Origin of the sequence: Microtetraspora glauca (genome assembly GCF_040656155.1) — a bacterium.
Taxonomy (GTDB): domain Bacteria; phylum Actinomycetota; class Actinomycetes; order Streptosporangiales; family Streptosporangiaceae; genus Microtetraspora; species Microtetraspora glauca.
This window is the reverse complement of record NZ_JBFALK010000029.1, coordinates 57,672-105,504: the sequence shown is the minus strand read 5'-3', so window position 1 is coordinate 105,504 and position 47,833 is coordinate 57,672. Positions and strand designations below refer to the sequence as shown.

Here is a 47,833-nt window from a genome sequence, read left to right as displayed (position 1 = left end):
TGGGCAATCACCGTGCTGGCCGGGAGAGGTGAGCCGGGCGATCGGACGGCATCGCCGATCGGCGACCAGGTGAATCTTGGTGGACAGTCCACCCCAGGATCGACCCAACGCCTCCCGGCCCGACGTCACTCGCTTGTGATCTTTTCCGGCCCCCTTGAAGGGATATCGACGGCCGGGGCGTGCCGCGCCCCGGCCGCGTGCTGGTGGGCACGCACCACCGTGGAGTCAGCGCTCACCGTCCAATCATCCCCCTCGGCCTCGTCACACCCCGCCCGCAGCTCATCCAGGATCCGTTCCCACGTCCCGTCCAATGACCAGCGGCGATGCCGGTTGTAGACCGTCTTCCAGTTCCCGTAACACGGCGGCAGATCCCGCCACACGGTTCCTGTCCGCGTCCGGTGGAAGATCCCGTTGAGCACAGTCCGGTGGTCGTTCCACCGCGCGCCCCAGCCCGTGCTCACTGGTAGCAACGGCCCCAGCCGCGCCCACTCCTCATCGGTCAGATCGTGACGTTTCAGGCGTTCCTCATCCACACTGATGATCTACACCAAACCGGCACCGAAGATCACGGGACACGCCCTAGAGCGGTGCGCTCGTTCGCTTCTCCGGGATCGCCCATTGCTCGGCTCATGGTGTGTCGTCGAGACCTGCAGCCATGAGCCCCACTGCCGCGACGACCACGACGATGCCGAACAACGCGCCGAAACCGAAGTGCGGCAGAGGATCGCCACGACGAATAGCTCGTTCGGCTCGGGCCCATCGGATCCAGGCCGCCAGCGCAGAGAGCATTCCCAGGGCCGCCAGGAGCATGGCGATCGCGTACTGGACGATGCTCGGGATCGAGAGCTCGACGACGTCGAGGGCGACCCCGGCTGCAAGCAGTGCGAGAGAGGTGCGGACCCAGGCGAGAAAGGTGCGCTCGTTGGCAAAGCTGAACCGGTAGTCGGGCTCCACGCCTTCGTCGTAGACCCAGCCCGGCCACCTGCCGTCCTTGCCTCTCGGCTGCGCAGTCTCGTCCGTCCGCGATTCTGCCGAGGTGCGGCCTGGTCGCTTCATGACCGGTTGAACACCGCCCTTTGCTTGGTGGCGAAGGCGGCCACGGCGGCGATATGGTCGGCCGTGATCCCGCACTCCTTGTGGCGGCGGATCTCGGCGGCCATGGAGTCCTCGAGTGTCTGGTCGGCGGCGTCGATCAGGTTCTGCTTGATCGCGGCGAGTGCTCCCCGCGGCCCGTCGGCGAGCTGCCTGGCGAGGGCAGTGGTGGTGGCCGAGAGGTCCTCCTCGGTGCAGAGCCGGTCGAGCAGGCCGAGGTCGGCTGCCGCCTGGGCGTCCACACGCGGGTTGAGGAACAGCAGCTCGCGCGCCTTCGCCGGGCCGACGAGTCGCTGCAACAGCCAGGCGACGCCGAAGTCGCCGGAGAGGCCGACCGACGCAAAGGCAGTGACCATGAGCGCGCGAGCGCTTCCGACGCGCAGGTCCGCGGCCAGCGCCAGGCCCAGGCCCGCGCCCGCGGCGGCGCCGGGGAGCGAGGCGACGACAGGGGTCCGGGCGCGGTAGAGCGCGCCCGCGGTGAGCTTCTGGTGCTCGAGCTGCTCCGCGGCGGCCGTCGGGTCGATCTCATCCGCCCCGCCGCCCTCGCCGCCACGGTCGTGGAAGTCGAGCACGTCACCGCCGGAGCAGAAGGCGCCACCGGAACCGGTGATCACGAGGCAGCCCACCTCGGGATCCTCGTCCAGCAGAGGGATCACCCGGCCCAGAGCCTCCAGCATCTCTTGGGACAGCGCGTTGCGGCGCTCGGGCCGGTTGAGCGTGAGGGTGCCTACGCCCCCCTCAACGCTGGCCAGGAGGTGGTCCGTGCCGGTCTCGATGGTCGTCATCGGGGTTCCCTTCTCGATCCGTCGCGGCAGCGGATCGAATCCGGATTCAACTTCATTTTGGAGTCCGATCGCAACCCGAAGGCCGGCAGTCGTGTCTAGGTCGACACCTCCTGCCGCAACGGCAAGCTGACGATGATCCTGGAGCGGGCCGCCGCCATCGATCCCAAGTTCCGGGAGGTACGACGACAGTGCTGCGGATGCTCGGCGTCGTAGCCCGAGGTCACGCCACGAGGACCACGCGCACTGCGCCGCAGGTTGGCGCGCGCGGAGTCGAGGGGGCGCGCAGGCATGGGGGGACTCCGGTGAAGTTGAGGGGTATGTGACGCTAGACGCACTTGAGTCCGGATTCAATACGAGTCTCTCGAATCCGAGACAACCGCGAGCAGCCCTTGACGTCCGTACTTGAATATGAGTTCATGTTTGAACCCGGTGACCCACGACACATGATGAGGGCTCGGCATCAGTCTTAGCTGCACCCCACAGGTGCCCCGGAAGGAACCCCATGTTGAGAAATCCCAAGCATCGCCTCGCGCCGCTCGTCGTCGCGGGTTCACTGGCACTCGCCGCATGCGGTGGAGGAGCCGACAGTGCCGACCGGACCCCGAGCGGGGAGGCGCAGCGGGGCGGCGCGCTGACGGTGGCCACCGAGATCGCCTGGACGACTGATCCGAACGATGCCACCACTCTCAGCAGTTGGACCGCGAGTCAGGCGATCTATGACAGGCTCGTGTACGCCCGCCCCGACGGCACTGTTGAGCCCGGGCTCGCGGAGTCCGTCGAGATGTCCGACGACGGCCGGCGCTATACGGTCAAGATGCGTCCTGGCACCACTTTCCACGACGGAACCCCTGTCGACGCGGAGGCTGTCAAGGTCAGTCTCGACCGTGTCCGGGATCCCAAGGCGCCCTCCACCAGCGCGGTCTACTTCGCATCTGTGGACACTGTCGAGGTGGTCGATGGCCGCACCGTCCAGATCAACATGAAGCGCCCGGACGTCGCCTTTCTCCGGCTCGGGCTCGGCGGCGTGGCGTCCGGGATCGTCTCGCCGACCGCTCTGAAGAAGTACGGCGACAAGATCGACCAGAATCCGGTGGGTGCTGGGCCCTTCAAGTTCGTGCGCGAGAACCCGGGCGACGAGCTGCAGCTGGAGCGGTTCGACGACTACTACGACCCCGCGCGGCCCTACCTCGACAAGGTGACCTTGAAGTTCATTCCTGACGCGCAGGCGCGGTACGCAAGCCTCACGTCGGGCGCCGTGGACGTCATCCACAACATCGACCCGAAGAGCATCAAGAGCGCCAAGGCCAACAATTCCGTCGTGATCAGCCATCCGTCGGGCTTCGGCAACAGCCTGATCTCGCTGAACAACACGCGCGCTCCGTTCGACGATGTCCGAGCACGTGAGGCGGTGTGTGCCGCCACTGACGCTGACGCGATCAATCAGGCCGTGTATCTCGGGGTCTACCGGACCGACGTCAGTTCGCCGTTCGGGCCGGAGCATCCCTTCGGCCCTGCGAAGACTCCCGAGGGGCATGTGTCCTACGACCTCGACCGCGCCAAGAAGCTGGTCGAGGAACTTGGAGGACTCGATGTCACGCTGACCGTCGCGTCCGTCTACAAGTCTCTCGGGGACGCCATCATGGCGCAGTGGCAAGCCGCCGGGATCCACGTCACGGGCGAGGCAGTTGAGTCGACGACGGCCATCGAGCGGGCGACGCGTCGGGAGTACGAGGCGATGCCGTATCGCTACCAGGGCGATGTCGAGCCAGATCGCAACGTCGCGAACTTCTTCGTTGAGGGCGCGTTCCTCAACACCACCGGCTATGCGGACCCGGAGGTCGGAAGGCTCGTCGCCGAGGGGCGTCAGGCGACGGACGAGTCTCGACGCAAGGAGATCTATACCCAGATCTCGGACAAGCTGGCGGAGGCGACCCCGATGTGCTGGCTCTTCTCCAACGACCTTCCCCAGGCGTGGCGCTCCTACGTCGGTGGCATCCCGGACGCCCCTGACGGCCGCACCGTGTTGCGCGATGCCTACGTGACCCAGTGACATCCCGAGCTGACCTGGAGGGCACATGGTGCGCTATCTCGTTCTGAGAGCTGGCCAGCTGATCATTGTGGTGTTCGGAGTCACGGTCGTCTCCTTCGTGGTCCTCCACCTCCTCCCCGGAGACGTCACGACGACGGTCCTCGGGGAGGGGGCCAGCCCCGAGGCCAAGGCGGCGTTGCGAGCCGAGCTCGGCCTGGATGCCCCGCTGCTTTCTCGGTATTGGGAGTGGCTCTCGAGCGCTGTGCGAGGCGATCTGGGGGATTCGCTCACGCTGGGCTACCCGGTGACCGAGTTGATCCGGCTCCGCCTGCCGGTCACGTTGGAGTTGGCTGTCGCGACCCTGTCGGCCGCGGTTCTGCTGGCCATCCCGACTGCGTTGGTGGCTGCTCGTTTCCGGAACCGGTGGCAGGACAAGGTCTTGAGCATGGGCGCCTACGCCGGCATCGCGGCGCCGCCGTTCTTGGCAGGAATCGTGCTCATCTACGTCTTCTCCGTGAAGCTGGGCTGGCTGCCGGCGACGGGATGGAACTCATGGTCGGAGGGGCTTGTGGCCCATGTGCAGACGCTGGTCATGCCGGTGGCGTCATTGCTGTTCGTCGAGGCAGCCGTCTTTATGCGAGTCCTCAGGTCGGACCTCGTGGCCCAGTTGAGTGACGAGGAGTACCCCCTCGTGGCTCGGGCCAAGGGGGCGCCCATGCGGTCGGTGATGATCAGGCACGTCCTGCGCAACTCGCTCCTGCCGTTCGTGACGATCGTCGGCCTCCAGTTCGGCGTGCTGCTCGGTGGCGCCGTGATCGTGGAGCACCTGTTCGCTCTGCCAGGACTGGGCGAGTTGCTGGTGACCTCGATCTACCAGCGAGACGCCACGACCGTTCAGGGAATCGTGATGTTCATTGCGGTCTCCTTCGTGCTGATCAATGCGCTGGTCGACCTCCTCTACCGATTCATCGACCCGCGAGTGAGGCAGCATGGGTGACACCACGATGGCGATGCCGGCACGATCCACCGGCGTCTTCGCGATGCTTGCCCAGAACCGTGCGATGCTCGTGCCGTCGGGAGCGCTGGTACTTCTTGTCCTTGCCGTCGTTCTCGGCCCCTTCTTGTTCGATCTCCCGGACCCTGAGCGCCAGACGCTCGCTGAAGCACGCCTCGCTCCGCTGAGCCCGGGTCACCTGCTGGGGACCGACGGTCTGGGGAGGGACGTCCTCTCCCGAGCGCTCGACGGCGGACGGGTCTCACTGCTCGTCGGGTTCTCCGCCGTTGCGATCGGGTTCATCGTCGGGGGCCTGCTCGGAGTGACTGCCGGCTTCCTCGGTGGGAAGGTGGACGCGGTCATCAGCAGGCTCACGGAGATCTTCTCGGCGTTCCCCTCGCTGATCCTGGCACTCGCGATCGCGACATTCCTCGGCCCGAGCGTGCGGAACATCGTGCTGGCGATCTGCTGTCACACCGTTCCCGCCTACGTTCGACTGGCTCGCGCCAACGCCATCAAGATCCGCAACAGTGACTTCGTCGTCGCTGCGTCCTTGGCGGGAGCCAACGTGCGTTACACGCTCAGGCGACACATCGTTCCTCTGGTGCTCCAGTCCCTGTTGGCCTACGGCCTCCTGGCGACAGGCACCGCGATCGTCATCGAGTCGAGCCTGTCGTTCCTGGGTCTGGGTGTGCGTCCTCCGCAGTCGACGTGGGGCAACATGCTCGCGGACGGTAAGACCGAGCTGGGGATGGCCTCCCACGTTGCTTTCGTGCCCGCGATCCTGTTGTTCCTGACCGTTCTCAACCTGAACCTCGTGGGAGAGGGACTGCGCACGCGCGCCGACCGGAAGGTGGGCGCCGCATGAGTGACGTGGTGGTCGCGATCGAGGACCTGCACGTGACCTTCTCGACTCCGCGGGGGGAGGTTCGGGCACTGCGTGGGGTGAGCCTCGAGGTGCGCGCCGGCCGGATGGTGTGCCTCATCGGAGAGTCCGGGTCGGGCAAGTCGGTCACTGGTCGCGCACTGATGGGGCTGCTCCCGGCTCATAGTGCGCGCATCGGTCCGGGATCGATGCGGTTGCACCAGGAGGAGCTTCTGGGCAAGTCCGAGTCGGCCATGCGGAGCATCAGGGGACGGAGGATCGCGATGATCTTCCAGGACCCGAGCAGAGCGCTCAATCCCACGAGACGCATCGGCGACCAGGTCGGTGAGGCCATCAAGATCCACTTTCCCGAGCGCCGTCCTTCAGCCGTGCGGTCCAAGGTGCTGGAACACCTGGACTCGGTCAAGCTGCCTGACGCGGCACGTGTCGCGAAGAAGTATCCGCACGAGCTCTCGGGAGGGATGCGTCAGCGGGTCGCGATCGCCATGGCCCTCTCCGCCGAGCCGGAGGTGCTTGTGGCGGATGAACCGACGACGGCGCTCGACGTGACGACCCAGGTCCAGATCCTCGATCTGCTCCGGAGCCTTCAGCGCTCCCGTGGCATGTCCGTGCTGCTCATCACCCACGACATGGGCGTCGCGGCCCACTACGCCGACGATGTCGCGGTCATGTACGCCGGACGGGTGGTGGAGCGAGCACCGGCAGCCGAGCTGTTCGCAGACGTCGAGATGCCGTACACGCAGGCCCTGCTGGAGTCCTTGCCGTCGGCACGCGCAGGCAGGGGGGCGTTGCAGACGATCCCTGGCGGTCCTCCGGACCTCGCGCTTGGTATCAGCGGATGTGCCTTCGCCCCACGGTGTCGATTCGTCACGAGTCAGTGCAAGCAGCAGCCAGCCACGCGCGAGGTTGCCGGGGGCCACGTCTTCGAGTGCTGGCACCCCGTCGGGAAGGAGTCGAGATGAGCGCCCGGGCGGGCCACCAGGAGCTTGGTGAGGTGGTCCTGCAGGTCAAGGACCTGCGACAGCTCTACGGCCGTGGGAAGCGAGCCTTCCACGCGGTGGACGGGGTCTCGTTCACAGTGTTCCGTGGGGAGACATTGGGGCTCGTGGGAGAGAGCGGGTGCGGCAAGTCAACGACTGCGCGTGCCGTCCTCGGTATCAGGCCTCCGACCGCAGGCAGCGTCGCGTTGAGCGGTGTGGAGCTCACCACCCTCCGCGGCCGTGCGCTGCGAGAAGCACGCTCGTCGATGCAGCTGGTCTTCCAGGACCCCTACAACTCTGTCAATCCTCGGTGGACTGTGCGGCAGGTGGTGGCCGAGCCGCTGCGTCTGGCCCGCTGGACCAGCTCCAAGGCCCGCACGCGGGTGGATGAGCTCTTGGACCTGGTCGGCCTCGACCCGGCACGGTTCGGCGACCGGTCGGCCCGGCAGCTCTCAGGGGGACAGGCTCAGCGCGTCGGGATCGCCCGGGCGCTCACCACGGACCCGGAGCTCCTCGTCTGTGACGAGGCGGTCTCTGCCCTCGATGTGTCGGTGCAGGCCCAGATCCTCAACCTGCTGGACCACCTGAAGCGGGAGCTCTCCCTCACCACGCTGTTCATCTCCCACGACCTCGGTGTCGTCCGTCACGTCAGTGACCGGGTGGCCGTGATGTACAAGGGACGGATCGTCGAGACGGGGGAGTCCGACCAGATCTTCCAGAACCCCCAGCACCACTACACCTCCCTCTTGTTGCACTCGGTCCTGGAGGTTGGTGTGGAGCCCGGCTCGGCGACTCGGCGCCCGATCGAAGTCCAGGCGTCCCAAGGCGACCCTGCTGCTGGGTGCCTGTTCGCGCCGCGTTGCCCGGGCGCGGGCGACATCTGCAGAACCACGGAGCCCGAGCTGACTCCGATTTCCCTCAGCCACGCCGCTGCTTGCCATTTTCCGACAGGCGTCGCCGGCCCGACGAGAAGGAGTACATCCCAGTGACCAAGTTCGACCGCACGGTTCTCCCCATTCCGGACGAGGTGCTGCAACAGCTCCCGGCTCGCTCTGGCGCCTTGAACCTCGAGTCGGTTGCGGCACCGGAGGGCGCTCCCAACGTGGTGATCGTGCTGATCGACGACATGGGTTTCGGTGCCACATCGGCATTCGGTGGACCTTCCCACTCACCGACTGCTGAGGAGCTGGCCGACTCAGGGCTCCGGTACACGCGATTCCACACCACGGCTCTCTGCAGTCCGACCCGTCAGGCTCTGATGACGGGTCGCAACCATCACGCCGTCAACATGGCCTCGATCACCAACCTCGCCACGCCGGTCCCTGGCTACACCTCAGTGCGACCGAGGAGTGCCGCGACCCTGGCCGAGGTCCTCCGCCTGAACGGCTACAACACCGGGGCGTTCGGCAAGATGCACCAAACACCGCCGTGGGAGATCAGCCCGGTCGGACCATTCGACCGCTGGCCCACCGGTGAGGGGTTCGAGCGGTTCTACGGAATCGTCGCGGGGGAGGCCAACCAATATGCCCCGCTGTTGTACGACGGCACCACGCCGGTCTCGCCGCCGAAGGACGCGAGCTACCACTTCAGTGAAGACATCGTGGACAAGTCGATCGAATGGGTCCAGACCCAGAAGGTGTTGGCGCCGCAGAAGCCGTTCTTCCTCTATCTCTCGTTCGGCGCGACACATGCTCCGCATCATGTGCCCCGCGAGTGGATCGAGAAGTACCGCGGTCGGTTCGACGAAGGGTGGGACGCCGAGCGCGAGCGCATCGTCGCGCGCCAGCGGGAGCTCGGAGTCATCCCGCCCGACTGTCCGCTGACCTCACGTCATGACGAGATCCCCGCATGGAAGGACCTGACGGACGACGAGCGGACGGTCGCGGCTCGGCTGATGGAGGCGTTCGCCGGTTTCGCCGAGCACACGGATGCACAGGTCGGGCGGCTGGTCCGGGCGGTGAAGGAGGTGGATGCCTTCGACAACACCTTGTTCATCTACATCATGGGCGACAACGGCGCGTCCGCCGAGGGCGGCATCCACGGCACCCTCAACGAGATCGCCAGCCTCAACGGGATCCACGACTCCCCCGACGCGATGCTCGACATGCTGGACGAGGTCGGAGGGCCACGCGCCTACAATCACTTCTCGGCCGGATGGGCGCACGCCACGAACACGCCGTACCAGTGGACCAAGCAGGTCGCCTCGCACTGGGGCGGCACCAGAGTCGGCACCATCGTCCACTGGCCCCGAGGCATCAAGGAGACAGGCGAGGTGCGCACACAGTGGCACCATGTCATCGACGTGATGCCTACCGTGCTGGAGGCGGCAGGGCTCCCGCTGCCCGAGAGCGTGAACGGCACGACTCAACAGCGGACCGACGGCGTCAGCATGCTCTACTCGTTCAACGACCCTCAGGCCGCGGAGCGGCACACCACGCAGTACTTCGAGATGTTCGGGAACCGTGGGATCTATCATGAGGGCTGGACCGCCTGCACCAAGCACGTGACCCCGTGGGATCACTCTAAGGCGATCCCCCTCGCCGAGGATCGGTGGGAGCTGTACAGCCCCGAGGACTGGAGCCAGGCACACGACCTCGCCGAGGAGATGCCGGAGAAGCTCGCGGAGCTGCAGGCGGTCTTCGAGCGAGAGGCGAAGGCCAACAATGTGCTCCCGCTGGACGACCGCCGGGTGGAGCGGTTCAACTCCGACATCGCGGGTCGCCCCGACCTGCTCAAGGGACGCACAGAGATGGTCCTGCGGCGGGGAATGCGTCGGCTGCACGAAGCGGCCGTGCCCAACGTCAAGAACAAGTCGCATGTCGTCCACGCCTCGATCACTGTCGGTGAGGACGGTGGAGAGGGCGCCATCCTCTCGCAAGGCGGGCGGTTCGGCGGATGGACGCTGTGGCTCAACGAGGGCATTCCGCAGTACTCGTACAACTGGTTCGCCCGCGAACGCTACGACGTGTGCGCCCAGGATCGGCTGGGGCCCGGTGTGCACGAGGTCCGCTACGAGTTCGAGTGCGACGACGCGCCTGGTTTCGGACGGGGGGGAACGGGCCGCCTCATCGTGGACGGCCACGAGGTCGCGAACGGCCGCATCGAGCGGACGGTGCCGTTCCACACCGGATCCAGCGGCAGCACAGACGTCGGTGGCGACCTCGAGGGTTCACCTGTGATCGATGACTACCGGGAGCCGGACGGCTCGTTCTCCGGGGAGATCCATTGGGTGCGGATCTCGATCAGCGGTGACGCCGCACCCACGCCTCCCGCGGTGAACGCGCAGATCGAGGCGGCGCTTCAGTGAGCGGGATCCGCACGGATCCACAGGGAGGCCAGTTCTCGGGGCATGTGCGATGAACGACCGGAACAGCGACTCGGGACGACCCGCCTGCTGTGCCCCAGCGGTCGGCGATGTCGTCGAGCGACGATCGGGCGCCGGTGCTCCCGCTGTACGGCCTGGTCCTCGCTCCCACCGCCGCCAGGTGCTCATCCCCGGTGGACGGTTCTGGATGGGGGACGAGCACGGCGAAGGCTACGTGGCTGACGGTGAGGTTCCTGTGCACGAGGTCGTCCTGGACGACTTCTACCTCGACGAGAGCACTGTCACGGTCAGTCAGTTCGCGACGTTCGTCAAGTCCACCGGCTATGTCACAGACGCCGAGGATCTCGGAGTCTCGGCGGTCTTCCACGCGGCGGTTCGGGCAGATCCGCAGGATGTCCTGCACCGTCTCGCCGAGACCCCCTGGTGGGTCGCTGTGAGGGGGGCCTCATGGAGGCATCCCCAAGGGCGCGGTTCGGTGGCGGTGGCGAACCATCCCGCTGTTCACGTCACGTGGAACGACGCACATGCGTTCGCGATCTGGGCCGGGAAGCGGCTGCCCACCGAGGCGGAGTGGGAGTACGCCGCACGAGGTGGGCTGTCCGCCTCGCGATTCCCATGGGGGGACGTCCTGAAGCCCGGTGCTCGATGGCAGTGCAACATCTTCCAGGGCGACTTCCCGCACGTGAACACGGCGGAGGACGGCTACGAGACAACTGCTCCAGCCAAGTCGTTCCGGCCCAACGGCTACGGGCTCTACAACATGGTCGGGAACGTCTGGGAGTGGTGCGCCGACTGGTTCCAGCCTGACTACTACCAGCGCTCGCCGACCACGGCCCCGCCAGGCCCCTCGGCAGGGGACCGCAAGGTGTTCCGAGGTGGCTCCTACCTGTGCCACGACAGCTACTGCTACCGGTACCGCGTCTCTGCGCGCTCGTCGAACTTCCCGGACTCGACATCCGCGAACGTCGGCTTCAGGTGTGCCAACGACGCCTCGACTGCGGACACGCCGAGGGGTCCACAAAGTCCGCCCTCGCAAGGAGTTCGAACATGAACGCTGCTACTCACATCTGGCGACACGCCATGACCTCACCCGACAGTCTCGCGCTCAGGGAGGCTCAGCGCAGCTGGACTTACGCTCAGTTGCGCGACGACATCGCCGAGACGGCCTACGAGCTCACCGATCGCGGGGTCGGCCGCGGCGACCGCGTCCTCATAGTCGTGCCGACCAGCGCCGAGTTCGTCCACGTCTACTACGCGGTGCTCTCCCTCGGAGCCACCGCGGTCACGGTCAACACCCTCAGCACTTCCCGCGAGCTGGGGTACTTCATCGACGACGCGGGTTGCACGCTGGCCGTCGGCTGGAGCGAGACGGCCGAGCCGATCACGAGCGCCGCAGAGCGCAACGGGATCCCGGTGTGGGTCCTCGCGCCCGGCGACGCCGACCCGCGCGAGCCAGCAGCGGGGGTGCCGGACCCCGCCGAGGTCGAACCCGAGCACGCCGCCGTACTGCTCTACACCTCCGGCACCACCGGCCGGCCCAAGGGTGCGGTGCTGACCCATCACAACCTGCTGGTGACCGGCGAGATGTTCACCGAGGCGCTGCCTCTCACCGGCGACGACCGGATGGGCACCGCGCTTCCGCTCTTCCACGTGTTCGGCCAGGCCGCGGTGATGGCCTCCATCTACAACGCCGGCGGGTCGTTCTCGGTGCTGCGGCCCTTCCACGGGGCCCGGCTGCTGGAGATGGCCGCGAACCACCGCCTCACGGTCTTGGCTGGGGTCCCGACCATGTGGAACGAGATGCTCCACGCCGAGACCGACCTGGGCGTCGAGGACTTCGCGGACCTCCGGGTGGCGTGCTCGGGCGGCGCGGCGATGCCGCTGCAGGTGGCTCGGGCGTTCCGTGAGCGGTTCGGTGCGACCGTGCTCGACGGTTACGGCCTGAGCGAGACCACCGGCGCGGCGACGTTCAACGAGATCGACGGCGCGCGCAAGGAGGGCAGTGTCGGCCGCGGCCTGCCGGGCGTGCTCATCACTATCCTCGATCCCGAGCGCAACCCCGTGGCCGTCGGCGAGGTCGGCGAGGTCGCGATCGACGGCCCGTGCGTGATGCGTGAGTACTGGCAGCGTCCCGACGCCACCGCGGCCGTGATGCACGGCCCGTGGTTCCTCACCGGCGACCTGGGGCGCATGGATGCCGACGGGCACCTATGGATCGTCGACCGCATGAAGGACCTGATCATCCGCGGCGGCTACAACGTCTACCCGCGCGAGGTGGAGGAGGTCCTCTACACCCACTCCGCGATCCTCGAGGCCGCGGTCGTCGGCCTGCCGGACGAGCGCCTCGGAGAGGAGGTCGCCGCCATCGTCGTGCCGCGCGCCGGGCAGGACATCGACCTTGGCGAGCTCCGCACCTGGCTGTCCGAGCAGCTCGCGGCCTACAAGGTGCCGCGGGTCTACCAGGTCGTGCCGGCGCTGCCCAAGGGCGCGACCGGGAAGATCCTCAAGCGCGAGATCAGCCGCGACGACCTGCTCCGCGGCGGAGTCCGCCCGCCCCGCTCGCCGGTGGCCGCCGACGCCACGATCACCACGTCCTGACCAACCTCACGAGACGTCGCATCGAGCTCGGCTACGCAGGCGGGGACTGTCGGATGGGTGGCGCTCCCGTCGGATCTCGGCGGCTGTGCCGGCTACCTGCGGGTGGTCGAGGTCGATGAGGCCGACCGACGCCGGCGCACGCCGCGGTGACCGAGTGGGGCGTGTGGATGCGGGTCCAGCGCGGGCTTGACCGAGAAGAGTGCGCACGTCCCGAAGAAATGTGGATCGGGAGAGCAACGATTTGAATCTGAATTTGTGTTCAAGTATATCTGTGTGTGCCCGCTGTTCAGAGGAGCCAGTTCATGACGACGACATCGCCCGACCCGACTGAGGCCGTGGCACCCCCCGTAGGCGCCCTCCTCATCGACTTCGGGGGAGTGCTCACCGTCCCGATCGCGCGCGCCTTCCGGGCGCTCGGCGCGGGCGCCGGCCTCGATCCCGACGATGCGCTGCGGGTGCTCGCCACCCACGCAGGGGCCCGCGCCGCGCTCGTCGCGCATGAGAGGGGCCGGCTTGACGACGAAGGCTTCGAGGACGCCTTCGCCGCCGCGCTCGTCGAGTCCGGCGGTCGGGTCGAGCCGCGGGGCCTCCTCGCCGGTCTCGCCACGCATCTCGATCTCGACGAGCCGATGGTCGACCTCGTCCGGGAGGCGCGGGCCGCGAGGATCCCCGTTGCGCTTGTCTCCAACTCCCTGGGCCGCGACTGCTACGCCCGCGTCGACCTCGACGAGCTGTTCGACGTCACCGTCATCTCCGGGCAGGTGGGCGTGCGCAAGCCCTCTCGCGAGATCTACCGCATCGCCTGCGCGCGGCTCGGCGTCGACCCGCGCGAGTGCGTGCTCGTCGACGACCTCGAGCACAACCTCGTGGGTGCCGCCCGCCTGGGCATCCGGGGGATCCTGCACCGCACCGCCGACGAGTCCCTGCCCCGCATCCGCGAGGCGCTCTCCCTTCCCGCCCCCACGACCGCCTCCCGTTGACCCCCCTTTCCTCCTACGAACCAAGGACGACGCGATGTTCGAACTCAGTGAACGCGGACAGCACTACCGCGACCGCATGCTCGCCTTCATGGACGAGCACGTCTACCCCGCGGAGAGCGTCTATCGCGAGCAGATGCGCGCGTCCGGCGACGCTAACCACCACCCACAGGTCCTCGAGGACCTCAAGACGGAGGCGCGCGCCCGCGGTCTGTGGAACCTCTTCCACCCGCATCCCGAGTGGGGTCCCGGCCTGACCAACCTCGAGTACGCCCACCTCGCCGAGATCACCGGTCGCAGCATCGAGATCGCACCCGAGGCCGTCAACTGCAATGCGCCCGACACGGGCAACATGGAGGTGCTCACGCTCTTCGGCACCGACGAGCACAAGGAGAAGTACCTAAAGCCGCTGCTCGCGGGCGAGATGGCCTCCGCCTTCGCCATGACCGAGCCGACCGTCGCGAGCTCCGACGCCACCAATGTCGAGACGCGCATGGAGCGCGATGGTGACGAGTACGTCATCAACGGCCGCAAGTGGTGGACCTCCAACGCGCTGCACAAGAACTGCAAGGTCCTCATCGTCATGGGCAAGACCGATCCGGACGCCCCGACCCACCGTCAGCAGTCGATGATGGTCGTCCCCATCGACGCTCCGGGCGTCAAGGTCGAGCGCGGCCTGCCGGTCTTCGGCTACATGGACCGCGAGGGCCACGCCGAGGTCACCTTCACCGACGTGCGCGTGCCCGTCACCGCGCTCCTCGCCGGGGAGGGTGACGGCTTCATGATCAGCCAGGCCCGCCTCGGACCGGGGCGCATCCACCACTGCATGCGCGCCATCGGCGTCGCCGAGCGCGCCCTCGACCTGATGATCGACCGGGCCCAGTCCCGGGTGACCTTCGGTGAGCCCGTCGCCAACCGGTCCAACATCATGGACTGGGTCGCCGAGGCGCGCATCGAGATCGAGATGGCGCGCCTGCTCACCCTCAAAGCCGCGCACATGATGGACACCGTGGGCAACAAGGTCGCCCGCACCGAGATCGCGGCGATCAAGGTGGCCGCACCCAATGTCGCGCTCAAGGTCATCGACCGCGCCATCCAGGTGCACGGCGGCGGGGGCGTGAGCGACGACTTCCCGCTGGCCAAGTGGTACGCCCACATGCGCACCCTGCGGCTGGCCGACGGCCCCGACGAGGTGCACAAGGTGACGATCGCCCGCCGCGAGTATCGTCGGCGCAGCTCGGAGCAGGGCAGGCAGAAGTGATCGAGGGCATCAACACGGCGGCGATGACCGCATGGATCACCGAGCGCGTCGACCTCACGCCTCCGCTGGCCTACGAGAGGGTCGGACTGGGCCAGTCCAACCTCACCTACCTCGTCACGGACGCGAAGGGATCGCGCCTGGTCCTGCGACGCCCCCCGATGGGGCAGCTGCTCGCCTCCGCCCACGACGTAGCGCGGGAGCACCGGATCCTCTCGGCGCTGCAGGCGGGCGACGTCCCCCTTCCGGTCGTGCACGGCCTGTGCGAGGACCCGGCGGTCGCCGACCGGCCGGTGCTCGTCGTCTCCTTCGTCGACGGGCTCGTCCTCGAGGACCTCAGCGACGCTGAGGGCTTGGCGCCGGCTGCCCGGCACGCCCTCGGCCTCTCCCTCGGCGATACCCTCACCCGCATCCATGCCACCGACCTCGAGCGGGTGGGCCTGGCCGACCTCGCGAGCCACAAGCCCTACGCGGCCCGGCAGCTCAAGCGGTGGGCGGGCCAGTGGGAGCTCTCGCGCACGCGGGACCTGGCCGACCTGGACCGTCTCACCACGAGACTGCATGAGCACGAGCCCGAGCCGGGCGAGGTCACTCTCGTCCACGGTGACAGCCACCTGAGCAATGTCATCGTCGATCCCGTCGGTGCACGGGTGCGAGCCATTCTCGACTGGGAGCTGGCCACTCTCGGTGACCCGCTCGCCGACCTCGGGACGCTCCTGGCCTATTGGCCCCAGGCCGGTGACCCGCCGACGATTCGTTCCGCTGTCTCGACGGTCGAGGGCTTCGCCTCCCGGAACGAACTCGTCGAGCACTACGCGCAGGTGTCCGGGCGAGATGTCACCTCCGTCCCCTTCTGGCATGGGCTCGGACTATGGAAGCTCGCAATCATCCTCGAGGGGATACGGCGACGCCAGCTCGACGATCCGCGCAACCTCACCGCCGTCGGGATGATCCCGGCCGAGGCGGTCGACCAGTTGGTCGCCCACGCACACGTTGCACTGAGCGAAGACCTCTGACGCACCTCCCACGACCATCTCCACCAGAAGGGCACCTGTCATGTCGGATGTCGTACGCGTCGAGTCCCTCAAGAGCGACCTTGGCGTCGCTCGGATCGTGAGCCTTCCCCGGCCAGAACTCGAGAAGGGGTGGGTCCGGGTCGAGATCGAGCGCGTGGCCCTGACCACGAACAACATGAGTTATGCGGTGTTCGGCGACGCGCTCGGCTATTGGAACCTTTTCCCAGCCGCGGACACCGACCACGGATGCATGCCGGCATGGGGGTTCGCGCACGTCACGGAATCACGCGTGGACCAGATCGTCGAAGGCACGCGTGTCTTCGGCTACTTCCCGCTGTCGAACGAGCTCGTCATGCGGCCGACCGCGATCACCACACGCAGCTTTGTCGACGCGGCTGCGCACCGAACCGGGACTCCCAAGGTCTACAACGTCTACGAAATCAAGGCTGAAGCCGCCTCGGCCCGGTCGGACAGCTTCGTGTCCATCTTCCGTCCGCTCTTCATCACCTCATACACGGCCGCGGACTTTCTGCGCGAACGGAACTACTTCGGTGCCAGCCAGATCGTCATCTCCAGCGCCTCGAGCAAGACGGCCTACGGCATCGCCCACTGCATCGCCGGCGACGCCTCGGTGGTGAAGATCGGCCTGACCTCAGCGCGCAATGGCGACTTCGTGAGGCAGCTCGGCTGCTACGAGCGGATCGCCGAGTACGGGGATCTCGCTTCCGTCGACCGCGACGTACCGACCCTCTACGTCGACTTGGCGGCGGATCCGGAGCTACGACGTCGGGTCCATGAGTATTTCGGCGACAGCCTCGTCTACGACTGCCTTGTCGGTTCGACCCAAGGTGTGCAGCTGCCCGACCCCGCTGCGCCCGACGAGAACCTTCCCGGTCCCCAACCGGAGTTCTTCTTCGCCGCCACGCAACTGGACGCGTACAAGGCGGCCGGGCAGGCGCGCGCCTTCATGGCGCAATACGAGCGTGACGAGCTCAGCTTCACCGAGCGTGTCGCTGACATCCGCAACCCGTGGATGCGTCTTGAGGAGCACCGCGGCCTGGTCGACGCCCCCAGTGTTATCGCCCAACTGCACGACGGGACCGTGGATCCGGCCGTGGGTCACATCTTCGAGATTCAACCCACCGGAGCCGGCGAGTGAAGCTGGCGTTTGGCTCGGATGGCGAGGGCCGTCGCCATTAGTGTACGAGGTATGCCCGCTCACGAGCCCGAGTCCGAGCGCGGCGTCGACGAGATCCCGGATCTCGTCCACGCCGCTCGGCTCGGCACTCAGCCCCAGACAGCGCGCGGCCAGCGCACCCGAGCCGCCCTCATCACGGCCGCCCGCACCGTCTTCGAGCGCGACGGGTACGTCGACTCGCGGCTGGTGGACATCGCTGCCGAGGCCAAATGCTCGATCGGCAGCTTCTACACCTGGTTCGACAGCAAGGATGAGGTCTTCGCCGCGGTCCTACACGAAGCGCAGAGCGACATGCTCCACCCAGGCACTGGGCGCATCGAGGCCACGGACGACCCCGTGGCGATCATCGCGGCGAGCAACCGAGCCTACTTCGAGGCCTACCGGCGCAATGCGCGTCTCAATCTCCTCCTCCAGCAGGTGGCCGCGGTCGATCCCCGCTTCCGGGAGATGCGCCGAGCCCGGTCCGCCGCCTTCGTCAACCGCAACGCCCGGGCGATCTCCGACCTGCAGCAGCGCGGCCTGGCCGACCGGGGCGTCGACGCGTCGATGGCCGCCAAGGCACTCTCGGGCATGGTCGCCCGGCTAGCCCACGATGTCTTCGCCTTCGAAGGCGGAGACCATGTCGACGAACTCGTCGAGACCGCCACCCGGCTGTGGACCAATGCCCTCGGCCTCACGACGCCCGAGCTGCGGGTCGACTGAGCTGCCTTCGTCCACCCGGGTCATCCCTCAGGTCGGCGCCCTGGGCATGCCCGGCATGACGGAGTCGCCGGTGCCCCGGACAAGGTCGCTTGGCTCGTGATCTCACCAGTTCTGCACCGCGAGCTTCGAGGCTCAGCCGCGGCCCTTCGAGGCGCTTGCCTCGCAAGCTCCTCGGCAACCGCTTCCCGCACCTCAGCCAGCGTCCAACGAGAGGTTTCCCATGCGCGCCATCCACATCTCCTCCCTCGACGGACCCGAGGCCGTCGAGGTCGTCGACCTACCCGACCCGAGCAACGACGAGCTCGTGACCATCGATGTCAAGGCGGCCGGGGTCGCCTTCCCCGAGCTGCTGCAGACCCGGGGGGCTCTACCAGCTCAGGCCTGACCTTCCCTTCGTCCCGGGAGCCGAGGTCGCGGGCGTGGTCCGGTCGGCTCCCCAGGGGAGCGGTCTGGCCGGCGGTGACCGGGTCGCCGCGCCCACCCTTCTCGGCGGCTTCGCCGAGAAGGCTCTCGCCCGGCCGGACCTCACCTTCGTCCTGCCCGACGAGGTGAGCTTCGAGGAAGGCGCATCCTTCACCTTCAACTACGCGACCGTCTACTTCGCCCTCATCGAGCGCGCTTCACCGATTCCCTGCGGGCGCTCAGGGAGCACGGCCGGCTGCTCGTCATCGGCTTCACCGCCGGGCAGATCCCCGAGGTCAAGGTCAACCGACTGCTGCTCAACAACATCTCCGTCGTCGGCGTCGGCTGGGGGGCGTACGCCATGCCCCGCCCGGGCCACGTCGGCAAGGAGTGGGAGGCCATGTTGCCGCACCTGCGCAGCGGCGCGCTGCGGCCCGTCGTCGGGGCCACCCATCCGCTCGAGGACGCGGCGACCGCACTGGCCTCCCTCGAGGGGCGGGCTGCCACCGGCAAAGTCCTGCTCGTCCCGTGACCGCGGGCCCCCTCGTCGAGCAACTTCTTCAGCTGTCCGCGGTGCGTCCGTCGTGTCGTCGGGGGGGCTCAGGAGCTGAAGCGTCCGATCGACTCGGCGACGAGGATCGGCTTGTCGATGCCGTCGGCCTCGACGGCCAGGGTCGTGACGACCTTGACCGCGCCGGGCGCTGTCTCCTCGACCGAGGTGATCGTCGCGCGCATCCGGATGCGCGAGTCCACCGGCAGCGGGTGGATGAAGCGGACCTTGTCGTAGCCATAGTTGAGGCTGTGGGTGAAGCCGTCGAAGGCCATGAGCTCCTCGAGGAACGCCGGTGTGCGCGAGAGGCTGTAGAGGCCGTGTGCGATCACCGAGCCGAAGGGGGAGTCCGCCGCTCTCGTGGGATCGACGTGGATCCACTGGTGGTCGCCGGTGAGGTCGGCGAAACCGTCGATCCTCCCTTGGTCGACGACGTGCCACTCGGTCGGGCCGAGCTCGACGCCGACGAGGTCCTCAAGGTCTTGCGCGGAGGTCGGTCGGTGCTGCGCGGTCTGGGTCACGGTGAGCTCCTTCGGTCACTTGTGGGTTGTCTCGAACGTAGTTGAATGTGAAGCCGGGTTCAAGTACGGTCGAGGCTCCAGGCAGCCGAGACCACAGGAGCTCTCACATGACAACTGGACAGCAGCGCGTCCGCGTCGCCGTCGTCACGGGCGCGGCTCGAGGCATCGGCGCGGGTGTCGCCCGGCGGCTCGCGGCCGACGGGATGGCCGTCGCAGTCATCGACCTCGACGAATCGGCCTGCGCGCCCGTCGCCGAGGAGATCACCGCCGCCGGAGGCCGAGCGCTCGCGGTAGGGGCGGACGTCTCCGACCCGGAGCAGGTCGAGGCCGCCGTCCAGCGGGTCGCCGGGGAGCTCGGCGCCCCGACGGTCGTGGTCAACAACGCCGGCATCATCCGGGACAACCTCATCTTCAAGATGTCGGTCGAGGACTGGGACACGGTCATGGCGGTCCACCTGCGCGGCGCCTTCCTCGTGGCGAAGGCATGCCAGTCGTACATGACGCGGGAGGGCTTCGGCCGCATCGTCAACCTCTCCTCGACCTCGGCCCTCGGCAACCGCGGGCAGACGAACTACTCCGCCGCCAAGGCCGGCGTGCAGGGCTTCACCAAGACCCTCGCCATCGAGCTCGGCAAGTTCGGGGTGACCGTCAACGCGATAGCGCCCGGCTTCATCGAGACCGAGATGACCGCCGCGACCGCGGCGCGCACGGGCATCAGCTTCGACGAGCTCAAGAGCGCCGCCTCCGCACAGGCCGCGGTCGCGCGGACCGGTCGGCCCGAGGACATCGCGCACGCCGTCTCCTTCTTCGTCAGCGAGGGCGCCGGCTTCACGACGGGACAGGTCCTCTACGTCGCAGGCGGGCCCTGCGACTGATGAGGGCCGCGATGCAGGTCAAGGGCACGTCGCCATCGTCATCCGGCGCTGCCGGCGGCCTGAGCCAGGGCTTCCCCCACGCTGAGTGGTACGCCCAGGTCCGCACGCTGCGCTTGGCCGACGGGCCCGACGAGATGCACAAGAACGCCCTCGCCCACGAGATCCGGAGGATGACGAAGCGTGACTGATCTGCAGCAGCGGGTAGAGCAGCTCCTCGCGAGCCACGAACCCACCACGACAGGACCTGCCGACTTCCTCGGCGCGCAGTTCGACGCCGGGCTCGCCTGGGTCCACTTTCCCGAGGGAAGGGGCGGACTGAGCCTCGCGCGCGGGCGCCAGCTGGAGGTTGATGCCCTCCTGGAGGCCGCACGTGCTCCCCGGCCGGACGTCGCACGCAACAGCATCGGCCTCGGCATGGCCGCGCCGACGCTGCTCGCCTATGGCAACGAGGAGTTGCAGCAGCGCCACCTGCGGTCGCTCTTCGCCTGCACCGAGATCTGGTGCCAGCTCTTCAGCGAGCCGGGCGTCGGCTCCGACCTCGCCGCTGTCGCCACCCGTGCGGTCCCGGACGGCGACGAGTGGGTCATCGACGGGCAGAAGGTGTGGACCTCGGGCGCGCACGGTGCCGACTTCGCGATCCTGCTCGCCCGCACGGACACCTCGGTGCCCAAGCACGCGGGCATGACCTACTTCGTCGTCGACATGACCGACCCCGGCATCGAGGTGCGCCCTCTCCGTCAGATCACGGGCGAGGCCGAGTTCAACGAGGTGTTCCTCGCCGGGGTGCGGGTCCACGACGGCAACCGCGTCGGCGCGGTCGGCCAGGGGTGGACAGTCGCGACGACGACCCTCAACAACGAGCGGGTCGCCATCGGCGCCGGCACACACCCGGCTCAAGCGGGCCAAGGCCGACCAGCTCGCCCTCGGCACGCCCGACCGGCACCGCAGCGACCTCGCGCAGCTGGTGGACCTCCCCGCGAGCTGACCGAGCGCGCCTGACCAACAGCCTCGCCCCGCCCTCTTCGACCGCTCAGGAGTGACCATGCGTGAAGCAGTCATCGTCTCCACCGCCCGTACCCCGATCGGCCGGGCCTATCGCGGTGCCTTCAACGACACCCAGGCCCAGGAGCTCATCGGCCACGCCGTGCGGCACGCCGTCGAACGTGCCGGCGTTGAAGGCGAGCGCATCGAGGACGTTGTCGTCGGCGCCGCCCTCCAGCAGGGCTCGACCGCGATGAACATCGGCCGCCAGGCCGCGCTGCGGGCCGGGCTGCCCACGAGCGTCGCCGGCATGTCGGTCGACCGCCAGTGCGCGAGTGGCCTCATGGCGATCGCCACCGCGGCCAGGCAGGTCCTCCTCGACGGCCAGGACGTCGCCGTCGGTGGTGGTGTCGACTCGATCTCGCTCGTGCAGAACGAGCACATGAACACCTACCGTGCCCAGGACCCTTGGCTCCTCGAGCACGTCCCGGCGACCTACATCTCGATGCTCGAGACCGCCGAGATCGTTGCGAAGCGCTACGGAATCTCGCGCGAGCAGCAGGACGAGTACGCCCTCGAGTCGCAGCGACGGACCGCCGCCGCGCAGGAGGCCGGTGCCTTCGACGACGAGATCGTGCCCCTGCCGTCGACGATGCTCACCAAGGACAAGGCGACCGGCCAGGTCGGCTCGCAGGAGGTTACCCTGGCCAAGGATGAAGGCAACCGCCCCGGGACTACGATCGAGGACCTCGCGAAGGTGGGCGCGGTCCTGGCCAAGGACGGCACCGAGGGCTTCTCCATCACGGCCGGAAATGCCTCGCAGCTGTCCGACGGCGCCTCCGCCGCCGTCGTCATGGAGGCCACCGAGGCCTCCCGCCGCGGACTGATCCCGCTCGGCGCTTTCCGCGGCATGGCTGTCGCCGGCTGTGAGCCGGACGAGATGGGTATCGGCCCGGTCTTCGCCGTGCCGAAGCTGCTCGCGCAGCACGGCCTGACCGTCGACGACATCGACTTGTGGGAGCTCAACGAGGCGTTCGCCGTCCAGGCGCTCTACTGCCGCGACACGCTCGGCATCGACCCGCAGAAGTACAACGTCAACGGCGGGGCGATCTCGATCGGCCACCCCTACGGCATGAGCGGTGCGCGCATGGCCGGGCACGTCCTCATCGAGGGCAGGCGACGAGGTGCGAAGTACGGCGTCGTCACGATGTGCGTCGGCGGCGGCATGGGCGCGGCCGGCCTGTTCGAGATCTTCTGACCACCACCCGCGGAGCTGACTGTGCGAGCCGGCGGCCCCGTAGCCCGTCGTCCGCCACGAGTAGATGGTCTGCTTGGTGACGCCGAGAGGCGACGTGACATCGTCGATGTCCACAGCTCCTGGGCATAGCCGGATCGACCGGCTGCTGGCGTTCCCGCGACGCCGCACCGCGACTGGTCGAGAAGCTCCGCGGTCGCATGATGGTCGCTATCGAGGGCGGCACTCAGGCATTGCGCTGCGGATCCTGAACGCCTGCGCTCGCCAAGCGATGTCGATCGCGGCTACGGAGTGACGCAGCTGGCGCCAATGGACGGTAACGCGGTAAGAACGCCGATGGCCCCGGGGGGAGTCCCCGGGGCCATCGCCTCGCGCGACGTGAGCAGTCGGCTCACCCAGAGCCTGCACACGAACGAAGCCACGAGTTGGCTCTCTTCGACCAACTCGTCGCCACGACGCCATTCGTCGGCGAAGTTGGTCTCGATGGCAGTTCCCGTTTCGCTGACACGCGAAGGTCACAGGCGGCGGCATTCACCCACATCCTTCGATCATGTGCTGAAGCTGGCGGGCGCATCCTGTCCATCCACAGCCGAGGTGCCGTCCGGCCTGTATTGGACACATTGCAGGCGAATCCCGATGCCGGAATCCCCGTACTTCACTGGTTCACGGGCACTGCTCGCCAAGCCGAGGCGGCCATAGGGCAGGGTTGCTGGTTCAGCATTGGCACGCCGATGTTGACGACCGCTCGGGGTCGCGAACTGGTGGCCACGCTCCCTCAAGACCGAGTGCTCACCGAGACAGACGGGCCGTTCGCAACCCGCGAAGAGCGAGCACTCATGCCGCGCGACGTCGGGGACACGATCGAACGCCTGGCCAAGCTGTGGGGGATGGAGCCTTCGCAGGCAAGGGCCACGGTCGCTGCCAACCTAGGGCGACTCTTGGCTGCAGGTGAGGTGTCCCCGCTGGCGACGACCAAGCCGGATCGCCACGACGGGTAGCGAGGCGCGTGAACCGATGAAAGACGGTGGCTCATGCCAACGCGCGTGTCAGTCGTCAGAGCGAGGACGCCCAAGGTCCGGCGCCAGGCGCCGCTGCCTCGTGCGCTCCCAGGGCTTCCGCGTCTCGACGCCCTGCGCGAGCAGGACGACCCGGACCGTGTTCGCAGTGGTGCCGAACTTGGTTCCGATCTGAGCCAGCGACCACCCCTCGTCGTAGAGCCTCGCTGCGGTCTTGACATGCTTCGCTGGGAGCCCGTCGCGGCGGAGGGGGACATCTTGCCGATGCAGGTGTGCGACGACGGTCCTGCGGTGGATTCCGAACGACTCACTCAGCTCGGTGGTGCTCGCGCCGGCCCGGTAGGAGGCCACCAGAGCCTTGACCTGGGCGGGGGTGAGAAATGTTTGAACTTTCCCAATTGCACCCACGATCGGCCCCCGGGAGTCCCGAACTGGGGGTTCGGAGGCCCTCACCTGGGTGCGGTAGTCCCCTCGTGACCAGCGGAAATGCACTGTTTCGTGGGCTTGGCAGGTGTTCTCAAAGTCTCTACGGAGGTCCACCAGCCAAAACGCCGCTTCCTCGATCAAGAGGAGCGGCGTTCGGGCCATTAGCGGGCCATTAACTCCTGGAGACCGGCGCATCGGCCGACCTCTCTTCGTCGTTCTTCCGCTCGGCTTCGACGCGGGCGCTCAGCGCGTCGGCGATCTTCTGGTCAGCGTCGCGGGTGGCGTGCTGGTAGATCAGCGCCGCCCGGTCGCTGTCGTGGCCCATCCGAGCCTCGAGATCAGGCAGGCGCCTGACTGTGCGGCCAGCGTTGCAGGCAGACCCCAGCGGATCTAACCTCCCCGGAGGTCGTTCGACTAACTTGTCCAGCGCTACCAGGAGCGACGAGCAGGGGGAAGGGACATTGGTCGAGCTGAATCGCGCCGACTTCGATTGGCTAGAGGAGGACATCGTTCTCGGGCATGCGTGGAGCCTGACCTTTGTCCGAGGCGTCGACGAGGCTGAGGCGTTGCGCCGGCTGGGTGCGCAGCAGGCTGATGTCCGTCTCTTCACAAACGAGGATTGCCCGCTGCCCGAGGCGGTCCGGGCCTGGCGGTCAGGCGATTGGACCATAATCATCGAGGTGGCCGACTGCAGTCTGGTCGACCCGAAGGTCATCGATGCTCTATCCGCGCAGACCGAGACAATTATGATTTTCGAGAACGTCAACGGGTGGAGCGGGTTCGAGCACGTGATCGACGGGCAGTTGATGACCTCGTTCGACCCTGTCGCCGCGTACCTACGAGAAGGGGACGAACCGGATCGATTTGTCGAGGAGATGCGTGCGGCCGGGTTCGATCCGGACACTGCTCCCGATGGAGATTTCGATTTCCCGGACGACGAGGGGTCATTATTCGTGCTGACCGCCCTGCTGACTGGTGTCGTCCTCACCCCCGAGATTTTCCATGGACCACTACCGGGCGCCCTCGTGAAATGAACGTGGCTTCTGGACAGCAACCGGGCCGCACAACTCCTCACAGGCCGAGACCTTGCCGATCTGAGCAATCGTCAAGACTTGTGGATCGATTGAGTGCGGTCGTCAAGGTTGGGCTGATACGTCGGAGGCGACCAGCTCGATTTCGAAGCCGTCTTTGTCCTCCAGGTAGGCGGCGTAGTGCTGCTCGCCCCCGGCGTAGGGGTGACGATCGGGGAACATCAAGGTCCACCCGTGTGCGGGTGCCTGCTCGACCAGAGCATCGAGCTGGGCACGGCTTTCCACGTGAAAGGCCAGGTGGTTCAGCCCCGGTCGGCAGCGGTCGTGCCGATCGGCGCTGAGCGCGGGTGACTGCTCCAGGACCAGATAGGTGGCCCCCAGACGCCAACTCCGGCCATCGCTCCAGTCCTGGAACTCGACGTAGCCGAGCACCTGCAACAGCCATTGCCAGCTGGCAATGGCCCGCTGCAGGTCGGGGACCCAGATCTCGACGTGGTGCAGCATTCCGGTGGTGGCCTCGCCGCTCATGCCGCGACCCCTTCCGGGCGTTCGACGATCTTGCCGTTGATGAAGGTCGCGCCAGCGCGGACCAGCGCGACCAGATGAGGGGCGTTGACCGCACGCCAGCGGCCCTGAGCAGACTCGATCAGCTTGAACGCCATGGCCAGCCCGGCGGCGCGTGACCCAGGCCCCTTGGTGACCTTGGTTCGATGTCTTACCGTGGCAAAGGTCGACTCGATGGGGTTGGTCGTGCGCAGATGCACCCAGTGCTCGGCCGGATAGTCATAAAAACGCAGGAGCTCGTCGACGTCATCAGTGATCTTCGCGACGGCCTTGCCGTACTTGGCGCCGTAGGCGGTCTGGAACGCTTTCACCGCACGCAATGCGTGGTCCTTGTCCTCGGCGTTCCAGATCTCGGCAAGGGCCTTCTTGGCGCCCGGCTGGGCGGATTTCGGGAGCGCCCCGAGCACGTTGGCGATTTTGTGAAACCAGCAGCGCTGAGCCTTGGCCTGCGGGAACACCTCACCCAGCGCACCCCAAAACCCCAGCGCGCCGTCACCCACGGCCAGCACCGGAGCGCGCATCCCGCGCCGCGCGCAGTCCCGCAGCAGATCCGCCCACGACTCGGTCGACTCACGGTAGCCGTCAGCCAGCGCGATCAACTCCTTCCGCCCGTCGGCCCGCACCCCGATCATCACCAGCAAGCACAGCTTGTGCTCCTCCAGCCGAATGTTGACGTGCACACCGTCGGCCCACAGGTAGACGTAGTCCACCCCGGACAGATCCCGGGCGGCGAACGCCCGCTGCTCGGCCTTCCATTGCTCGGTCAACTTCGTGATCACCGGTGCGGACAGCCCGGCGGGCGAGCCGAGGAACTGCCCCAGCGCGGCCGTAAAGTCGCCCGAGGACAGACCGTGCAGGTACAGCAGGGGCAGCACCTCGGTGACCTTCGGGGTCTTACGCGCCCAGGCGGGCAGGATCGCCGAGGCAAACCGCCGGCGTTCGCCGGTCACCTCATCGACGCGCTTGTCGTTGACCCGCGGCGCGCGGACCTCGATCGCACCAGCGGCGGTGAGGATCTCGCGCGGCTGGTGATAGCCATTGCGCACCACCAGACGGCGGCCGTCCTCGTCGCGCTGGTCGGCGAATGCGGCGATGTAGGCGTCGACCTCGGCCTGCAGGGCGGCAGCGAGCATCCTGCGAGCGCCGTCTCGGACGATCTGGTCGATCAGCGCCGCAGAGCTTGACGCCGGGTTGCCGTCGTCTGCGGGCAAATCTGGTACTACGGTGAGCGGCACGGGTGTGCCTTTCCGACCGACGTTGGCGCGTCGGCCTATCTCGAAACCTTCATCGGATGATCCGGGAAGGTACACCCCTTCCCGACGATCCACAGGTTTCGATCATTGCTCGTCGCGATCAGCTCACCCGAGGCAGGTTGAACTCAACTGATCCACAGGTCTTGACAATTACTCCTCTGGATCTGCGCCTGGGTCAGGGCGACGTTGTAGACCCGGACCTCGTCGATCAGGCCCTTGAAATAGGTGCCTGCGATGGTGTCGGCGCCGATGCGGAGCGGCGACGTGCTCGTGTCGATGGCGCCTGAGACGTTGGTGCTTGCGACTTGTGAACCGTTCACATAGGTCTTGATCGTCGCACCGTCATAGACGCTGGCGATGTGGCTCCACGACCCGGTCGCCAGGGAACTGGTTCCGGTGGCGTAGAAGCCGGAGCCGCTCTGCTTCACCTCCCAGCTGGGAAGGTAGCTGTACGTGGGCGAGAACCAGCACACGAGGGGGTCAGCAGTACAAATCTCTAGCGCCGGGAACAGCCCATATACGGATTCCGAGGCCGCTTCCTTCACCAGAGCGGGACGCTCAGCCCCCAAGGCGGCGGGCTGTACCCATGCCTCCAGCGTCAAACGGTTGGTCATCCGCAGGGAGGTCGAGTCCGGGACTGTGACCTTGCTGGACGTGCCGTTGAAGGACAGCGCTTGACCGTACTTGCCGGTTGCCCAGCTCGTGCCGCTCGCGGTGCCGGTGTTCCCCGTGCCGGAAAGGTCGGCCACCGTCGTGCCGGTGCCCTCGTTCATGCCGTACGCGGCGACCAGACCTGGGATGGCCGTGGGCGACGGGCTCGGTGAGGCGGTGGGAGTCGGGGATGGAGACGGGCTGGCTCTGTGGTGGGGACTGGAATCGGCGTGGTCGGGTCCGAGATCGACACCAGGTAGTCGATCTTCTTCCCGTCGATCGAGGTGGACTTGTAGTTCACCTTCACGTCACTGGATCGTGAGATCGCGTCATTGCCGACGATCGAGTCGATGGATTCGCCCGTGACGGTGGGGCCGGAATCAGCCCCAGCCGAGATTCCCCAACGTCGGCGATGTGGCGGCATCCCAGGTGATCTCACCTTTCAGCAGCCGGGAGATGGCGTCGCCGCACGCCGCCACCGCTTCGGTGTGAACAAGGCTTTCCTCTGTGGAGTACTCGCCCTCTTCGGCCAACCCGCAGAAGACGAGCAGGCTCACAGGGGCGTAACGGCCGAAGGACAGCGCATGGAGCCTCGCCCGATCCAGCAGTTCCAGGAGCTCACCCGCGCGAACCGTGTCGTCCCCGACGTACTCGTCGAGCCTGAGCCCGATCCATCCGTGGAAGGCCTCATCGGTCGCCTGGAGATGCCAGTATTCGCGGGCCTTGGCCAACCAGTCGGGCATCTCGGGAAGAGCGTCGACTTCCAGGCAGAGCAGGCGGAGATACAACCTGACGTAGGCGTCGACCGTCCAGAACCCCCGGTCCTTGTACTCGATGAAAGACCTTCCCATGGAGGGACCCTAGCTCGGACGGACTTCGGAAGCGCCGCCAACTCAACAGGGCATGGCTGGCTCGGATAGATGACCAGAGAGCGACAGTTCCAGGCTTCACAGCCGCGCTGTCGATACTGACGACCTACACCTCCGACGGCGCTCGCGCTCCGTATGAAGACGCGGTCGGCGAGGACGGGCTGCTGCGCTACAAGTTCCAGGGCAACCCCGGTCACTACACGAACGTCGGCCTGCGGCGCGCCCACGAACTCGGTGTGCCCCTGATGTGGTTCTTCGGCGTTCAGCAGGGCCTGTATCTGCCGTTCTTCCCAGTCTGGATCGTCGCCGTCGACGAGGGGCAGTCCCGGGTCGCGGTCGCGCTGGATGAGGCCCAGCGGCACGTGCCCGTGGATGGCCCGGTGAGCTTGATCGAGCGCCGTTATTCCGAACGGATCACCCGGCAGCGGCTCCACCAGCCGGTCTTCCGGCAGCGGGTGATCCAGGCGTACGAGACGAGCTGTGCGATGTGCCGCCTACGCCACCGTTCCCTGCTGGACGCCGCGCACATCATCCCCGACCGCGACGTCCGTGGCGTCCCCGCGATCTCCAACGGCCTGGCTCTGTGCAAGATCCACCATGCCGCCTACGACCAGAACATCCTCGGCATCCGCTCCGACTACACCATCGAGGTACGCTCCGACATCCTGCGGGAGATCGACGGGCCGATGCTCAAACACGGGCTGCAGGAGATGAACAACATCCCCCTCGTCCTTCCGCGACGCCGGATGGATAGGCCAGCTCCAGAGCTGGTCGAAGAGCGTTACGAGCGATTCCGTGGCGCGGTTTGGGCGGCTGCGTGCTTTACCGTTCACATCGAGGCTGGACTAACCGGCCCATCTGGTAGGTCTTGCCAAGCAGATGCATGGGGACGGTGTGCCCACTGTGGTCGTGGCGAGTTGATCGCTTTCATCATTTGATGATCGCTTCGACGATGCCCCGCGCCCCACGTTGATCACGATGGTTGCTCGCCTGTCGTGATCGTGTTCGCTTCCTGATCAATACGTACAGTGGTTCTCTCTCGGTTGTGATCATCTGGGCAGGCGGCAGTGATCTGGATCCGTTTACCCTGTCACCGTGGGCACCGACATCTACGGTTTCATCGAGGTTCGTCACCCGTCCGCCGGTGAGGACTGGCATGAGGGGGAGCCGTGGGCGGTGTGCATGCGCCTTGACCTGCTCTATGAGGGCAGTGACTACGCGGCGTTCGGTTGTCTCTTCGGCGTCCGTAACTGGCTTGGCTGGACCCCGGTCGCGGCCGAGCGTGGCCTCCCGGCCGACGTGTCGGAATCCGTTCGTACCGACTACGAGAGAGACGCACGGCTCGATAGCGCCATAGACAGCTGCACGTGGGTTTCGTGGGCGGAGCTTCGTGAGCTGGACATGACAGTCCGTCCGGCCGCACGGGGGATGCTGGAGATCCTCCCACGACCTTGGGTGATCGAGCGGTATCGGATCGATGACCAGTGGCCCGACGAGGTTGTCGAGCAGTACGGCATACCACCGCTGGGCGCCTCGCCCATCGAGGCCCCGGCAGGGCGCTGGGAGGCTGCCGGGGCGACACTCGACTACGGCCCGGTGACACGACTGGATGTGCTGGGCCCGGGCACGGGGTGGGAACACGTCTTCGAGGTGATGCGGGCGTTGGCGCAGCGGTTCGCGCCTGACGGCGTGCGTCTGGTCGTCTGGTTCGAGTGACGGCACCACGCGAGGAGGAAAAGAGTCAAGGCTGCGGTGTTTTCGGCAGCCTGGCGGGCGAGGGGCACCCCACAGTGGCCTGGCGCACCCTTGGCAAGATCACCGACGCGAGCACAAGCCGACTCGTCGTGCCCCGGCCGATCGTGACGCCAGGGTGATGTCCACCCAGAAGTGCAGATCTCACTCGATCGGCTCGGCGCCAGGGGCATGACCGTACAGGCCTGGCGCCGGCTCCTGGTTGATCGCTGGAAGCTTGCAAGATCGTTCTTCGATATGTGGCAGCTCATCCATCACCCTGAAGAGCGCGGCCCGGTTCACTTTCGTATCGTGAAAGGCAACTGCGGGCGGGGCGGCGGACGTCGATACTGAGCCATGACTGTCCGCCTGGGCATCATGGGTGGCACCTTCGACCCGATCCACAACGTGCATCTGCTGAAGGCCAGCGAGGCCGCCCACCGGCTCGGCCTCGACGAGGTCGTTTTCATCCCGGCGGGAAGCCCCTGGCAGAAGGACCCGCGCGGGGTCTCGGACGCCGAGGAACGGTACGCGATGACGAAGCTCGCCGTCGCGCCCGACCCCCGGTTCTCGGCGAGCCGGATGGAGATCGACCGGGCCGGTCCCACCTACACCGTCGACACGCTCCGCGAGCTGCGGCGCCTGTACGGCCACCGAGCCCGGCTGTACTTCATCGCGGGCGCCGACGTCCTGGGGTCGATCGGCACCTGGCACGAGGCATGGTCCCTCAAGGAACTGGCGCACTTCGTGTTCTGCTCGCGGCAGGGGTACGAACTGGCCGATGGCGCTCTGCCGCTCCGCGACCGCGTGACGCTGCTCCACGTCCCGGTTTGGGAGATCTCCTCCACGGTGATCCGGCGGCGGGTCAGCCGTGGCCAACCGATCCGCTATCTGGTGCCCGACCCGGTGGCGGATCACATCGTGCGTCGCGGTCTGTACCGAGCAGGAGCGCACTGAGTTCCGTCAGCCCTTCGTCCGAGCCCTCCACCGCGGCCACCGTCGGACGCCGCACCGCGAAGATCCGCTGCGCGGCCTCGGACGGCGGCCCGCACTGGAGCCACCAGATCCGCCCCCGCTCCGCCCGGCGCAGCGCACGGTGGAGCGGTACGTCCCAGCTCGCCGACCAGCCGCAGACCAGCAGGTCGAAGCCGGCGAACACCCGGTCGAGCAGGTCGTCGATCACGCCGTGGTAGGAGTGCGCGGCGCGCGCGGTGTGCCGGATGCCGATGTCCCGGTAGTCACCGTGCAGCTTGAGCAGAACCACCCCGTCAAGGCCGATCCGCGCCAGCGCGTCGAGATCGTAGGCGACGTCGAAGGGCACCCCCGCCTCGCGCAGCGCCCGCTCCAGCAGGCGATCAAGGTTGGTGGTGAGGATCGGTCCGACGAGGCCGGCCGCGGCCATGCGCCCGATCGCCCGATGCGCGGGCGTGGTCGAGGGCCGGTCGAAGATCGAATCAGGCAGGGTATCCGTACCGTCCCCGACCATTCCGAAGTAGTCGGGAAAGGTTTCGAGCGCCCCGAGGTACCAGGCGACCGGATCGGGGTCGGCGTCCTCACCACGCCGCCGGGCCAGCCCCCGCAACAGATCCTGCCCCGTCGGCACCCCCGCCGACTGCGACACCCCCGATCCGGCGAGTACGGCGATCGGCCGGGCCGCCGCGCGGATCCCGCCGGCGATCTCCTCGATCACCGGGTGTACCGGGCGACGCGCAGCCGGTGCAGCCGTTCGGCCAGATCGGAAGGCCGTGGGAAGTCCACCAGGGGCAGCCAGGTGAGGCCGTCGACTTCGTCGGGAGCCATCGCGCCGCGGATTCCGCCGACCAGCGCGGCGACGGTGTCGGTGTCGCCGCCGAGGAGGACGGACGCGCGCAACGCCGAGTCCAGGTCCGTCGTGGTGCCCAGAACGTGGACCACGGCGGCGGCCGTCTCCAGCGCGTCGAGGGTGACACCGTCGGCCGGGGGAGCCCAGGTTCCGGCCAGCGCGGCGCGTACGGCGGTGGGCTCGCCGTACCGATCGGCGACCCAGCCGGCCTCCGTCTCGGCCGCCGCGAGGACGGTGGCGAGGCTCACACCCTCGATCGCCCAGGCGGCCATCGCGGCGACGACGCAGGCCGCGGCGATGGACTCCGGGGCCCGGTGGGTGGCGATCGACAGCGTCTCCACCAGGTGGCGGCGCAGGTCGGGGTCGGCGGCGGGAGTGCTCCAGCCGACGGGCAGTATGCGCATCGCCGCACCGTTGGTCGGCCGCCCGCCGGCGGCCGGCCCGGGCGGCGTACCCGTCTCGCGGAAGTGATCCAGCGCACGGCGGGTGGTCGGGCCGATGCCGCGGATCTCGCTCTCCGCGGCGGCGAGCCGGGTGAGGAACGCCTCGGTCGTCGGGTGCCCCTCGGTCTCCGCGAGCAACTCGCCGACCAGGAGCATCTGGGCGGTGTCGTCGGAGGTCGAGCCGCGTGGCCAGCCCCACTCCGGGGCGGGGAGCTCGGTGACCCGGCCGGCGTCGATCGCGCCCGGGGCCGTGCCCTCCCACGGGACGCCGAGCGCGTCGCCCGCCGCGAACGCCGTCATCGCCCGCCCGATGCGCTCGGCCGAGGGCGGCCGGACCTCCGGGCAGCGCGCGTACAGGCTGCCGAAGCCCTCCTTCTCGATCTCCCGCCGGGCTCGGTCGACCAGCGTCAGCCAGGCACGCTCGTCTCCACGGGCCCGATGCACCCGGGCCTGGGTGATCCAGGCGTGAACGACGTCGTACGGGATCTCGGCGCGTTCGAACCCGGCGAGAGCCGTGGCCGCGAACTCGTCGGCCTCGTCGAACCGGCCGGCCAGGGTGGCGGCCTCCGCGCGACCTCTGGTCGCCTTGGCGTACAGCAGGCGTTCCCCGAGGTCGCGGGCGAGCACGGCGGACTCCACGAATCGTTCCGCGGCCTGGGCGGCGTCGCCCATCTGCAGCGCCGCCAGTCCCAGCCCGTTCAGGCCGTGGGCCACTCCTCGGACGTCGCCGATCTCGCGGCGGATGCGCAGTGCCTCGGCCTGCCCCCGCAGCGCGTCCTCGGCCCGGTCTTCGGCCTCGGCGACGACGGCCTCCTCCTGCCGCAGCCCGGCCTCGGCCTGACGGTCCCGGTCAGCCTCGGGGACGGCGTCCAACCGCCGCGCCGCCAGCGCCAGCTGCTCCTTGGCGGCCTCGATCTCCCCGGAGAAGAACTCGATGGACGCGAGGCGCGAGTGCCACAGGACGGCGGCGTTCCCGTCGCCCTCGGGTCCGATGATCGCGAGTCCTTCGCGGCACAGGCGCTTGCCGTCCTCGAACCGACCGAGGAAGAGCATCATGTTGGCCGAGAACATCAGGAACGGCAGCCGGGCCGCCCCGCTTCCACCGGCCGCCAACGCCTGGTCGGCGAGCCGCTTCGCGCCGTCGAAGTCACCCCGGACGAAAGCCAGCTCGCCCATCAACAGATGGGTGAGCGCCGCCTCCGCGGGGAGGGCGCGCAGCCGTTCCTCGGCCTCCTCCCAGCGGCCGAGGGCGATCTCGGCCCGCGCCACCTGGTAGTCGCAGGCCCGCGCGACCTCGGAGGAGGGCATGTCGAGGTCGCCGAGCACGTTCAGCAGGGATCTGCAGAGGTCGAACCGGCTGAGCGCCAGCACCCGGTCCATCTCGGCGAGCCACAGCTCGACCCCGCCGGCCGGATCGAGCCGTGCGCGATGGTAGATGTGCTCCACCCGCCCGGTGAACTCGTTTGGTCGCGGCACCGCTTCATAGTAGTCAGCGAGCACCTCGTGAGCGTGGGCTACGAGTTCCGGCGCGATGTTCCCGATGGCCCGGCGCAGCAGCTGGTGAAGGACGAACCGTTGTTCCCCGGGAACCGGGGTGACGAAGGAGAACGCGGTCAGCCGCCGGAACACCGCCATCGTCGCGGGGAAGTCCATCCGCGCTCCCAGATGGAAGAACAGGTCGCTGTCGAACGACCGGGCGGCCGACACCGCGGCCACCGCCTCTTCGAGGTCGTCGTTGATCCGCGACAGCAACCGGGCGGCCAGCGCCCGTTCCTTGTCCCGCAGCTCAGGGGCGGAAGGGAAGTCGACGGGCTGGAGGCTCCGGCCGCGTTCGACGGCGGTGAGCACCACGTCGGTGGACAGGCCCAGCAGCAGCGGATGGACCAGCCCGGGTTCGTCGGTGGCGTAGGAGAGGAGCGCCTGCTGGAGTGCCGGGTCGGTCACGCCCGCCTCCTCCAGATACACCCGGGCGAACCGGTCGGGCAGCGCTCCCAAGGCGTCGATCTTGACGTATTGCTCGGGGATCGGCTCGACGAGCGCCTGGGACCAGGTGGGTGCGGCCCTGCCCGCCACCACGGCCATGGCGCCGTCGGCCAGCGGCAGGTTGCCGAGCAGCGACCTGATCCAGCGTGGACCGCCGACATTGCTGAACCGCGACCGGGCGCCCTCCCCTGCCACGGCCTCGTAGGTGTCGAAGAGCAGAACGATCCGGTGCGGGGCGCGGCGGCCGGTCAGGGTCGCGCGCAGGTCCTCGCAGAAGAGCCGGGGCAGAGCCTCCATGAGGTCGGGTTCCGGAGCGAGGGCGAGCACCTCGGTCACCACCTCCGGGGGCACCCGGCGGCGCAGTTTCCGCTGCTCCGTCAGATTGTCGAGCCTGCGGTTCATCCACTCGAACAGGGCCGTGCCCAGCTGAACCACCGGCACCTGGAGGAAGACGTCGGCGATGCTGGCCGCCGACAACAACTCCGACCGGGGGAACAACTCGGCGATGAGCGCCCGGACGTCCGCGCCGGACCGGTGCAGGTACGAGACGGCCGCGAAGTCGAACCGGGGCGTCCGGACGCCGGCCTCCGCCAGTTGCCGTTTGAGCATGAACAACGCGCTGAGCGGTTCCTGGGGCCGGTTCACACCGGACGGTTGCGCGCCGAAATCCAGGAGCGCCACCGGCACCTTCGTCGCGCCGGGGGAACGGCCCAGCGCGTCGACGAAGAACTCGTCGGGGTACGCGTGGATCTCTTCCCATTGCTCGCGTGGAATGCGGTAGGCGCACCGGTTCTGGAGGGTGCGGAGCAGTGCGCTCTTACCGTTGCCGCCCACACCGACGTACACCTGGACGATCTGCTGTGCCGGATCGTTGTTGACGCGTTCCGCGAACTCACGGCATGGGGTGTGCCGGTCGACGAAGAGGCGTGCCCCCGCGGGTCGTTTCTGGTGCAGATCATCAAATATCGACATTGAGGATCCGATCCAATTAAATGTTCCGCACATCCGACAAGGGAAATCTCCCATAGGAGGCGCCGGTTGAGAATCCTCTTTGTCGCGACGTATCTCCATCCAGCCGACGCCGGCCCCACCGAGGTCAGTGGCGCGATGGGATACGGAGTCACCTCCTCCGCCGCGCTCGTCGCGGGCCTGCGCGGGCTCGGCCTCCATGTGGACGTCATCACATCGGACGCCCGGCGACTCACGGTGTGGACGGGGGAGGTCCTGGCGGCCGTCGAGAAGGCGGTCGCCCGCGGACATTACGACGTTGTCCTGGCCTTCCACGCGTTATGGCCGTTCACCGCGGATCTGCGCTGGGTGCTGGACGACACCCGTTCGCTGCCCCTGGTGACCTACACGCACGGCAGTCACTGGGACGAGACAGATCTCTTCCGGTTCGAGCACTATCCGAACCTGCGCTGGGCGGATCTGGGCAACCTGATGGCGGCGGACCGTGTTCTGGTGGTCAGCGACTACATGCGCAGGACGATTCTCGGTGGCGTTTCCTCGGTCAGCGAGAAAGCGGCCGACGAACTCGCCGGAAAGGTGCGTGTGGTGGGCTTGCCGCTCGACCTGGAAAGAATCGACGCGGCCCGCCGGCCGGGGACGCGGAACGGCACGACCATCGTGTTCAACCATGCGCCGAACTCCGCGAAACAGCCGGGGGTGTTCCTCGACACGGCGGAGGAGATCCTCGAACGCACCGGCGCGCGCATCCTGGTGACCCGGCACTTTCCCGAGCGTTCTCCCTGGGCGGGCCGGCTGCGGGAGCTGGCCGCGGCCCATCCTGGCCGCGTCGTCTGCGGCGAAGACCTGCCGATCGACGACTACTACGCGGCGCTGTGGCAGAGCGGCCTTCAGATCAGCACGGCCACACACGAGAGCCTCGGCGTCGCGACGCTGGAGGCGATGGCCACCGGCAATCACTGCCTGCTTCCTCGGATCGGCTCCTATCCCGAGGTCTCCGGTGACGACCCCGCGGTGTTGTACGGCGACGTCACCGAGCTGCGGGCGCGCCTCGTCGATCTGGCGACCACCGGCCCGGACGCCGAGGTCGTGGCCCGCCACTACGCCGCGGTCCGTGCCCGCTACTCCCCGGTCAGGGTCGCCACCGCCGTGCACGCCGTCCTCACCGAGGCCGTCACCGGTACTCCAGTGACACATTGAGATCATGGCTGGGACCTGCGCCGGCAGTAACAGCCTCGGGGTTCCAGTGGGGCTGGGGGCACGTACGAAGGTGAGGTGTGCCTCACCTTGTTTTGGGATGCCTCGGCCATGTCACCGGGTCAGTCATGATCTCTACGGTGAGCGCATGACCAACCGAATGAAACGGCCGCTCAGACGGGCGCCGATCCGCTCCGCATATCGGGTGAAGACCGTGCCGGTTGCCCTGTCGGCCCTGTCCGCGCTCCTGGGCCCGGCCGTGCTGCCGGTGGCGGCCCAGGCCGCGCCGGCCCTCATCTGGAGAGCCTGCCCTTCCGGCCAAGGCCCGGCGCGGATGGAATGCACCGCGATCGAGGTGCCGGCGGACTGGTCCGCGCCCGGCAAAGCCACGATCAAGCTGGACCTCGCTCGGCTGCCCGCCACCGATCCGTCACTCCGTCTCGGCAGCGTTCTCGTCGTGCCCGACGGTGGTCCGGGGATCCAAGGCGTCCTTTCCTCGGCCCCGGAGTCGTTCACGACGTTGCGCTGGCATTTCGATGTCGTCAGCTACAACCCCCGCACCAGCGTGGCAGGGCGCTATCTGCCGCCCTCGTGCGGGGTTCCCGGGCTGCCGCTCAACGACCCGCGTGACCGCGCCGCGTACGAGGCGCAGGCTGCCGGCCTTGAACGCCTGGTCGATCGGTGTCGTCAGGACGACACGACCGGTCTGGCCGACCACCTGGACTCGGACTCGGTGGCGAGGGACATGGAGGAGATCCGAATCGCCCTCGGCCAGGACAGGCTCACCATGCTGGCCTTCTCCTACGGCGGGGTTCCGGCCGCCGCGTACGCGCGGCTTTACCCGGGGCACGTCCGTGCGGCGGTTTTCGACAGCACACCCGACTCGACGGTGGGCTGGCGCGGTATGGAACGCGCGCAACTCCGCGCCACCGAGGCGGCGTTCAAGCGCTTCACCACCTGGTGCGCCGGTGACGACGCGTGCGCCCTGCGGGGGCGAAACGTGCGCAGGCTCTGGCGCGAGCTGATCAAGAGCACCGGCCGCGGGCCCGTCACATATGCCTCCGCCCGGCTGGGCGAGATCAGACTGACCGATTTGCACCTCAAGGCGCTGGCCCGGCTGGTCCTTCCCATTCCGGAGAAGGCACCGGAGTTCGCCGGCGCGCTGCTCAAGGCGAGCAAGGGCGACTTCGCCTGGTTCGGCGAGCAGATTCTGGGCGTCTCCGCGAGCTGGAGCTCGCCGGGCGCGGCGGCGACCCGATGCCCGGACGGCCTCGTCAGACTGGGGTACGAGGCGCTGGTCAGCGACCGCCGTTACAGCGAGCGGATCTCCCGCGACTTCGGCGGCGGGGTCGGCATCGGGCTGGAAGCCCTTGCCTGCTCGGGCTGGCGGCACCGTCCGGTGAACCCGCCGCGCCCCCTGCCGGTCGGCCTGCCTCCGGTACTGGGACTGGGCGGCGACCGCGACTTCTCCGTCACCGAACTCCTGGTGAGCAAGATCCCCGGCTCGGTCGCCGTCCGTTATGACGGCCCTGTGCACGTCGTCTACCTGCGGGCGAAGGACACGTGCGTGACGGGGTACGCCGACCGATATCTGACGAAGCTGACGTTGCCGTCCGCTGACACCGCCTGCGCGCGGGTTCCGTAGCGGCAGGCCCCGGGCGTGAGAGCGTTCGGTATCCCTGGGGATGGAGCGGGTGCGCGATGGAGATCCCTCAAGGCCGGAGTCTTCGAGTCCTGGCTCGTACGTCTTGAGCACAACGTCAGCGAGCGAATAGTGCCCGTCGATCTGCGGGTCGCTCAGGAATGGGGTGCCCTCAATTCGAGGGCGGCGTTGCCGGTGGTCGACGGACTTCTGGCCGCGACAGCGCGTCTGCGAGGGTGGACGGTGGTCACGCGGAACATCGAGGACTTCGAACGTACGGGAGCGCGGCTACTCAATCCGTTCGAGTGGCCGGTGTGAGTCCGTACGTCCGGCAGGGGTTCGCCGGAAACGGCGGAACCCCGCTGCCGAGGCGGGGTTCCGCCGGGTTTCCGGCCGGATCGCTCATGAGGAGCGGTCGCTCACGGAGTTCTCGACGTCACTGCGGACCACCTTGCCGGTCGCGTTGCGCGGCAGCCGCTCCGTGGTGATCCGCCAGCGGGACGGCACCTTGAAGTAGGCCAGCTCCCCCTGGGCGTGGGCCCGCAGGTCGTCCTCGCTGACCGGCTGCTCGCCGTCGGTGACGACCACGGCCATGACCTCCTGGCCGAGGTCGGGGTGGGGGACGCCGATCACGACGCACTCCAGCACCGCGGGATGCTCCGCCAGGACGTTCTCGATCTCGGCCGGGTAGACGTTCTCCCCGCCGCGCAGGATCAGGTCGGAGCGCCGGGTGGTGAGGCGGATCCGCCCCTGCTCCATCACGCCGATGTCGCCCGTGTGCAGCCACCGGTCCGCGCGTATGGTCCGGTCGGTGGCCTCCGGGTCCTTCCAGTAGCCGAGCATGTTGAACGGGCTGCGGACGCAGATCTCGCCCTCCTCGCCCTCGGGCAGCGGCTCGCCCAGCGGGTCGCGGATCTCCACCCGTACGGTCATGATGGGATGGCCCAGCGTGCCGGGCGCTTCCGCGAGGTCGGCGGGCGTCGCCGCGGCCACGGCGGTCGAGGTCTCGGTCAGCCCGTAGCTGTCGACCAGGGCGTCCTTGGCCGGGGGGAATGCCTGGCGCAGCCGCTCCTTGAACGCCGTCGAGGACGGCGCGGACGCCAGCGCGAAGGCCGTCAGCGAGGAGAGGTCGTACTTCGACAGGTCGCCGTGCTCGATCAGCCGGTGCGCCATCGTGGGCACGGCCCCCCAGTTGGTGACCCGCTCCTTCTCGATCAGCCGCAGCACGCGGTCCACGTCGAAGGCGCCCTGGTGCATGACCACGGCGCTGCCGGTCGCCAGTCGGGGCACGGCGAGGTTGTGCAGGCTGGCGATGTGGAACAGCGGAAGGGCCAGCAGATAACGCCGGTCGGCGGGGTCGGACGGGCCACCGAACGCGCGGATCATGGCGTCGTTCATCCGGTGGTACTCGATGACCGACGTCACGTTCCGGTGCGAGTGCACCGCGCCCTTCGGCCGTCCCGACGTCCCGCTCGTGTAGAGGATGACGGCGGGGTCGTCCTCGGCGACGTCGGCGGTCGGGAGGGCGGCGTCCGGGTGCAGGCGGGCCAGCCGGGGGATGTCGTCCTCCACGGTCAGGACGGTGACGTCGCCCTCGACCAGCGCGGCGCGCTTGGCGTCCGCGATGACCACGGTGGGTTCGGTGTGGTCCAGCGCGTACGCGACCTCCCGGCGTGACCACCAGGCGTTGTATCCGACGGCGACGGCGCCGAGCGTCACCGTGGCCCAGAACGAGAGGATCCAGGCGGGGGAGTTGGCCGCGTTGACGGCGACCCGGTCGCCGGGGCGCACGCCGTACTCGTCGCGGAGGGCGGTGGCCAGCGACGCGACCTGGGAGAGATGCTCGGTGAAGCTCAGCCGCTCGCTCGCGGTCACGATGTAGTCGCGGTCGCCGAACCGGGCGGAGTCGGCGAGGACCTGTCCGAGCGACCTGGCACGGTTCTTGTAGACCTGCATGCGCGCGCCGAGGACGTCCTCCTCGGCCAGTTCGAAATCGCCGCCGGGACCGGTCAGGCGGGCCATGACCTGAAACGCTGCCGCTCTCGGATCTGTCGACGTGGACATCGATTGCCTCTCGTGCCGGCGGGAATCCGTCTTGTTGGCCGCCCATTCTGGCTTCCGCACGCGCCGCGAAACGGGTCTTCCCGGTCACCGGGACTGCGATACGAATATTCTCTCAGTCTCCGCCCGGCGCGTACGGAGCCCGCAGCAGGGCCGCCATGCTCACGGTGAGATCGGAGACGACCTCGTCGAGAGTGGCGGTGGGACCCGCGGGTGAGGACCGCCGGCGCTCGTGGTCTGCGAGAACCCGGATCACGATGACGGCCATCCACCGGGTCCTGCGTTCGAACACCGCCTGGGGCAGGCCGGGCAGCCGGAGCCGTAGCTGCGCCAGCATGTACCCGATGCCGGGATGCTTCTGGCCGCCGTACTCCCGGGGGTCCTGGATCATCGGATGGTCGATGACGCCGGCGAGGAAGCGAAGATACCAGCTCTGCCGGCCGGGTCCCGTCGTCGATTCGGCGAGCGGGGCCACGAGCAGCCGGATGAGCGCCTCGACGCCCGGCGGCTCGCCGGCCGCCCGGAGCTCTTCGACCAGTTCCATGCGCCGTTCGGTGATCGGCGCGGAGCGGTGGCGCGCGATGGCCGCGATCAGCCCGTCCTTGGAGCCGAAGTGGTACTGGGCGGCCGAGTTGTTGCGCTGGCCCGCGGTCACGCCGACCGTGCGCAGCGAGACGGAGGCGATCCCGTTCTCGGCGAAGAGCCGCTCCGCCACCTCGATCAGCCGGATCCGGGTGTCCTGGCCCAGAGCCGCGTCGGCGCCCGTCTCGTCCGGAGTCACGGGAGACGCCGTTCGGGGAAGAGGCTATTGATCAGATAAGGCACATGTCTTATCTTGCCGTAAGACACGTGCCTTACCGATGTCGGGAGGTCGAGTGACGAGCGGGCGGGCTCCGGGCGGAATCGACGGGACGGCGACGAGCGCGACGGGAACCACGCGTCCCGACGTCGTGGTCGTCCTCCTCGACGACGTCGGTTTCGGGGCGGCCCGGACCTTCGGCGGTCCGATCGACACGCCGGTGCTCGACGCGCTCTCCGCCGAGGGGCTGCGCTACAACCGGTTCCACACGACCGCGATCTGCTCACCCACCAGGGCCTCCCTGCTCACCGGCAGGGACCCGCACGTCACAGGTGTCGGTACGGTGCTGAACTCGGCCAACGGCCACCCGGGATACGAGGGCGTGCTCCGGCCGGAGGCCGCGTCCGTCGCCACCGTCCTGCGGCGGAACGGCTACGGCACGGCCGCGTTCGGCAAGTGGCACCTCACCCCGCCGTGGGAGTCCACCCAGGTCGGTCCGTTCGACCGCTGGCCCACCGGGCAGGGGTTCGACACGTTCTACGGCTTCCTCGGCGGCGAGACCGACCAGTACGACCCGACGCTCTACGAGGGCACGACCCCGGTGGCCCGGCCCGACGTGCCCGGCTACCACCTGACCGAGGATCTGGTCGGCCGGGCCGTCGACTGGCTGCGGCTGCGGACGTCGCTGGCCCCCGGACGCCCGTTCTTCCTCTACCTCGCCCCCGGCGCGACCCACGCGCCGCTGCAGGTCCCCGGAGCGTGGAGCGAGAAGTACCGGGGGAGGTTCGGCCGGGGCTGGGACGTCCTGCGCGAGGAGACACTCGAACGGCAGAAGCGGCTCGGCGTCGTGCCCGCGAACACGAAGCTGACGCCGCGGCCCGGCGAGATTCCGGCGTGGGACGGCCTCGGCGACGGGGAGAAGGCGGTCGCGGAACGCCTGATGGAGGTCTACGCCGGGTTCCTCGAGCACACCGACGCGCAGATCGGGCGGCTGGTCCACGCGCTCAAGGAGAGCGGGCGGTTCGACGACACGATGTTCTTCTACGTCGTCGGGGACAACGGCAGCAGCGCCGAGGGAGGCGTCCCCGGCAGCGTGAACTACATGGGCGCGCTTCAGGGACTGCCGGAGAGCGTCGCCTCCCAGCTCGACCTGCTCGACGAGATCGGCGGACCGAACACCTACCCGCAGTATCCGGCGGGGTGGGCGTGGGCGCTGACCGCGCCCTTCCAGTGGGTGAAGCAGGTCGCCTCGCACCTCGGAGGCACGCGCAACCCCCTGGTGCTCACCTGGCCGGCCGGTATCGCCGACAGGGGCGGCCTGCGCGCGCAGTTCTCCCATGTCAACGACATCGCGCCGACGATCCTCGAGGCGGCGGGGATCGAGCCGCCCACGGAGGTGGACGGCGTCGTGCAGGTGCCGATGGACGGCACCAGCCTGATGTACACCTTCGCAGACGCGGACGCGTCGGAGCGGCACACCACGCAGTACTTCGAGGTGTACGGGCACCGGTCGATCTACCGCGACGGGTGGATGGCCTCCGCCCACCACGGCGGCCTGCCGTGGTCGATCGGGCGGCCGGGCGCGGACCGGCCCTTCGAGGACGACGTCTGGGAGCTCTACGACCTCGAACGGGACTTCAGCCAGGCCGACGACCTGGCCGCCGCCGAGCCCGGGAAGCTCCGGAGGATGCGGGCGCTCTTCGAACAGGAGGCCGCGCGGGCCGGCATCCTGCCGCTGCGCGACGCGCGCGTCGCGCGGACCCGGATGCCCAACCTGGCGCGCGGCAGGCGGCGGTTCACCTACCACCCCGGCGCCGTCGGCATCCCGGAGTCCAACGCCCCGCGCGTGGTCGGCAGGTCCTGGTCCCTGCGCGCCGTGATCCGTGTCGACGCCCCCGGCGCGTACGGCGTGATCGCCACGATGGGAGGACGCGCCGCCGGCTGGTCGCTCCACCTCGACGACGCCGGACGGCCGGTCTTCGTCTACCGCACCTTCGCGATGGCGTGCCTGAGGCTCACCGGCGAGGACGGTCTCGGAGCCGGACGGCACACGATCGACGTGGCCTTCTCCTACGACGGCGGGATCGCCGCGGGGGGCACTGTCACCCTCGTCGTGGACGGCGTCCCGGCGGGGGAGGACCGGATCGCGGTGACGCCTCCCGCGATCTTCTCCATCGACGAGACGTTCGACATCGGCCTGAGCACCGGGTCTCCGGTGGGCGAGTATCCCGCGTCCTACCCCTTCACCCGCGGCACGATCGAGCGGGTCGACATCACCCTCGACTAGGGAACTCCGGACGCCTCCTCCCGGTCACCGGGACTCCCGCGCGGCGTCCGCACCGTCGTCGAAGAGTTGCTCCCGGTGAGCGGGACTGCCTACTCGGGGTGGGTTGGGTCACATCACTATTGCGGCCATTGCCGGGTGAAACGGGAGATCAATGGGAAGCCTCGACGGGAAGATCGCCATCGTGACCGGTGCCGGCCAGGGGGTCGGACAGGGGATCGCGCTCGCACTCGCCTCGGAAGGCGCGTCCGTCGCGGTGCTCGGCCGGACCCTGCCGAAGCTGGACGCGACCTGTGGTCTGATCCGGGAACGCGGAGCGGAGGCCGAACCCTTCCTCTGCGACGTGAGCGACACCGAGGCCGTCCCCGCCGTCGTCGCGGAGGTGGTCGAGCGGTTCGGCGGAGTCGACATCCTCGTCAACAACGCGTACTCGGGTTCGTATGGACCGCTCCTGTCGATGGACGACGCCGCCTTCCAGAAGGGCTTCCGCAGCGGGCCGTTCGCGGCCTTCGCGTTCATGCGGGCCTGCCACCCGCACATGAAGGAGCGGGGCGGCGGCAGCATCGTCAACCTGATCACCTCCGCCACGGTCCGGTGGGATCCCACGACCTACGGCGCGTACGCGGCGGCCAAACAGGCGCTCCGCTCGCTGACCAGGACGGTGGCCGCGGAATGGGGCGTGGACGGCATCCGCGCCAACTCGATCGCCCCGCACGCGCTCTCGCCCGGACTGAAGCGATGGATGGAGGCGAACCCCGCCGAGGCGGAGGAGTTCCGCCGGACGATCCCGCTCGGCTACGTCGGCGACTGCGAGCGGGACATCGGGCGGGCCGTGGTCGCGCTGGTCGGCCCCGACCTGCGCTATCTCACCGGCGCCACCGTGCCACTCGACGGCGGACAGGCCAACTTCGGATGAGTCCCGTCGGGACGAATCCCACCTTCACCCCCCAGGTCCCCGGCCGCCGCATGGCGGTCGGTGAAAGGAGATAGTCCGGATGAAAGGCAACACGATCGCCCGCGTGGCGGCGAGTGCCGTCGCGCTCACGGTGCTGGCCACCGGGTGTGCGAGCGAGCGCGGGGGATCGGCCGCGGTACCGGGTGCCACCGGCGACGGCGGCGCGACGGCGGCCGCGGACTCCGGCGCCAAGGAGATGTTCGGCACGCTGGAGTCGCCGTGCGGCAAGGGCGACGCCAAGGGCGCGACCGACCAGGGCGTCACGGACACCACGATCACCATCGGCTACGGCGACGACCGGGGCTTCCCCAAGGCTCCCGGCCTCTCCAAGGAGATGGGCGACGCGGTCAGCACCATGATCAAGTGGTGTAACGCGCAGGGCGGCATCAACGGCCGGCAGATCAAGGGCAACCAGTACGACGCGGCGTACATGCAGGCCGCGACCGTGATGCAGAAGGCGTGCAAGCAGGACTTCATGCTCGTCGGCCAGGGCTTCGCCATGGACGAGTCGGCCGAGCAGTACCGCGTCGGCTGCAACCTGCCCACGGTGGCCGGCTTCACCGTCGGCCCGAACGCGGCGATGGGCCCGATGAAGTTCGAGTCGGTCCCCTACCCGGTGGACTACTTCAACGTCGCGCCCCTGCGCCTGGCGGCCAAGCAGTTCCCCGACTTCGCCGCGGGCATGGACCTGATCACCTCCACCTCCCCGGCGGTGATGGCGGGCAGCAAGAAGATCGAGTCCGCGCTGAAGAGCATCGACGTCACGCCGAAGAAGTGCGGCGTCCAGCTCAACGCCGAGGGTGACCCGAGCTACGTGCCGTTCGCGGAGAAGTTCAAGTCGTGCGGCGTCAAGGCGCTGTGGACGTCGAAGTCGCCCGACCCGGCGGCGTTCAGCCTCCTTGAGTCCCTGGACCGGGTGGGCGCCCACCCGACGCTGGTGTTCGAGGCGACCTGGTACAGCTCGGCCGTGGCCAAGTGGAACACGCAGGGCGTGGGCGACAACATCCACGCCGGCCTGATCTTCCAGCCGTTCGAGAACGCCGACAAGGTGCCCGCGGTCAAGAAGTACCTCGACCTGGTCAACGCCGACGGCGGCAAGGTCGCCCTGCTCGGCATGCAGGCGACCTCGGCCTTCCTGCTGTGGGCGACGGCGGCCAGGGACTGCGGCTCCGACCTCACCCGCCAGTGCATGGTCAACAAGCTCTCGCAGGTGCACGAGTGGACCGGCGGCGGCCTGCACGCCCCGACCGACCCGGGCGGCAACAAGCCGGCCACCTGCACGCTGATGGTGAAGCTCACCGGTTCGACGTACAAGCAGGTCGCCCCGGCGAACGTCGGCGAGTTCGAGTGCGGTGACGACAACCTGCTCAAGACCGACCCGTCCACGTGGGGCACCAAGCTCGACGAGGACCGGGTGGCCACCACGTTCCTGACCCCCAACGTGATCAAGCCGCAGGTCTGATCCCTCGCTGGAGGCGGGCCGTCCCCCTGGCCCGCCTCCAGCCCGTTCCTGCCACTCTCACCTAGGGCAACCATGACCACGTTCCTGACCTTCACGATCCTCGGGCTCGTTCTGGGGTCGGTCTACGCGATCGCGGCCTCCGGCCTGGTCCTCACGTACAACACCTCGGGGATCTTCAACTTCGCCCACGGCGCGCAGGCCATGCTGGGCACGTTTCTCTACTGGCAGCTGACGTACGGCTGGGGCTGGCCCATGTGGCTGTCGCTGGTCGTGGTGGTGGGCGTCGTCGGCCCCGCGATGGGCGCGATACTCCACGCCCTGATCATGAAGGGGCTGCGGGACACCGCGGACGTGACCAAGATCGTGGTCACCGTCGCGATCCTGCTCGGGATGCTGTACCTCTCCCAGTGGATCTGGCACCCCGAAGAAGCGCGGATCATGGAGATGTTCTTCGGCTCGGGCGCGAAGATCGAGTTCGCCGGCGTGGTCATCCGGGTCCACGAGATCATCTGCCTCGTCGTGGCGGCCGCGATCGCCGTCGGCCTGCGGCTGCTCTTCACCCGCAGCCGCGTCGGCGTGGTCATGCGCGGCGCCGTCGACGACCCCGACCTGCTCCGGCGATGCGGGCACAACCCCGACCGCGTCGCCGCGCTCTCCTGGGCGATGGGCTCGACCCTCGCCGTGCTGGCCGGCGTCCTGATCACCCCGATCGGCGGCGGCGCCCTGGAGGCCAACGCGCTCACGCTGCTGGTCATCGACGCGTTCGCGGCCGCGATGTTCGGCCGGCTGCGCAGCATCCCCCGCACCTTCGTCGGCGCGATGGTCCTCGGCATGACGGCGACGTACGTCATGGCGTACTTCCCGACCGACTGGACGTGGTCGGGGAACTTCCGGGTGTCGCTCCCGATGATCATCCTGTTCGTCGTGCTCATCGTGCTTCCCCAGGACCGGCTGCGCGGGGCCGCGATCCGCACCCGCGAGCGGTACCGCGTGCCGACCGTGCGGAAGGCGGCGGTGTGGGGCGCGGTGCTCGTGGCCGTGGTCTTCCTGCTGACGCTCCTGATGGAGGAGACGTCGGTCACCACGTTCGCCCTGGGCATGACGTTCGCGATCATCGCGCTGTCGCTCACCGTGCTGACCGGCTACGCGGGAGAGTTGAACCTCGCGCCTCTCTCGTTCGGCGCGGTCGCAACGATCGTCGCGTTCCACTTCGGTGTCTCGGGAACCGGCCTCGCGGCCCGCCTCACCCTGTGGGGCATCCTGCTCGCCGTCCTGGTCACCGCCGTCGTGGGCGGGCTGGTCGCGCTGCCGGCGCTGCGGCTGCGCGGCCTCTATCTGGCGCTCGCGACCATGGCGTTCGGCGTCTTCCTGTCCACCATGGTCTTGCGCGACACCGTCGAGCACACCCTCTTCGGCCGCACCTTCTCGATCTTCCCGAACGGCACGCTGATCGTCCCGCCGCTCAAGATCGGTCCGCTCGACCTGCGCGACCCCGAGACGTTCCTGCTCACCGCCACGGCCCTGTTCTCGCTGATCGCGGTCGGCCTCGTCGCGCTGCGCGGCAGCGGGTACGGCAGGCGGCTCGCGGCGATGAAGGACAGCCCGGCGGCGGCGGCGATGCTCGGGCAGAACCTGGTCAAGCTGAAGTTCGGCGTGTTCATGATCTCCGCGGCCATCGCCGGTCTCGGCGGGGTGCTGATGGCGAGCGCGAGCGGCTCGGTGGCGGGGGAGAACTTCGCCGTCATGGCCAGTCTCGGCCTGGTGATGCTCACCGTCGTCGGCGGCATCGGCTACATCAGCGGCGCCCTCTTCGGTGGCCTGATGTCGGGCGTCGGCTTCACCATCATGGTGGGCACCTTCAACGACCTCGCCGCGGCGACCCCCGCGATGGAGACGATCTACAAGTCGCTCGGCCAGCTCGCGATGGTCGCCACCGCGCTGATCGGCATGGGGGTCGGCAAGAACCCCAGCGGCACCGTCCACGACATCATCGAGGGCTACCGGTCCCTGCGGAAGGCCAGGCCGGTGCTGATCGGCGGCGCGGTCGCCGAGGCCGTGCTGTACGTCCTGACCCTCACCGGCGTCATCGGCAACTGGTGGTTCGCGATCCTCAGCGCCTGCCTCGGAATGATGCTGCCCGTCTTCGGAAAGATGATCATGCCCGAGGCCGTGCTCTCCGAGGAGGAGCTCGCCCGCCGCAGGAGCACGCCGCTGGAACTGGCGGGGATCGACGAGCCGTACACCGAGGAGCTGC

44 protein-coding genes and 1 pseudogene (1 of these 45 running past the window's edge) are annotated in these 47,833 nt (G+C 68.3%); 31 read left to right on the top strand and 14 right to left on the bottom strand.

The features are described 5' to 3' along the window. Window positions 1–125: 125 nt before the first annotated feature. The 3 genes from AB0I59_RS37760 to AB0I59_RS37750 all read right to left on the bottom strand — a co-directional run bounded on the left by AB0I59_RS37760 (window position 126) and on the right by AB0I59_RS37750 (window position 1,877). Window positions 126–533, bottom strand: a complete 408-nt coding sequence (locus AB0I59_RS37760) for an IS5 family transposase (protein WP_061253738.1) — start codon at window positions 531–533, stop codon at window positions 126–128. A gap of 94 nt (window positions 534–627) precedes the next feature. Next, window positions 628–954 carry a YidH family protein gene (locus AB0I59_RS37755; RefSeq protein WP_358140895.1) on the bottom strand — a complete coding sequence of 109 codons (327 nt, stop codon included), beginning with the start codon at window positions 952–954 and terminating at the stop codon, window positions 628–630. Window positions 955–1,052: 98 nt separating this feature from the next. After that, window positions 1,053–1,877: an enoyl-CoA hydratase-related protein gene (locus AB0I59_RS37750; protein ID WP_358140892.1), complete on the bottom strand. Its 825-nt coding sequence runs from the start codon at window positions 1,875–1,877 to the stop codon at window positions 1,053–1,055. 502 nt (window positions 1,878–2,379) lie between these two features. Here AB0I59_RS37750 and AB0I59_RS37745 point away from each other — a divergent pair. From AB0I59_RS37745 to AB0I59_RS37675, 15 genes are all read left to right on the top strand, one after another. Continuing rightward, window positions 2,380–3,927 (top strand): ABC transporter substrate-binding protein, encoded by a 1,548-nt coding sequence (locus AB0I59_RS37745; protein ID WP_358140889.1) that lies wholly within the window; start codon window positions 2,380–2,382, stop codon window positions 3,925–3,927. A 25-nt stretch (window positions 3,928–3,952) separates the two neighbouring features. Next, window positions 3,953–4,903, top strand: a complete 951-nt coding sequence (locus AB0I59_RS37740; protein WP_061259932.1) for an ABC transporter permease — start codon at window positions 3,953–3,955, stop codon at window positions 4,901–4,903. Then, complete coding sequence (locus AB0I59_RS37735; protein ID WP_061259933.1) at window positions 4,896–5,768, top strand: ABC transporter permease; 873 nt, start codon at window positions 4,896–4,898, stop codon at window positions 5,766–5,768. Before AB0I59_RS37740 ends, AB0I59_RS37735 begins: the two co-directional genes overlap by 8 nt. Further along, a complete protein-coding gene (locus AB0I59_RS37730; protein WP_061259934.1) occupies window positions 5,765–6,748 on the top strand; it encodes an ABC transporter ATP-binding protein in 984 nt (327 codons plus the stop codon). The genes AB0I59_RS37735 and AB0I59_RS37730 overlap by 4 nt, the downstream gene beginning before the upstream one ends. Next, the gene (locus AB0I59_RS37725; protein ID WP_061259935.1) at window positions 6,745–7,755 is read left to right on the top strand and encodes an ABC transporter ATP-binding protein; all 1,011 of its coding nucleotides are present in this window, start codon (window positions 6,745–6,747) and stop codon (window positions 7,753–7,755) included. The genes AB0I59_RS37730 and AB0I59_RS37725 overlap by 4 nt, the downstream gene beginning before the upstream one ends. Then, window positions 7,752–10,073, top strand: coding sequence for an arylsulfatase (locus AB0I59_RS37720; RefSeq protein WP_358140884.1), 2,322 nt, complete (start codon window positions 7,752–7,754; stop codon window positions 10,071–10,073). Before AB0I59_RS37725 ends, AB0I59_RS37720 begins: the two co-directional genes overlap by 4 nt. A 49-nt stretch (window positions 10,074–10,122) precedes the next feature. After that, window positions 10,123–11,142 (top strand): formylglycine-generating enzyme family protein, encoded by a 1,020-nt coding sequence (locus tag AB0I59_RS37715; protein ID WP_082777469.1) that lies wholly within the window; start codon window positions 10,123–10,125, stop codon window positions 11,140–11,142. Next, entirely contained in the window at window positions 11,139–12,689 is a 1,551-nt protein-coding gene (locus AB0I59_RS37710) for a class I adenylate-forming enzyme family protein (RefSeq protein ID WP_358140878.1), read from the top strand. The genes AB0I59_RS37715 and AB0I59_RS37710 overlap by 4 nt, the downstream gene beginning before the upstream one ends. Window positions 12,690–12,991: 302 nt before the next feature. Next, on the top strand, window positions 12,992–13,669 hold the full coding sequence (locus tag AB0I59_RS37705; RefSeq protein ID WP_061259939.1) for an HAD family hydrolase: 678 nt from the start codon (window positions 12,992–12,994) through the stop codon (window positions 13,667–13,669). A gap of 34 nt (window positions 13,670–13,703) precedes the next feature. Beyond that, on the top strand, window positions 13,704–14,927 hold the full coding sequence (locus AB0I59_RS37700; RefSeq protein ID WP_358140875.1) for an acyl-CoA dehydrogenase family protein: 1,224 nt from the start codon (window positions 13,704–13,706) through the stop codon (window positions 14,925–14,927). Further along, on the top strand, window positions 14,924–15,940 hold the full coding sequence (locus tag AB0I59_RS37695; RefSeq protein WP_358140872.1) for a phosphotransferase family protein: 1,017 nt from the start codon (window positions 14,924–14,926) through the stop codon (window positions 15,938–15,940). The genes AB0I59_RS37700 and AB0I59_RS37695 overlap by 4 nt, the downstream gene beginning before the upstream one ends. Window positions 15,941–15,980: 40 nt before the next feature. Next, window positions 15,981–17,099 (top strand): DUF2855 family protein, encoded by a 1,119-nt coding sequence (locus AB0I59_RS37690; RefSeq protein WP_358140869.1) that lies wholly within the window; start codon window positions 15,981–15,983, stop codon window positions 17,097–17,099. A gap of 51 nt (window positions 17,100–17,150) precedes the next feature. Then, the gene (locus tag AB0I59_RS37685; RefSeq protein WP_061259942.1) at window positions 17,151–17,840 is read left to right on the top strand and encodes a TetR/AcrR family transcriptional regulator; all 690 of its coding nucleotides are present in this window, start codon (window positions 17,151–17,153) and stop codon (window positions 17,838–17,840) included. 220 nt (window positions 17,841–18,060) lie between these two features. Beyond that, entirely contained in the window at window positions 18,061–18,225 is a 165-nt protein-coding gene (locus AB0I59_RS37680) for a hypothetical protein (protein ID WP_358140866.1), read from the top strand. Between the two features lie 183 nt (window positions 18,226–18,408). Then, window positions 18,409–18,774 (top strand): zinc-binding dehydrogenase, encoded by a 366-nt coding sequence (locus tag AB0I59_RS37675; protein ID WP_358140901.1) that lies wholly within the window; start codon window positions 18,409–18,411, stop codon window positions 18,772–18,774. Window positions 18,775–18,842: 68 nt separating this feature from the next. Here AB0I59_RS37675 and AB0I59_RS37670 read toward each other — a convergent pair whose 3' ends face one another. Continuing rightward, window positions 18,843–19,313, bottom strand: coding sequence for a MaoC family dehydratase (locus AB0I59_RS37670; RefSeq protein ID WP_061259943.1), 471 nt, complete (start codon window positions 19,311–19,313; stop codon window positions 18,843–18,845). A 107-nt stretch (window positions 19,314–19,420) separates the two neighbouring features. Between AB0I59_RS37670 and fabG the strand changes: the two genes are divergently transcribed. The 5 genes and pseudogenes from fabG to AB0I59_RS37645 all read left to right on the top strand — a co-directional run. After that, complete coding sequence (gene fabG / locus AB0I59_RS37665; protein ID WP_061259944.1) at window positions 19,421–20,188, top strand: 3-oxoacyl-ACP reductase FabG; 768 nt, start codon at window positions 19,421–19,423, stop codon at window positions 20,186–20,188. Beyond that, window positions 20,188–20,376, top strand: a complete 189-nt coding sequence (locus AB0I59_RS37660) for a hypothetical protein (RefSeq protein WP_061259945.1) — start codon at window positions 20,188–20,190, stop codon at window positions 20,374–20,376. Before fabG ends, AB0I59_RS37660 begins: the two co-directional genes overlap by 1 nt. After that, window positions 20,369–21,187, top strand: a complete 819-nt coding sequence (locus AB0I59_RS37655) for an acyl-CoA dehydrogenase family protein (RefSeq protein WP_435831170.1) — start codon at window positions 20,369–20,371, stop codon at window positions 21,185–21,187. The genes AB0I59_RS37660 and AB0I59_RS37655 overlap by 8 nt, the downstream gene beginning before the upstream one ends. A gap of 43 nt (window positions 21,188–21,230) precedes the next feature. Further along, window positions 21,231–22,427 carry an acetyl-CoA C-acyltransferase gene (locus AB0I59_RS37650; RefSeq protein WP_358140861.1) on the top strand — a complete coding sequence of 399 codons (1,197 nt, stop codon included), beginning with the start codon at window positions 21,231–21,233 and terminating at the stop codon, window positions 22,425–22,427. 398 nt (window positions 22,428–22,825) lie between these two features. Further along, a pseudogene (locus AB0I59_RS37645) lies at window positions 22,826–23,422 on the top strand (TatD family hydrolase); the annotation flags it as partial. A 48-nt stretch (window positions 23,423–23,470) separates the two neighbouring features. On the opposite strand, the gene AB0I59_RS37640 reads toward AB0I59_RS37645, so the two are convergent. Together AB0I59_RS37640 and AB0I59_RS37635 are read right to left on the bottom strand one after the other, a co-directional pair. Continuing rightward, a complete protein-coding gene (locus AB0I59_RS37640; RefSeq protein ID WP_358140858.1) occupies window positions 23,471–23,848 on the bottom strand; it encodes a hypothetical protein in 378 nt (125 codons plus the stop codon). A 190-nt stretch (window positions 23,849–24,038) separates the two neighbouring features. Beyond that, window positions 24,039–24,191: a hypothetical protein gene (locus AB0I59_RS37635; RefSeq protein ID WP_358140855.1), complete on the bottom strand. Its 153-nt coding sequence runs from the start codon at window positions 24,189–24,191 to the stop codon at window positions 24,039–24,041. A 136-nt stretch (window positions 24,192–24,327) separates the two neighbouring features. Between AB0I59_RS37635 and AB0I59_RS37630 the strand changes: the two genes are divergently transcribed. Further along, a complete protein-coding gene (locus AB0I59_RS37630) occupies window positions 24,328–24,900 on the top strand; it encodes a DUF6461 domain-containing protein (protein WP_358140852.1) in 573 nt (190 codons plus the stop codon). A 102-nt stretch (window positions 24,901–25,002) separates the two neighbouring features. On the opposite strand, the gene AB0I59_RS37625 is transcribed toward AB0I59_RS37630, so the two are convergent. The 4 genes from AB0I59_RS37625 to AB0I59_RS37610 all read right to left on the bottom strand — a co-directional run bounded on the left by AB0I59_RS37625 (window position 25,003) and on the right by AB0I59_RS37610 (window position 28,216). Beyond that, entirely contained in the window at window positions 25,003–25,425 is a 423-nt protein-coding gene (locus AB0I59_RS37625; protein WP_061259948.1) for a VOC family protein, read from the bottom strand. Beyond that, window positions 25,422–26,672 (bottom strand): IS256 family transposase, encoded by a 1,251-nt coding sequence (locus AB0I59_RS37620; protein ID WP_358140849.1) that lies wholly within the window; start codon window positions 26,670–26,672, stop codon window positions 25,422–25,424. Before AB0I59_RS37620 ends, AB0I59_RS37625 begins: the two co-directional genes overlap by 4 nt. A gap of 167 nt (window positions 26,673–26,839) precedes the next feature. After that, window positions 26,840–27,487: a LamG domain-containing protein gene (locus AB0I59_RS37615; RefSeq protein WP_358140846.1), complete on the bottom strand. Its 648-nt coding sequence runs from the start codon at window positions 27,485–27,487 to the stop codon at window positions 26,840–26,842. 258 nt (window positions 27,488–27,745) lie between these two features. Then, complete coding sequence (locus AB0I59_RS37610) at window positions 27,746–28,216, bottom strand: hypothetical protein (RefSeq protein WP_061259951.1); 471 nt, start codon at window positions 28,214–28,216, stop codon at window positions 27,746–27,748. Between the two features lie 263 nt (window positions 28,217–28,479). On the opposite strand from AB0I59_RS37610, the gene AB0I59_RS37605 reads away from it, so the two are divergent. From AB0I59_RS37605 to nadD, 3 genes are all read left to right on the top strand, one after another. Further along, window positions 28,480–29,172 (top strand): HNH endonuclease, encoded by a 693-nt coding sequence (locus AB0I59_RS37605; protein ID WP_358140843.1) that lies wholly within the window; start codon window positions 28,480–28,482, stop codon window positions 29,170–29,172. 157 nt (window positions 29,173–29,329) lie between these two features. Continuing rightward, a complete protein-coding gene (locus AB0I59_RS37600; RefSeq protein WP_358140840.1) occupies window positions 29,330–29,950 on the top strand; it encodes a hypothetical protein in 621 nt (206 codons plus the stop codon). A gap of 372 nt (window positions 29,951–30,322) precedes the next feature. Beyond that, entirely contained in the window at window positions 30,323–30,922 is a 600-nt protein-coding gene (nadD, locus tag AB0I59_RS37595) for a nicotinate-nucleotide adenylyltransferase (RefSeq protein ID WP_358140837.1), read from the top strand. On the opposite strand, the gene AB0I59_RS37590 is transcribed toward nadD, so the two are convergent. Together AB0I59_RS37590 and AB0I59_RS37585 are read right to left on the bottom strand one after the other, a co-directional pair. Continuing rightward, a complete protein-coding gene (locus AB0I59_RS37590; RefSeq protein ID WP_358140834.1) occupies window positions 30,831–31,655 on the bottom strand; it encodes an SIR2 family protein in 825 nt (274 codons plus the stop codon). The genes nadD and AB0I59_RS37590 overlap by 92 nt on opposite strands. Then, entirely contained in the window at window positions 31,652–35,185 is a 3,534-nt protein-coding gene (locus AB0I59_RS37585; RefSeq protein ID WP_358140831.1) for an ADP-ribosylglycohydrolase family protein, read from the bottom strand. Before AB0I59_RS37585 ends, AB0I59_RS37590 begins: the two co-directional genes overlap by 4 nt. 66 nt (window positions 35,186–35,251) lie before the next feature. Between AB0I59_RS37585 and AB0I59_RS37580 the strand changes: the two genes are divergently transcribed. The 3 genes from AB0I59_RS37580 to AB0I59_RS37570 all read left to right on the top strand — a co-directional run bounded on the left by AB0I59_RS37580 (window position 35,252) and on the right by AB0I59_RS37570 (window position 38,336). Continuing rightward, the gene (locus tag AB0I59_RS37580) at window positions 35,252–36,379 is read left to right on the top strand and encodes a glycosyltransferase family 4 protein (RefSeq protein WP_061259955.1); all 1,128 of its coding nucleotides are present in this window, start codon (window positions 35,252–35,254) and stop codon (window positions 36,377–36,379) included. Between the two features lie 145 nt (window positions 36,380–36,524). Beyond that, window positions 36,525–38,021 (top strand): alpha/beta fold hydrolase, encoded by a 1,497-nt coding sequence (locus tag AB0I59_RS37575; RefSeq protein WP_358140828.1) that lies wholly within the window; start codon window positions 36,525–36,527, stop codon window positions 38,019–38,021. A 15-nt stretch (window positions 38,022–38,036) separates the two neighbouring features. Then, complete coding sequence (locus tag AB0I59_RS37570) at window positions 38,037–38,336, top strand: PIN domain-containing protein (RefSeq protein ID WP_358140825.1); 300 nt, start codon at window positions 38,037–38,039, stop codon at window positions 38,334–38,336. An 84-nt stretch (window positions 38,337–38,420) separates the two neighbouring features. Here the strand turns inward: AB0I59_RS37570 and casG are convergent, their stop codons facing one another. Beyond that, window positions 38,421–40,082, bottom strand: coding sequence for a steroid-24-oyl-CoA synthetase (gene casG, locus AB0I59_RS37565; RefSeq protein ID WP_494410557.1), 1,662 nt, complete (start codon window positions 40,080–40,082; stop codon window positions 38,421–38,423). A 112-nt stretch (window positions 40,083–40,194) separates the two neighbouring features. After that, on the bottom strand, window positions 40,195–40,860 hold the full coding sequence (locus AB0I59_RS37560; RefSeq protein ID WP_061259959.1) for a TetR/AcrR family transcriptional regulator: 666 nt from the start codon (window positions 40,858–40,860) through the stop codon (window positions 40,195–40,197). A 94-nt stretch (window positions 40,861–40,954) separates the two neighbouring features. Between AB0I59_RS37560 and AB0I59_RS37555 the strand changes: the two genes are divergently transcribed. From AB0I59_RS37555 to AB0I59_RS37540, 4 genes are all read left to right on the top strand, one after another. Next, complete coding sequence (locus AB0I59_RS37555) at window positions 40,955–43,165, top strand: arylsulfatase (RefSeq protein WP_358140818.1); 2,211 nt, start codon at window positions 40,955–40,957, stop codon at window positions 43,163–43,165. 151 nt (window positions 43,166–43,316) lie between these two features. Then, the gene (locus AB0I59_RS37550) at window positions 43,317–44,078 is read left to right on the top strand and encodes an SDR family NAD(P)-dependent oxidoreductase (RefSeq protein WP_358140815.1); all 762 of its coding nucleotides are present in this window, start codon (window positions 43,317–43,319) and stop codon (window positions 44,076–44,078) included. A 79-nt stretch (window positions 44,079–44,157) separates the two neighbouring features. Then, a complete protein-coding gene (locus AB0I59_RS37545; RefSeq protein ID WP_358140812.1) occupies window positions 44,158–45,579 on the top strand; it encodes an ABC transporter substrate-binding protein in 1,422 nt (473 codons plus the stop codon). A gap of 72 nt (window positions 45,580–45,651) precedes the next feature. Further along, on the top strand, window positions 45,652–47,833 hold the 5' portion of the coding sequence (locus AB0I59_RS37540; RefSeq protein ID WP_358140809.1) for an ABC transporter permease. 107 nt of this gene lie beyond the right edge of the window; only the first 2,182 of its 2,289 coding nucleotides appear in the window; it begins with the start codon at window positions 45,652–45,654; its stop codon lies beyond the right edge, outside the window.

Coding starts and splice junctions, on each gene's coding strand:
- AB0I59_RS37750 (WP_358140892.1), bottom strand. CDS start 1,877: ATGACGACCATCGAGACCGGCACGGACCACCTCCTGGCCAGCGTTGAG.
- AB0I59_RS37745 (WP_358140889.1), top strand. CDS start 2,380: ATGTTGAGAAATCCCAAGCATCGCCTCGCGCCGCTCGTCGTCGCGGGT.
- AB0I59_RS37740 (WP_061259932.1), top strand. CDS start 3,953: ATGGTGCGCTATCTCGTTCTGAGAGCTGGCCAGCTGATCATTGTGGTG.
- AB0I59_RS37735 (WP_061259933.1), top strand. CDS start 4,896: ATGGGTGACACCACGATGGCGATGCCGGCACGATCCACCGGCGTCTTC.
- AB0I59_RS37730 (WP_061259934.1), top strand. CDS start 5,765: ATGAGTGACGTGGTGGTCGCGATCGAGGACCTGCACGTGACCTTCTCG.
- AB0I59_RS37725 (WP_061259935.1), top strand. CDS start 6,745: ATGAGCGCCCGGGCGGGCCACCAGGAGCTTGGTGAGGTGGTCCTGCAG.
- AB0I59_RS37715 (WP_082777469.1), top strand. CDS start 10,123: ATGAACGACCGGAACAGCGACTCGGGACGACCCGCCTGCTGTGCCCCA.
- AB0I59_RS37710 (WP_358140878.1), top strand. CDS start 11,139: ATGAACGCTGCTACTCACATCTGGCGACACGCCATGACCTCACCCGAC.
- AB0I59_RS37705 (WP_061259939.1), top strand. CDS start 12,992: ATGACGACGACATCGCCCGACCCGACTGAGGCCGTGGCACCCCCCGTA.
- AB0I59_RS37700 (WP_358140875.1), top strand. CDS start 13,704: ATGTTCGAACTCAGTGAACGCGGACAGCACTACCGCGACCGCATGCTC.
- AB0I59_RS37690 (WP_358140869.1), top strand. CDS start 15,981: ATGTCGGATGTCGTACGCGTCGAGTCCCTCAAGAGCGACCTTGGCGTC.
- AB0I59_RS37685 (WP_061259942.1), top strand. CDS start 17,151: ATGCCCGCTCACGAGCCCGAGTCCGAGCGCGGCGTCGACGAGATCCCG.
- AB0I59_RS37680 (WP_358140866.1), top strand. CDS start 18,061: ATGCGCGCCATCCACATCTCCTCCCTCGACGGACCCGAGGCCGTCGAG.
- fabG (WP_061259944.1), top strand. CDS start 19,421: ATGACAACTGGACAGCAGCGCGTCCGCGTCGCCGTCGTCACGGGCGCG.
- AB0I59_RS37660 (WP_061259945.1), top strand. CDS start 20,188: ATGAGGGCCGCGATGCAGGTCAAGGGCACGTCGCCATCGTCATCCGGC.
- AB0I59_RS37650 (WP_358140861.1), top strand. CDS start 21,231: ATGCGTGAAGCAGTCATCGTCTCCACCGCCCGTACCCCGATCGGCCGG.
- AB0I59_RS37635 (WP_358140855.1), bottom strand. CDS start 24,191: ATGGGCCACGACAGCGACCGGGCGGCGCTGATCTACCAGCACGCCACC.
- AB0I59_RS37625 (WP_061259948.1), bottom strand. CDS start 25,425: ATGAGCGGCGAGGCCACCACCGGAATGCTGCACCACGTCGAGATCTGG.
- AB0I59_RS37615 (WP_358140846.1), bottom strand. CDS start 27,487: ATGAACGAGGGCACCGGCACGACGGTGGCCGACCTTTCCGGCACGGGG.
- AB0I59_RS37610 (WP_061259951.1), bottom strand. CDS start 28,216: ATGGGAAGGTCTTTCATCGAGTACAAGGACCGGGGGTTCTGGACGGTC.
- AB0I59_RS37605 (WP_358140843.1), top strand. CDS start 28,480: ATGTGGTTCTTCGGCGTTCAGCAGGGCCTGTATCTGCCGTTCTTCCCA.
- nadD (WP_358140837.1), top strand. CDS start 30,323: ATGACTGTCCGCCTGGGCATCATGGGTGGCACCTTCGACCCGATCCAC.
- AB0I59_RS37585 (WP_358140831.1), bottom strand. CDS start 35,185: ATGTCGATATTTGATGATCTGCACCAGAAACGACCCGCGGGGGCACGC.
- AB0I59_RS37575 (WP_358140828.1), top strand. CDS start 36,525: ATGACCAACCGAATGAAACGGCCGCTCAGACGGGCGCCGATCCGCTCC.
- casG (WP_494410557.1), bottom strand. CDS start 40,082: ATGTCCACGTCGACAGATCCGAGAGCGGCAGCGTTTCAGGTCATGGCC.
- AB0I59_RS37550 (WP_358140815.1), top strand. CDS start 43,317: ATGGGAAGCCTCGACGGGAAGATCGCCATCGTGACCGGTGCCGGCCAG.
- AB0I59_RS37545 (WP_358140812.1), top strand. CDS start 44,158: ATGAAAGGCAACACGATCGCCCGCGTGGCGGCGAGTGCCGTCGCGCTC.